The sequence below is a fragment of the Pseudoalteromonas sp. SA25 genome (assembly GCF_011378705.1).
Lineage (GTDB): Bacteria > Pseudomonadota > Gammaproteobacteria > Enterobacterales > Alteromonadaceae > Pseudoalteromonas > Pseudoalteromonas arctica.
In genome coordinates this window covers 287,654-337,453 of record NZ_WTKV01000001.1, presented here as the reverse complement: position 1 = coordinate 337,453, position 49,800 = coordinate 287,654, and the positions used below count along the sequence as shown (strand labels likewise).

At 39.0% G+C, this 49,800-nt stretch carries 40 protein-coding genes and 1 rRNA gene (1 of these 41 running past the window's edge); 25 read left to right on the top strand and 16 right to left on the bottom strand.

Translation table 11 applies throughout. The features are described from left to right. Window positions 1-185: 185 nt before the first annotated feature. From rrf to GQR45_RS01495, 7 genes are all read left to right on the top strand, one after another. Window positions 186-300 (top strand): 5S ribosomal RNA (gene rrf / locus GQR45_RS01525). 62 nt (window positions 301-362) lie between these two features. Continuing rightward, on the top strand, window positions 363-518 hold the full coding sequence (locus GQR45_RS01520) for a hypothetical protein (RefSeq protein WP_165724900.1): 156 nt from the start codon (window positions 363-365) through the stop codon (window positions 516-518). Window positions 519-785: 267 nt separating this feature from the next. Further along, on the top strand, window positions 786-1,580 hold the full coding sequence (locus GQR45_RS01515) for a VOC family protein (protein ID WP_165724899.1): 795 nt from the start codon (window positions 786-788) through the stop codon (window positions 1,578-1,580). A gap of 86 nt (window positions 1,581-1,666) precedes the next feature. Continuing rightward, on the top strand, window positions 1,667-2,029 hold the full coding sequence (locus GQR45_RS01510; RefSeq protein WP_024591417.1) for a hypothetical protein: 363 nt from the start codon (window positions 1,667-1,669) through the stop codon (window positions 2,027-2,029). After that, window positions 2,026-4,359: a fatty acid cis/trans isomerase gene (locus GQR45_RS01505; protein WP_165724898.1), complete on the top strand. Its 2,334-nt coding sequence runs from the start codon at window positions 2,026-2,028 to the stop codon at window positions 4,357-4,359. The genes GQR45_RS01510 and GQR45_RS01505 overlap by 4 nt, the downstream gene beginning before the upstream one ends. A 123-nt stretch (window positions 4,360-4,482) precedes the next feature. Further along, entirely contained in the window at window positions 4,483-6,210 is a 1,728-nt protein-coding gene (locus tag GQR45_RS01500; RefSeq protein WP_007582129.1) for a response regulator, read from the top strand. Window positions 6,211-6,650: 440 nt separating this feature from the next. After that, window positions 6,651-8,060, top strand: a complete 1,410-nt coding sequence (locus tag GQR45_RS01495) for an ATP-binding cassette domain-containing protein (protein ID WP_165724897.1) — start codon at window positions 6,651-6,653, stop codon at window positions 8,058-8,060. A 47-nt stretch (window positions 8,061-8,107) separates the two neighbouring features. On the opposite strand, the gene GQR45_RS01490 is transcribed toward GQR45_RS01495, so the two are convergent. From GQR45_RS01490 to GQR45_RS01465, 6 genes are all read right to left on the bottom strand, one after another. Continuing rightward, window positions 8,108-8,986, bottom strand: coding sequence for a TraB/GumN family protein (locus tag GQR45_RS01490; protein ID WP_007582127.1), 879 nt, complete (start codon window positions 8,984-8,986; stop codon window positions 8,108-8,110). A gap of 50 nt (window positions 8,987-9,036) precedes the next feature. Next, window positions 9,037-10,473, bottom strand: coding sequence for a HAMP domain-containing sensor histidine kinase (locus GQR45_RS01485; RefSeq protein ID WP_165724896.1), 1,437 nt, complete (start codon window positions 10,471-10,473; stop codon window positions 9,037-9,039). Continuing rightward, entirely contained in the window at window positions 10,454-11,128 is a 675-nt protein-coding gene (locus tag GQR45_RS01480; protein ID WP_024594409.1) for a response regulator transcription factor, read from the bottom strand. Before GQR45_RS01480 ends, GQR45_RS01485 begins: the two co-directional genes overlap by 20 nt. A 73-nt stretch (window positions 11,129-11,201) precedes the next feature. After that, window positions 11,202-13,181: an LTA synthase family protein gene (locus GQR45_RS01475; RefSeq protein ID WP_206008478.1), complete on the bottom strand. Its 1,980-nt coding sequence runs from the start codon at window positions 13,179-13,181 to the stop codon at window positions 11,202-11,204. Then, a complete protein-coding gene (locus tag GQR45_RS01470) occupies window positions 13,172-13,543 on the bottom strand; it encodes a diacylglycerol kinase (RefSeq protein ID WP_165724895.1) in 372 nt (123 codons plus the stop codon). Before GQR45_RS01470 ends, GQR45_RS01475 begins: the two co-directional genes overlap by 10 nt. Continuing rightward, entirely contained in the window at window positions 13,540-15,210 is a 1,671-nt protein-coding gene (locus GQR45_RS01465) for a phosphoethanolamine--lipid A transferase (RefSeq protein ID WP_165724894.1), read from the bottom strand. The genes GQR45_RS01470 and GQR45_RS01465 overlap by 4 nt, the downstream gene beginning before the upstream one ends. A 553-nt stretch (window positions 15,211-15,763) precedes the next feature. Between GQR45_RS01465 and ilvG the strand changes: the two genes are divergently transcribed. The 8 genes from ilvG (at window position 15,764) to GQR45_RS01425 (ending at window position 24,882) form a co-directional block, all read left to right on the top strand. Further along, window positions 15,764-17,413 (top strand): acetolactate synthase 2 catalytic subunit, encoded by a 1,650-nt coding sequence (ilvG, locus tag GQR45_RS01460; protein ID WP_007582116.1) that lies wholly within the window; start codon window positions 15,764-15,766, stop codon window positions 17,411-17,413. Continuing rightward, entirely contained in the window at window positions 17,410-17,655 is a 246-nt protein-coding gene (gene ilvM / locus GQR45_RS01455) for an acetolactate synthase 2 small subunit (protein ID WP_010553831.1), read from the top strand. Before ilvG ends, ilvM begins: the two co-directional genes overlap by 4 nt. Before the next feature lie 103 nt (window positions 17,656-17,758). Continuing rightward, on the top strand, window positions 17,759-19,615 hold the full coding sequence (gene ilvD / locus GQR45_RS01450; protein ID WP_010553830.1) for a dihydroxy-acid dehydratase: 1,857 nt from the start codon (window positions 17,759-17,761) through the stop codon (window positions 19,613-19,615). Window positions 19,616-19,617: 2 nt separating this feature from the next. Next, a complete protein-coding gene (gene ilvA, locus GQR45_RS01445; RefSeq protein ID WP_007582109.1) occupies window positions 19,618-21,171 on the top strand; it encodes a threonine ammonia-lyase, biosynthetic in 1,554 nt (517 codons plus the stop codon). A 97-nt stretch (window positions 21,172-21,268) separates the two neighbouring features. Continuing rightward, entirely contained in the window at window positions 21,269-22,303 is a 1,035-nt protein-coding gene (locus GQR45_RS01440; RefSeq protein ID WP_165724893.1) for an ABC transporter substrate-binding protein, read from the top strand. A 61-nt stretch (window positions 22,304-22,364) separates the two neighbouring features. After that, window positions 22,365-23,540: a methyltransferase gene (locus GQR45_RS01435; protein WP_165724892.1), complete on the top strand. Its 1,176-nt coding sequence runs from the start codon at window positions 22,365-22,367 to the stop codon at window positions 23,538-23,540. Window positions 23,541-23,570: 30 nt separating this feature from the next. After that, window positions 23,571-24,233 carry a carbonate dehydratase gene (gene can / locus GQR45_RS01430; RefSeq protein WP_007582103.1) on the top strand — a complete coding sequence of 221 codons (663 nt, stop codon included), beginning with the start codon at window positions 23,571-23,573 and terminating at the stop codon, window positions 24,231-24,233. A gap of 4 nt (window positions 24,234-24,237) precedes the next feature. Further along, on the top strand, window positions 24,238-24,882 hold the full coding sequence (locus tag GQR45_RS01425; RefSeq protein ID WP_024594415.1) for an NAD(P)H-binding protein: 645 nt from the start codon (window positions 24,238-24,240) through the stop codon (window positions 24,880-24,882). 217 nt (window positions 24,883-25,099) lie between these two features. On the opposite strand, the gene GQR45_RS01420 is transcribed toward GQR45_RS01425, so the two are convergent. After that, the gene (locus GQR45_RS01420; RefSeq protein WP_007582099.1) at window positions 25,100-25,363 is read right to left on the bottom strand and encodes an accessory factor UbiK family protein; all 264 of its coding nucleotides are present in this window, start codon (window positions 25,361-25,363) and stop codon (window positions 25,100-25,102) included. Between the two features lie 162 nt (window positions 25,364-25,525). Between GQR45_RS01420 and rep the strand changes: the two genes are divergently transcribed. Beyond that, the gene (gene rep, locus GQR45_RS01415) at window positions 25,526-27,544 is read left to right on the top strand and encodes a DNA helicase Rep (protein ID WP_024589913.1); all 2,019 of its coding nucleotides are present in this window, start codon (window positions 25,526-25,528) and stop codon (window positions 27,542-27,544) included. A gap of 15 nt (window positions 27,545-27,559) precedes the next feature. On the opposite strand, the gene GQR45_RS01410 is transcribed toward rep, so the two are convergent. The 3 genes from GQR45_RS01410 to elbB all read right to left on the bottom strand — a co-directional run bounded on the left by GQR45_RS01410 (window position 27,560) and on the right by elbB (window position 31,558). After that, complete coding sequence (locus tag GQR45_RS01410; RefSeq protein ID WP_165724891.1) at window positions 27,560-30,124, bottom strand: diguanylate cyclase; 2,565 nt, start codon at window positions 30,122-30,124, stop codon at window positions 27,560-27,562. A 164-nt stretch (window positions 30,125-30,288) separates the two neighbouring features. After that, entirely contained in the window at window positions 30,289-30,684 is a 396-nt protein-coding gene (locus tag GQR45_RS01405) for a cytochrome c5 family protein (protein ID WP_007582093.1), read from the bottom strand. Between the two features lie 226 nt (window positions 30,685-30,910). After that, a complete protein-coding gene (gene elbB / locus GQR45_RS01400; RefSeq protein WP_007582090.1) occupies window positions 30,911-31,558 on the bottom strand; it encodes an isoprenoid biosynthesis glyoxalase ElbB in 648 nt (215 codons plus the stop codon). A gap of 524 nt (window positions 31,559-32,082) precedes the next feature. On the opposite strand from elbB, the gene polA reads away from it, so the two are divergent. The 3 genes from polA to GQR45_RS01385 all read left to right on the top strand — a co-directional run bounded on the left by polA (window position 32,083) and on the right by GQR45_RS01385 (window position 36,405). Next, window positions 32,083-34,818 carry a DNA polymerase I gene (polA, locus tag GQR45_RS01395; protein WP_165724890.1) on the top strand — a complete coding sequence of 912 codons (2,736 nt, stop codon included), beginning with the start codon at window positions 32,083-32,085 and terminating at the stop codon, window positions 34,816-34,818. 484 nt (window positions 34,819-35,302) lie between these two features. Next, window positions 35,303-35,890 (top strand): YceI family protein, encoded by a 588-nt coding sequence (locus tag GQR45_RS01390; protein WP_007582084.1) that lies wholly within the window; start codon window positions 35,303-35,305, stop codon window positions 35,888-35,890. After that, window positions 35,887-36,405: a DUF1285 domain-containing protein gene (locus tag GQR45_RS01385; RefSeq protein ID WP_010553821.1), complete on the top strand. Its 519-nt coding sequence runs from the start codon at window positions 35,887-35,889 to the stop codon at window positions 36,403-36,405. Before GQR45_RS01390 ends, GQR45_RS01385 begins: the two co-directional genes overlap by 4 nt. Window positions 36,406-36,414: 9 nt before the next feature. Here GQR45_RS01385 and yihA read toward each other — a convergent pair whose 3' ends face one another. Further along, window positions 36,415-37,083, bottom strand: a complete 669-nt coding sequence (yihA, locus tag GQR45_RS01380) for a ribosome biogenesis GTP-binding protein YihA/YsxC (protein WP_007377272.1) — start codon at window positions 37,081-37,083, stop codon at window positions 36,415-36,417. A 281-nt stretch (window positions 37,084-37,364) separates the two neighbouring features. On the opposite strand from yihA, the gene GQR45_RS01375 reads away from it, so the two are divergent. The 3 genes from GQR45_RS01375 (at window position 37,365) to GQR45_RS01365 (ending at window position 39,874) form a co-directional block, all read left to right on the top strand. Next, on the top strand, window positions 37,365-37,997 hold the full coding sequence (locus GQR45_RS01375; RefSeq protein WP_024589909.1) for a c-type cytochrome: 633 nt from the start codon (window positions 37,365-37,367) through the stop codon (window positions 37,995-37,997). A gap of 752 nt (window positions 37,998-38,749) precedes the next feature. Further along, window positions 38,750-39,346 (top strand): Der GTPase-activating protein YihI, encoded by a 597-nt coding sequence (yihI, locus tag GQR45_RS01370; RefSeq protein WP_007582074.1) that lies wholly within the window; start codon window positions 38,750-38,752, stop codon window positions 39,344-39,346. A gap of 12 nt (window positions 39,347-39,358) precedes the next feature. Next, window positions 39,359-39,874, top strand: coding sequence for a DUF2489 domain-containing protein (locus GQR45_RS01365; protein WP_010553820.1), 516 nt, complete (start codon window positions 39,359-39,361; stop codon window positions 39,872-39,874). A gap of 94 nt (window positions 39,875-39,968) precedes the next feature. Here the strand turns inward: GQR45_RS01365 and hemN are convergent, their stop codons facing one another. Both hemN and yjgA read right to left on the bottom strand, forming a co-directional pair. After that, entirely contained in the window at window positions 39,969-41,342 is a 1,374-nt protein-coding gene (gene hemN, locus GQR45_RS01360) for an oxygen-independent coproporphyrinogen III oxidase (RefSeq protein WP_165724889.1), read from the bottom strand. A gap of 124 nt (window positions 41,343-41,466) precedes the next feature. After that, entirely contained in the window at window positions 41,467-42,000 is a 534-nt protein-coding gene (yjgA, locus tag GQR45_RS01355; RefSeq protein ID WP_007582068.1) for a ribosome biogenesis factor YjgA, read from the bottom strand. A gap of 144 nt (window positions 42,001-42,144) precedes the next feature. Between yjgA and pmbA the strand changes: the two genes are divergently transcribed. From pmbA to GQR45_RS01340, 3 genes are all read left to right on the top strand, one after another. Further along, window positions 42,145-43,494: a metalloprotease PmbA gene (gene pmbA / locus GQR45_RS01350; protein WP_007582066.1), complete on the top strand. Its 1,350-nt coding sequence runs from the start codon at window positions 42,145-42,147 to the stop codon at window positions 43,492-43,494. A 72-nt stretch (window positions 43,495-43,566) separates the two neighbouring features. Then, window positions 43,567-44,052: a DUF721 domain-containing protein gene (locus GQR45_RS01345; protein ID WP_165724888.1), complete on the top strand. Its 486-nt coding sequence runs from the start codon at window positions 43,567-43,569 to the stop codon at window positions 44,050-44,052. Window positions 44,053-44,467: 415 nt separating this feature from the next. Further along, on the top strand, window positions 44,468-46,543 hold the full coding sequence (locus GQR45_RS01340; protein ID WP_010553817.1) for a M13 family metallopeptidase: 2,076 nt from the start codon (window positions 44,468-44,470) through the stop codon (window positions 46,541-46,543). A 287-nt stretch (window positions 46,544-46,830) separates the two neighbouring features. On the opposite strand, the gene GQR45_RS01335 is transcribed toward GQR45_RS01340, so the two are convergent. The 3 genes from GQR45_RS01335 to secA all read right to left on the bottom strand — a co-directional run. Further along, the gene (locus GQR45_RS01335; protein ID WP_165724887.1) at window positions 46,831-47,898 is read right to left on the bottom strand and encodes an aminoglycoside phosphotransferase family protein; all 1,068 of its coding nucleotides are present in this window, start codon (window positions 47,896-47,898) and stop codon (window positions 46,831-46,833) included. Window positions 47,899-47,921: 23 nt separating this feature from the next. Then, complete coding sequence (gene mutT / locus GQR45_RS01330; RefSeq protein WP_007582062.1) at window positions 47,922-48,320, bottom strand: 8-oxo-dGTP diphosphatase MutT; 399 nt, start codon at window positions 48,318-48,320, stop codon at window positions 47,922-47,924. A gap of 68 nt (window positions 48,321-48,388) precedes the next feature. Next, window positions 48,389-49,800: the 3' portion of a preprotein translocase subunit SecA gene (gene secA, locus GQR45_RS01325; protein ID WP_007582061.1), read on the bottom strand. The gene runs 1,303 nt beyond the window's last position; the window shows 1,412 of its 2,715 coding nt (coding positions 1,304-2,715); the start codon falls outside the window, past its right edge; its stop codon occupies window positions 48,389-48,391.

Here is a 49,800-nt window from a genome sequence, read left to right as displayed (position 1 = left end):
TAACTTGTACTAATTACCCGTGAGGCTTAACCATACAACGCCAAACGCGTTTTATGTGATAGTGAAACAAGCGAAGAAGTTAATATGACTAAAGTAGATATTACTTAAGAAAGACTTAAAAAATATTATCAGATATTTTCCAAATTCAGTTAGTGCGTAGCGATACGAATTAACGCCCAAATTTGCTTGGTGACAATAGCGTTTTGGACCCACCTGATTCCATGCCGAACTCAGTAGTGAAACGAAACAGCGCCGATGATAGTGTAGCATTTGCTATGTGAAAGTAGGACATTACCAGGCTTCAAATTGTAGAAAGCCCGAATCTAACGATTCGGGCTTTTTTACGTCTGCAGAAAAGTGAAATGCGCGCAATTAATGCACACTACATCAACACCCATCACGTAGGGCGGGCGAGCATAGCGACTCCCGACGCTGATATACTGCGTAGCGTACCGACTTTATATTGTAGAGCGTCTGAATCTAATGATTCGGGCTTTTTTACGTCTGCAAAAAAGTGATTCAGGGATTCCTCTAGAGCGAAGGACTTCTTAGTAAATAATTTATATCGATCAGCAATAATATTTAATCAATTTGAGGGATTAAATCTGACGCTAACTGCGTTAAAAACCTCATATATGAAACAACTGAATAACGAATTTTTGCCCTTCTTTTATCGACTCCGCTTTGTTATTGCTCTAATCTCAATTTATGATCTGTTCAATTATGTAGTTTATAAAATGTGACAGAGCTCGTTTAGATAAAAATAGAATAATAAGGGTTAAATAATGAGTGAAATTGATAATCATCCACATGGCATTTTTTGTTGGTCAGAACTTTGTACACACAATTGGAAAGAAGGTAAGACGTTTTATACATCATTATTTGATTGGGGGTATGACGATCAACCTATTGGGGAGGAAATATATTACACGATGCTACAAAAGCAAGGTGATGATATAGCCGCTATGTACGAAATGCCTGAGGAGCAAATTAATGCAAAGATACCAAGTCATTGGTTGGCTTACATTGCCGTCGATAATGTTGACGATTGTGCGCTAAAAGCTAAAGAACTAGGTGCTGAAGTTATTGCCGGTCCTCATGATGTTATGAATGCAGGGCGAATGTTGATGCTAAAAGATCCTGTAGGTGCCACTGTTGCACTATGGCAGGGGAATGAGCATAGAGGTTGTAAGCACTTAGGTGAATTAAACACGCCTTATTGGCATGAGTTAGCAACCAGAAATAGTAAAGTAAGTAGAGACTTTTACTGTGCTTTACTAGGCTGGGAAAGTGAAATAAAGCCAATGGAAGGTATGAACTACACTTTATTTTTGGTTGATGGACAGCCAATTGCCGGTATGCTTGAGATGACAAGCGACTGGCCTGAAGATATTCCTGCTCATTGGATGATTTATTTTGCAGTACAGAGCTGCGATACAGCAGTAAATAAAGCCGCTAGCCTAGGTGGACAAGTATGTGTTCCTGTAACAGATATCCCCGATGTTGGTCGTTTTAGTGTTATATGCGACCCTCAAGGTGCTGTATTTTCGGTGATCGAATCTGTTATAGATGACGTTTAAACAGTTACATTAGCTTTAGCGTTAATTTACTCGCTAGTTTGTTATAATACTCGCCAATTAAATCGTCAGAAAGTGCAGAGAACGCAATGGAATTTGAACAAGATAGCAATTTAACCCTTCCTTTATTTCTATTAGATGAATCATTAAGTGATAGAGATTTAGAGCAGCCTGATTTTGAAATATCAATTGGACTTGATGATGAGTTACTTGCTCAAATTTGCCAAAATCCAAGTGAAGATAGCAGTGTAGCTATTACCGTTAGCGGTTATGAGTTGCTTATAACTGATTCTCTGTATTTAAGTATATTAGAGCAAGAGCATGATGCGCAGATAACATTAACGCATGGGCCTCTTTTAAGTATTGTTTTGAATACTGAAGGTCAAAAAACATTCGTTTCTCCTCAAATGGATATGATGCCTACCTTCGATTTAGGTGACGAGGACGAATGAAAAAAATAATAATAAGTACATTTGTATTAATTATCCTTAGTGGTTGTGCTTACTTAGGTAATGCACATTACGATGATTTATTTGGCCCTGAACAAGCGCAAGAACGTATCGTTCCACATTCTACCCTTGCTGGAGCTGATTTTTTACAAAACGTAAAACCAGTACTCGATACCCGCTGCGTCGTTTGCCATGGTTGTTACGATGCACCTTGCCAGCTTAAGCTCTCATCCCCTGAAGGTATTGATCGAGGTTTGAGTAAAGAGCTCGTTTACGATGGAACTCGTTTATTGGCAACGACCCCAAGCCGTTTATTGTTTGATGCAACCAATACACAGCAATGGCGAGAAAAAAACTTTACGCCAGTGCTAAATGAGCGCGTACAAAGTGAAGAAGCAAACTTAGCGGGCAGTGTGTTATTTAATAGTTTAGTGTTAAAGCAAAGCTATGAATTACCAACTAATGAAGTGCTAGATGATGAATTTGATTTTTCATTAGGGCGTTCGCAAACCTGTGCAACAATGGGGGAGTTTGACCGATTAGCTGACGAGCAACCTCATGGCGGTATGCCTTATGGTTTACCTGGGGTTTCGCGCGAAGAGTTTAATCATTTACAGAACTGGCTTAAAAATGGCGGTAAAATGTCACATATTGAGCCACCAAGTAAGTATGATCAGAATAAAATAAAGGGCTGGGAAGCATTTTTAAATCAAGATAACTTAAAGTATCAGTTATCAGCACGTTATATTTATGAACATTGGTTTTTAGCACATATTTATTTTACGTCAGAGAACCCACAAAGCTTTTTTAAACTAGTTCGCTCAAGTACGCCTCCTGGTGAGGAAATAAAGTTAATTAATACGCGTCGTCCATACGATGACCCTAAAGTTAGCCGTGTTTATTATCGTTTTATGCAAGAGCGTACAACCATACTTTCTAAAACGCATTTACCACTTGAGCTTAATGAAACTAAATTACTGCGTTTGTACGAGCAGTTTATTGCGCCAGATTATACAGTTACGCAAATGCCGAGTTATGAGCCTAAGTCAGCATCTAACCCATTTAAAACTTTTGAAGTTATTCCTATTAATTCTAAATATCAATTTATGCTTGATGAAGCAGAGTTAATTATTATGGGCTTTATAAAAGGGCCTGTTTGTCGTGGTCAGATTGCTTTAAATGTTATAAATGATCACTTTTGGGTGGCATTTGCTGATCCTGATAAGGTTGCGACTCCTGCTGTAGGGGAAATGCTAATGCAACATGAAGAAGCTCTAGAACTTCCTGCCGCAGAGGAAAGTAATGCGTTACCTATTTCTAGCTGGGTTAAATATTCAGTTCGTGAGAAAAAATATTTACAGGCAAAAGTTGAGCTTGCAAACGAAATGTTCAAAGGTGGCGAGCATCTTACAACTGACTTGCTTTGGAAAGGTGATGGGCATAATAAAAATGCTGCGCTGACTATTTTCCGCCATTTTGATAGTGCAACTGTTGTTAAAGGTTTTATTGGTCAAGAGCCTAAAACCACGTGGATACTTGATTATGCGTTATTTGAACGTATTCATTATTTGCTTGTGGCAGGCTTTGATGTATACGGAAATATAGGCCATCAATTGGTTACACGTTTATATATGGATTTTTTACGTTTAGAGGGAGAGCAAAACTTTTTAGCTCTATTACCTGAGCACAAGCGTAATCAAATCAAAAAGCAGTGGTATCGTAATTCACCACCTGACTTATCTAAGTTCTTTAAAAGTAACCGAGAATTTAGCCAGCCCAGTGGTATTAACTATGAAACTGATGATCCACAGCATGAACTATATACCTTGATGAAAGAAGCCTTAGCGCCAGTTTTAAGTGAAAAATACAACTACACTGAAGTGGCAAAGCCGTTAAATGTAATAAGTGAAATGCCAGCAAAAGCGGTTAACTTATTACCTCAGCTTTCTTTTATACTTGTAAAGCAAGAAGATAATAGCCATAAGGGCTACACTATTATTCATCATAATGCGCACTACAATATATCTAGTTTATTAAACGAAGATGGCCAACGTGCTTATGATGAAGATACCGCGACTATTGTTCCTGGGTTTATCGGAGATTATCCAGCAGCTATTTGGTATTTAAATAACGAGCAGCAAGTAAATGCTTTTGCCGAGCAATTGCCTATGATGCAAATAGAAGCTGATTATGGTGCATTGAAATCTAAGTTTGGTATTCGACGTACTCATCCACAGTTTTGGCAATACAGCGATATATTGCACGATACAGCTAAAAAATATCGTGGGATAGAATATGGAATGTTCGACTATAACCGTTTAGAAAATAGATAGTTAAATAGTTTTATTTTATTAGCCCAACTTTTTAGTTGGGCTTTTTTATTTAATAATCATTATTTAAGCTGCTTATTAGTTCTAAAAAATTGAGCTACACTTAAAACAAAAACAGGGCTTAGTATGTTTAAAGTTGTCGCGAATATCCGTACTCGTTACCGATGGGCATTAATAGCAATAGCACTATTAATAAGCACATCAGCATCACTTATGCAGTATTATTTTTCGGTGCAAAAATATGACGCAAAAATAATAAATATGGCTGGTAAGCAGAGAATGCTTTCTCAAAAAATAGCTTGGCATAGTAATGAGTTATTATTATCGGCAACAAATATTTCTGAGCATACTAAAGCGTTAAAAGCATCAGTCGTATCATTCAAAAAAACTCATAATTACTTACTTTCAAAAAATGCTAATGGAGAGTATCAGTACCTTACACCTAAACTTATTAAGCTATATACGTTAGCTCCTCATAAACTAGATTCCCAAGTTGCAACATATATCCAGCAAGCGGAAAATTTGCTTTATCAACAAGGCCAAGTAGATAAGCGTATATTCTCTGTAACTGAGGTTGAAGAGCTATTAAAGCAACTAGATCATGCAGTGAATTTATTTGAAGAGCAAGCTGTCCAAAAATTGAACTGGGTATCTAACCTTGAATTATTATTTTGGCTTATGGCGATGTTTTTACTTCTTGTAGAGTTAAGGTTTGTATTTATGCCAATGGAAAAAGAAATAGGTAACGCATTGTCTAAATACCAAAAGCAAAAAGAGTTCGCTCAACAAGTGAGTCAAAATAAAGAGCATTTTATTGCCAGAGCAAGTCACGAATTTAGAACTCCTTTACAGGGTCTTATTACGTCTATTGAGGAGTTAAAGGTTTCTGATACGCAGCAAAGCGTTAAAACCCAAGCTAATTACTGCGCACTTAGGTTAATAGCTATATTAGATGAACTGCAGGACTTGCAAGCTTTAAGTACAGGTAAGTGGGTACCGCAATTTAAAAATGAAAACCTTCTAGAGTCGTGTAATAAAGTACTAATGGCTTACGAGCATGCTTGTCAGCAAAAAGGCCTAAAACTAGTTAGTTGTTTAGATGAATCATTAAATTGTGTATGTAAATTGGATCATCAACGTTTGCAGCATACGCTTACAGAATTAATCAGTAACGCTATTAAGTTTACGACAGAGGGTGAAATTACTGTCTCTGCAAAGCTTTTTAATAATGAACTTTGTGTAACTGTAAGTGATACTGGTTGTGGTTTTTCGAAAGAGATTACTGATCTTGAATTTGACTCATTTAAACAAACAAACCATTTTCAAGGATTAAGAACAGGTCTCACTCGGGTTCAGTATGTTGTAAAGGCGTTGCACGGTGAAATTACCTTCAAAAATAATGAAGCCCATGGGGCGCTGGTATCTTTGCACTTACCAATAATTGCCAGTAAAGCTCTCCCAAACCCTCGTAAAATAAATGACAAACTAAAGTGTTTAGTCGTTGAAGACAACCCATTAAATACTATATTACTGACCCGCATACTTAGCTTATTAGGTTTAAGCTATGATTGCGCTGAAAACGGCAAAGTCGCGTGCGATATGGTGAGTGAAAATCAATACGATATTATTTTTATGGACTTAAATATGCCAGTAATGGATGGGTTTGAGGCGATTAAAAAAATACGCTCTGATCTTAATAAAGTAATGCCAATTATTGTTATAACAGCAAATACTTCACAAAATGATATAGAGCGAGCTTATAAATACGGGGCTAACCTTCATATTCATAAACCAATAAGTCAGCAAGCAATTAAAGACGCATTAAATAGTATTAGCGTTGCTAGGGCGTGTTGATCTTTGGTAGTTGAATTTGCAGCAGTATGCTTGGTTTTTAGGCAAGGCAGAGCCTATGTAGTGTGGTTATTCCCCATAAATAGGCGATAACGCAGCATAAATACCAAACATGCGCTGCCCATTGGGTTCTTTCTAGGGACGATTAACTCTTTGTTGCCTACATGGATGTAGGTAAGGGGCGTGAGCAGGACGCGGAAGCTTTACTCGGTTTTGACTTATTCTTACATGGATGTAAGCCATTAGAATAACGCAGGAGCAGTTATCGAGCTCACTAGGTTACAAACCTCGCGCCGCGATTTAATCGCCCCTAGATTGAACAAATTTCAATCCACAAAGAACAATACGCCCTAGTGAAATAAATTAATTTTGCAGATAACAAGCTTGCTAAGCTCTTTTAATATGCGTTAACTTGCTGTTTTAAGGTTTATTAGGAAAAGTTAGTGCAGTCAATTACGCTTGAGCAATTTAATGGTTACTTACAAGGACAAGGCAAAAGTCGTTACGACATATGCAACCTAGATTGGCAAGTGAATCTAGCAGAACATTGGCTGCTTCTAGGTGCTAATGGAGCCGGTAAATCTGCACTGACAGCTGCGTTAGTTGGTGAAGCTAAGTGCGAAAGTGGTAAGCGTATAAGTAGTATTAATAAACTTATGCTCGTGTCTTCAGATTCGCATAAACAGTTACTGGCCCAAGAATTAGAGCACGAAAAGCATAGCCTCGTTCAAGACCTTATTTTTACAGAGCATAGTAATAATGGTGAGTTATTAGCGCAGCTAATAAAATTATTTAAATTTAGCTCATTACTAAACAGGCATTTTAGAGATCTTTCAACGGGTGAAACTCGTAAACTCCTACTTATTAAAGCACTCAGCTCCCATAGTGAGCTAGTCGTGCTTGACGAGCCATTTGATGGACTCGACGTACAATCTTGCCAGCAACTTAATAAAATACTCATAGAGCTTAGCCACACGATTACTTTTGTTTTTGTGCTAAACCGCTTAGACGAAATCCCTTCATTCATTACTCACTATGGTTATGTAAACCAAGGCTGCTTGTTACATACTTTAGCAAAGCCAAGTAGTGAGCAATTAAGTGACTTACTAAAACTACTTCATTTAGAGCATACTTCATTGGATGTGCCATCTCCTGATACCAAACAAGAGCAAAAGACATTCACTGGTAATACCTTAGTTAAATTGAGTAATGCTAAAGTTAGTTATAGTGACGTAAGCATATTCAAAAATCTCAATTGGACTATAAAAAAGCATCAGCATTGGCAGCTTACTGGAGCGAACGGTTCAGGTAAAACATGCCTATTAAATTTAATAACAGGTGATAACCCACAGTGTTATAACAATGACATTGAAGTGTTCGGTTTTAAACGCGGAACCGGGGAGAGTATTTGGGATATAAAACAGCATATTGGTTTTATATCTAACGCGCTACATATGGATTATCGCGTAAGTATATCGGCTTTAAATACTGTTATATCTGGTTTTTATGACAGCATAGGTTTATATCAAAAGCCGAGCGACGCACAAGTTAATATTGCTCAACAGTGGCTGGCATTTATTGGTTTAAGTGACAAGCAAAACACCTCATTCACCCAGCTTTCGTACGGCGATCAGCGTATGTTATTAATTGTGCGGGCTATGGTAAAGCATCCAACGTTACTTATTTTAGATGAACCTTGCTTAGGCTTAGATGAAGCAAACAGACAGCGTGTACTGCTACTAATAGAGAAAATTTGTGCTGCCAATACAAGTACTGTGATTTATGTAAATCATCATGCGGCAGACAAAATTAAAGGAATAGAGAATTACTTAAAAATGGAAGACTTTAATTAAAAACTCAGAGAAAGGTTGAGCGAAAAATCACTCAACCCATTTTTATTTTAAAGACGAGTAACGCTAAAGCCTTTATCTCGTAGCTGTTTAAGTAAACCGTGTTTTTCAGGTAAATGCAGAGCGCCTACGGCAATAAATAGTTGCTCGTTTGCTAAACGCGGTGTGAGTTGTTTAACCCAATTATTATTGCGGTTAGTTAGCATTACTTGCTCGCTAATTTCACCATAATTACTGTCATCAAAACTCATGTTGTAGTAATCGGTTAGTGTATCCATGTCACCGTTTTTCCAGGCATTAACTAATTTGATAAAGTAAGTATTAATATCGCTGAGTTGCTCAAATGTTTCTTCAATCATTTCATTGCTTAATAGCGCCATGCCATCAAACATTTGCAGTTGTTGCTCTAGAGTTTCAAGCTCACCAATTTTTATTTTATGTTCTTTAGCGTAAGCAAGTACTTGCTTGTCTATGCCGGTTTTATCTGAATATCCTGCATTTTGAAATTCAATTTGCATCATAGTCACCATAACAGCCCAAGGCTTTAAGCCATTAAACATAGCAATATCAATCGACTTTTTAGCAAAGTAATTTTTTAGCTTGGTATAATTTTGCTTTGAAAGCTCAGTTTGTAATGTTTTACCGTCACTTAGCATCATAAATGGCATTGAGCGCTGTTGCATTTCAAGTGGTGTAAGTTTGCTTATATCAACTTCAACAATCACTTCTTTGCTTGCACTAATTGCATCGGTTACATTTTTAGGTAAGCCTTTCATGCTGGCATCACCAACGTGTACGGTGCCAAATAAGTAAGAGCTAACGCCATTTTTTTCTATCTTGTATATGGCAGGAGCTGCATAGCTGTTAAGGCTAAATGTTATAAGTAATGCCACAATAAAAAAGTGGCTAACACGGGTAAGAGCATTCATGGTTTGTCCTTAAAATCTCGAAGGTTAGTAGTGTAAATACTAACCTAAATTTACTTCAGAGGTAACGTTAATATAAACGTTAACGTATTGTTTTCGGTATTACTGGCCGTGATAGTAAAGCCATTTAAGTTACATAAGCTCTGTACAATTGATAATCCTAAACCATGGCGCTGGTTATTAGTTCTAGATGAATCTAGCTGATAGAGCGGGTCAAAAATAGCAGTGAGCTGTTCACTACTTAGTGGTTTATTTACTTTGTTACTAACAGAGATGTTCATGTTTGTGCTGTTATTTACGGCAGTTAATTTAATTGGTGCCTCAGGGAGTCCATAAAATAGTGCGTTATCGATTAAGTTACATAAAATGGTATTTAAACTAAATTCGTCAGCATTAAGTGTAAACTCGTCAGTTATCTCATTATTTAAACGCGCTTTAATACTTGGGTGCTTAAAGGTCAGCTCATCAACAATTTGATTTACTAGGTTATTTAGAATGATATTTTGTGCATTTAATTGCATTGCACTGCTACTTGAGCGCTGCAACAGTAATAGGTTGCTAACAATCGTTTTCATACGCTGTGAAATATTAAGCACATCACTGGTATAGGTGTCGCTAATGCGTTTATCGTCAGGGTAGCGAATAGCCACCTCTGAGAGGCTTATGAGTTCAGCTATTGGGGTTTTAAGCTCGTGTGCAATGTCGCTTGTTAGGCGTTTTTCATTACTATAGAGTTGCTGATTAACGGTAATAAACTTATTTAGCTCGTTACGTATAGGTTCTATTTCTTCTACTTTAAAGTCGCTTTCTATTGTTTGCGCAACACCGGTAATATCGAGTAACTTAATTTGGTCGTTTAAGTTGTGTAGCGGGTGCAGGCCTTTATTTACAATACGTGTCACTAAATAGCGCACACCAAACACACCAAGTACACAGGTTAAAATAAAGACCACATCAATAATAATCAGTACTTTATTAAGTTCGGCTGTCGGCGCTGCGATTGCAAGCGTCATGGTATTAAAAACAGCAGAGTGAGTGGGGTTTCTATCGTCTTTTTGGGCTACAAAGTGACTTATAAGTGCGCGGCCATCACGCCCGTTAGGAAGCTCGTAATCTATAATTTTAGATTCGTTTATCGGCATTTCTAAAAAAGGTAGGTTAGCATTTTCATAAAGCGCTAATGAGTCCGAGCGTTCAAACACATCACGGCCATGCCATAATTGGTAAAACTCCGTGGCATCGGCTGCTTCATACTCCGACATAAACTCACCAGCAAAATCAAATTCAACCACGTTGTTGTCATCTTCAACTAAGGTTTTTAAGTAGTTAGCTTTGTTAGTTAAAGACTGATTGAACTGATCTTCCACCCAAGTATCAACACTTAAATCAACGGTTAAAAATATGGTGAATAAAATAACTGAGATCACAGCGCTAATATTATTAACGAGTTTACGCTTTATTGAGTGACTTTTATTTTGTTGTTGCGACATAACCAAATCCACGTTTGTTTTTTATCGGGAGCTCGCCATTAAACTGTCTTACTTTTTTACGTATGGTTGAGATGTGTGCTTCAAGCGCATTTTTAGAGAGCATATCAAACTGGCCTACCACGGCTTCACTTATAAGCTCGAGCCCTAATACTCGCTCTGGGGCGTTAAATAAGCATTCTATTATTTTGTATTCATTACGCGTGAGCTCAATGGCATGTTGCTTGTAGTGAAGAGTTTTAAGTGACAGATCTAATACGCAATCACCTACGGTAAGGGTATTTTGTTGGTTTTGCAGTGAACCGCGACGAAGTAATGCAAGGACACGAGCATGGAGTTCTTCAAACGAAAATGGCTTAGTTAAATAATCGTCAGCGCCTTTCATAAGGCCGCTAATTTTATCTTGAGGCTCACTTCGTGCCGATAAAATTAGCACACGGCTTTGGCTATTACTGCTGCGCAGTGCTTGTAAAATACTCATGCCATCAACGCTCGGTAGCATTAAATCAAGTACGAGGAGGTCGTAGTTTCCACTGAGTGCCATACTCAACCCTTCTGAGCCATCACCTGTTTCATCTACGGTAAAACCAAGGTTGCTAAGGCCAACTTGCAAGCTGCGTCTTAGTGCTTCAGAGTCTTCAATAACGAGGATTTTCATGTTTACTCGGTTTATAAAAATAGCCTTGTTACTTTAACAAGGCTTTATTATCAAGTCACTGCAAGAATAAGAACTAATGGTACCAACCATTTGTGTAGGCTAAATTACCCAAGTTCGCATGGGCTAGGGCTTTTTTTACTAATTGCTCATCGTTTTCACATGGCACAAGCTGGTTATTGCTATACGTATAGGTGGTTGCTGGTTTTTGTGGTTGTAACACCACCACTTTATTATCGTGCATGTAGGCAAAGTTTTTGTCGTATTGCATCATTGCGCGTTGTTTGTTGTCGCTAATTGGCTTTGATAAATCATGGCCTATCATAGGGTGCTTACCACTTGCGCCAATCAAAGACAGTAGAGTCACAGGAATATCTATCTGGCTGGCTAGTTGGCTATCTCGTTTATGGGTAATACCTTTACCAAAAATAACGGCCGGAATTTTAAAGTGATCAACTGGTACTAAATTAGAACCCGATACGCGTGAGTCGTGATCGGCAATAACTATAAACACGGTATCGTCCCAGTAGCTCGATTTCTTGGCTTTTTTGATAAAGGTGCCCAGCGCGTAATCTGCATACTTTGCTGCATTATTACGAGTTTGTTTTTGTTTGTCGTACAGCGTTATTTTATCGTCAGGAAAGTCATACGGGCTATGATTAGAGCTTGAGAATATAAGGCTAAAAAAGGGTTTGTTTTGATTTTTAAGCTTAGTAAGTTCTATGTCGGCTTGGTCGTACAAGTCTTCGTCTGATGCGCCCCACGAGCCATTAAAGTCTATTTTTTTAAAGTTATTTGTATCTACGATACTTTTAAAACCATTGCCTAAAAAGAAGCTGCGCATGTTATCAAAATGGCTTTCGCCACCATAAATAAACTGTGTGTTGTAATTTTGCTTTGCTAAAAAATCAGCAATGGTAAAAAAATCACGTTGTGATTTATCAAGCTTAACAACCGCACGCGAAGGTGTTGGTGTAAATCCTGTAATTACCGCCTCAATACCACGAACAGAGCGTGTACCTGTTGCGTATAAATTATCAAATCCCCAGCCTTGTTTATAAAGTGCATCAATATTAGGTGTAAGCGGTAAACCGCCAAGTGTTCCTACATAACGAGCGCCTAAACTTTCTTGTAAAATAATGACTAGGTTTTTTTGCTTATCTATATTACTTGCTGCATGAAACGTTTTTGTGGGGGCGGTTGCATCATTAAATGCAGCCTGCGTATTTTGCATGTTACTACGCACAATACTAAGTAATTCATCGGTGGGCATTTTACCGTAATAGTCTTGGCTTGATTGCTCGTTAGAGAGTTGCTTTACTGCAAATGCGACGCTATAAAGTGAGTTAAGAGTTAAGTCGTTAAGTAAGTGATCAGTAGAGAACGAGACCATGGCGGGGTTAAGTGGTCTGTGCCCTAATGAGTTACGCGCGCCCAAAATAGTTAAGCATACTAAAACAAGCGCTAAAATTGATTGGTTTAAGCCTGTTAGTGATGACTTACTTTGCCATTGATTGCTAAATATTTTGCTTGCAAATTTACAGCTTAAAACAAGTGCTATAACAGCAATAAATACTTCTAACTTATAGCCTGAAAAAATCATTTTTGAGACTTCTTTAGGGTAAATTAAATATTCTATAAATAAGCGGTTAGGGCGCAAGTCGTACTCGTTTATAAACGTAGGCGTAATCACTTCAAAAAAAACGAGTAAAGCAGACATCCCCACTAAGTAAATTTTAATTAGGCCGCGTACTTTATTTTGCCAACCTACGCTTTGCATCAGTAAGGTAAGTAGTAATGCGGGCATAATAATGTAGCTTAAAGTGGCTATATCAACTCTTAAACCACCTATAAATATAGACAACCACGCATGCGATCCAAATACACGCTCCCCTTGCCATACACTTAAACCAAAGCGAGCAAGTGTTAAAAAACTAAGTGCTAAAACAGCAAATACAACAAAAATCCATACAGGGCCAAGTGCATTTTGTATTTTAGGTATTACTTTAAATATTAGCCTCGTTATTTTAGGTATAAAAGTTAGCTTTATGCCCATAACACAGCCCACCAAATAAGTGCGGCAATTAGCATAGCTATAAACACGCTTGCAGAGGCAATATCTTTAGCGAGCCCTGAAAGCTCATGGTATTCACTGCCAATTCTATCAACTACAACCTCAACTGCCGTATTTACCAGCTCAGCAAATAATACAAAAAGCAGGCTGGCGACAAGCAGTAATTTATCCCTTAGTGCAATTTCTTGTAGCCACACAAACACACCGAGTAACGAAAACATTGCTAACTCTTGTTGAAACGCCGCTTCAAATCGACTCATCCATTTTAAGCCGTTAAAAGAATGGCTTAAGGTAAAAATAAGGCGCATTAAGCCTTGGCGTTTTATAACAGTTTTATTGCTCATAATTGTATTTCGCTTGGTGTTGTTTGGCAGCTAGCAAGTAAATCGAGCGATGCCTGATACGTTTTGCTTTTAATGCCAATTAAATTTAAAAGGGTGTGAAAAATATTGTTGTGTGAGCGTGCAGCAGTGGTGTCTAAATTAGCTAAACAGGTATTAGTAATGCGCTGATTATGCTCATCAGCCCATATATAAAGAGGAACGTGCGTTTGTGTGCTAGGTGCAAAGCTATACGGAAAACCATGTAAATAAGCCCCACCTTCGCCAAGTGATTCACCATGATCAGAGACATATAAAAACTGTTTATCTATGTTGTTTGGTAGTGCTTTTAATTGCTCAATTACTTGAGCGTTAACAAAGTCGCTGTACGCAATTGTGTTGTCGTAGGTATTAACTAATTCATCGAGTGAGCAGTTTTGAATGTCGCTTCTATCGCACGTAGGCGTAAATTGCTTAAATTTATCTGGGTAGCGTTTAAAGTAAGTTGGCCCGTGTGAGCCCATCATATGTAGGACGATAACGGTGTTAGCTTGGCTTAAATTAGCGAGTTTGCGCTTAAGTGGAGCAATAAGTGCTTCATCAAAACAATATTTCCCATCGCAAAGCGCTGATGGGGTGGTTGGGATATCAATGTTAACAACACGGGTGCATACGTTTTTACAGCCGCTGTTGTTATCAACCCACAGTACGTCGCTGCCAGCTTGTTGTGCTAAATCAATCAGGTTTTGTTGGTTGTCGGCTGCTAATCGATCAAAGTTATCTGGTGTTTGCAGTGAAAACATACACGGCACAGACACAGCAGTAGCGGTGCCACAAGACGCCACATTATTGAAATACGTCACATTGTACTTTTGTGTGTAAGAATTTGTGTTGCGCTTATAACCTTGGTAAGCAAAGTTTTCTGCTCGTGCGGTTTCGCCAACAACTATAACTGTTACGCTGGTGGTATTAGGCGCAATTAGGGTGGGTGCTGCATCTATGTTTTTAAATTCTATATTGGTGTACAGCAGTTGATCGCGCATATATTTATAACCGCTAGAGAGATACTGAAACGGAATAATTTCTTTTTTCAAAATGCGGTTGTTACGTCCAGTGGCTGCGTAATCGGCGTAAAAGTTAGCGACCACTAAAGCAATTAGCGTTAAGCAGGCAATAATAAGTTTTATGCGGCTAATCGCTTCTTGATGAGGGCGAGTAAAGTGTATTTTTACTTTGCTTAATATAAAAACAGGTAGCGCACAAAAAAGTAGTAAAAAGGCTATGAGCTGCGGGTTTAAATAGCTCAGCGCTTCGCTTGAATCTGTTTCGAACGTGTTTTGAATCATTGAATAGTCAAACACAACACCGTAATTTAATGAGCCGTAAAGCACGGCGCTAGAAATTATCAGTAAAAGATAGTTAACTGGTTTTAATAACCATCTAACCGACACTATCGAAAAGAAAATAATTAAAAGACATAACAAAAGTAGCGGGACTGAAAGTAAAAATAGCCATGAAAAAGATGCAAGAGAGGTTATGGCGCTAAACGAACCTTGAATAAAAGGAATGTTTATAACTAAACAGTAATAACAGGCAATCATCACTACAAAGGCATTTGCACTACAGTGAATGTAAAACCGTTTACTACGATTTGGCTTTTTTTGTGCTGGTGTTTGACTAATTACGTTCATATTTAGGCTCGTTTAAAATAACAACGCCATGCTATGCAACAACACTTAAGAGTCGCTTAAGAGAACCTACGCATTACCTGAAGGTTATAAATAATTTTATTTATAAAAATATTCTTAAAAATTAATCAAACCTTAAATAAGGGATATAAGAATAGTGAATTTCTGAGAATAAAATTAGAGCATAAAAAAACCACTACTAGCTTGTATAATGAATTTTAAAACCTGATAAATTGCCTTTTAGTCTTTTTGTTAGATTAACTTTGGTGTTGACTTAAAGGGCCTAGCGCGGTACTAATATAAAAAGAGAGCGAAGGAATAACCTTCGCGATAATTGAACAAAATTTGGTATTAATTACATGCTTACAAACGCACTTAACCTAGTCCTGATTATTATCGTGGTGATTATTCCCGCGAGGGCTTCGTAGTGCTTTAAAAACTTAAGCATTAAAAAAGCCCTCCGCACTTAACCGTTCGGAGGGCTTTTTAGTTTTAAGGGCAAAGTTTTTAGCGTAAAAATGTAATTGGGTTGTCACTGAGGAATGAGGGTTTATTAATGACAGGCGCAGAACTAACAATCGACTTATTGGCCAAACACGGCGTAAATGAAGTATTTGGCTACCCAGGCGGAGCTATTATGCCAATTTACGATGCGCTGTATGGCGCGCCAGTCAAACACTACCTTACTCGTCATGAGCAAGGTGCAGGGTTTGCAGCTGTTGGTTATGCTCGCAGCACGCGTAAATTAGGTGTGTGTTTTGCTACATCGGGCCCAGGTGCAACTAACTTAATAACTGCCCTTGCTGATGCGATGATGGACTCAGTACCATTATTGGCGATTACCGGCCAAGTGCCTACTGCAGCTATTGGTTCAGATGCGTTTCAAGAAATAGATGTACTAGGTATGTCGCTTTCGTGTACTAAGCACAGCTACATGGTAGAACGAGCGGAAGACTTAGCAGAGATATTACAAGAAGCTATTCATTTAGCGCAAAGCGGCCGACCAGGTCCTGTACTTGTCGATATCCCAAAAGATATTCAAATGGCGCAAGTACCTTTTAAGCCTTGGCTTGCAGCTGATGAATACTTACCTGAGTTAGATTTAAAGCAAGTTGCTATTGCTAATCAATTGTTGAGTGAGGCTAAACAGCCTGTAGCGTACGTAGGCGGTGGTGTACAAGCCGCTGATGCGCAAGACGAGTTAATGCAGTTTTTAAATAAAACCCAGATGCCTGCTGTATCAACACTAAAAGCATTAGGCAGTGTGTTACCTGACTACGAGCATTACTTAGGCATGCTAGGTATGCATGGTGGTCAAGCCGCTAATATTGCCGTGCAAGAATGTGATGTACTTGTGTGTATAGGTGCGCGCTTTGATGACCGCGTAACGGGTAACTTAGCTAAATTTGCAGCTAAAGCTAAAGTAATTCATTTAGATATTGATGCCGCTGAAGTCGGTAAGCGAAAACCTGCTAAAGCTTCATTAATTGCTGATTTAAAAACGTCGTTACCTGCACTTGAGTGCTTTGTAACACCTAAAGCGTGGTGTGACACAAATAAAGAAATGAATATCAAGCACGCGTGGCGTTACGACTACCCAGGTGAGAAGGTTTACGCACCGTACTTATTAAACCAACTGAGCCAACGCATGCCAAAAACTGGCGTTGTGTGTTGCGATGTAGGTCAGCATCAAATGTGGGTAGCACAACACATGAAGTTTACTCACCCGAGTAATCATTTAAGTAGTGGTGGCGCAGGCACAATGGGCTTTGGTTTACCGGCTGCTATTGGCGCACAAGTAGCACGCCCTGATGACTTTGTTATCACTGTATCGGGCGATGGCTCAATAATGATGAATATTCAAGAGTTGGCCACGATTCGCCGTAATAATTTACCTGTAAAAATATTAATTTTAGATAACCAGCGCTTGGGTATGGTTCGCCAATGGCAGGAACTGTTTTTTGAAGGACGTTACTCTGAAACTAACCTTTCGGATAACCCAGACTTTGTGCAACTAGCTGCTGTATTTGGTATTCCAGGGCAAACAATTACCCACGCTAACCAAGTTGATGATGCTATTACAGCATTAGTTAACAGCAAAGGCCCGTACATAGTACATGCCTGTATTGATGATAAAGAAAATGTTTGGCCACTTGTACCACCTGGGGCTGCTAACGACGAAATGATGACGGAGAAAGCAAAATGAAACACAGCCTAACTATTGCATTAAAAAGCCAAAGTATAGCGGTAGAGCGCTTTTTACGAGTGGTGCGTCATCGTGGTTTTAACCTAACGCATTTTCAGCTCAATATGGATGATGGCTTATACAACGTAGCCATGACGGTAGATAGTGATAAACCTATTCACCTACTAACCAGCCAGCTAAACAAGCTGGTAGATGTAAAAGAAGTCACTTTACAAAATTTACAGCACCAACAGGCTGTGTAATTACGAATTAAAAAATAATTTACGAGTAACTGAGTCACTCGGTTATTCACCAATTTTAGAATGAGGAATGCCCGCTTATATTGCGGCAAAAACTGAGGTAACTATGGCTAAATTAAGAAGTGCAACAACAACTGAAGGACGTAAACGTGCAGGCGCAAGAGCATTATGGCGCGCAACAGGTATGACCGACTCTGATTTTGGTAAACCGATTATTGCCGTAGTTAACTCGTTTACACAATTTGTACCAGGGCATGTACACCTTAATCAGCTTAGTGAGCTTATGGGTGAGACAATAACCCAAGCCGGTGGCGTTCCAAAAGAATTTAATACCATTGCTATTGATGATGGCATTGCGATGGGACACGGCGGTATGCTTTATTCGCTGCCTTCACGCGATTTAATTGCTGACTCGGTTGAATACATGGTAAATGGTCACTGCGCCGATGCGATGATCTGTATTTCAAACTGCGACAAAATTACCCCTGGGATGATGCTTGCAGCCCTTCGTTTAAACATTCCGGTAATATTTGTATCGGGCGGTCCAATGGAGGCAGGTAAAACTAAACTTGCTAACATCGACATTAAACTTGATTTAGTTGATGCCATGGTTAAAGGCGCAGATGAGTCGGTAAGTGATGCAGATTCAGAGCAAGTAGAGCGCTCTGCGTGTCCTACATGTGGTTCGTGTTCAGGCATGTTTACTGCAAACTCAATGAACTGTTTGCTAGAGGCAATAGGCTTAGCACTTCCGGGTAACGGTACCACGCTTGCCACTCATAAAGACCGTAAACAACTGTATGTTGAAGCAGGGGCTCGTATTGTTGATTTATGTCGTGAGTATTATCAAAAAGATAATCAAGATGTATTGCCACGCGCTATTGCTAACAAAACAGCCTTTATGAATGCAATGGTTGTTGATATTGCAATGGGCGGCTCGTCAAATACCGTATTACATTTACTCGCTGCTGCGCAAGAGGCCGGCGTTGATTTTGATATGTCGCATATTGATGCGCTTTCTCGTAAAACACCGTTTTTATGTAAAGTTGCACCAGCAACACCAGAGTACCATATTGAAGATGTACACCGTGCTGGTGGCATGATGGCAGTTGTACGTGAGCTTGGTAAAGCGGGCTTAGTTGATATGTCGGTTAATCATGTAGCTGGGTCAACAATGGCTGAGCTTGTTAAAAAATGGGATGCAACCGACCCAACTAACGAGGTAGCGCGCAAATTTTACCGTGCGGGTCCTGCGGGCATTCGTACTACTAAAGCAATGAGCCAAGAGTGTCGCTGGGATGAAGGCGATAATGACCGTGTGAATGGGTGTATTCGAAGCGTTGAACACGCTTTTCGCCAAGACGGTGGTTTAGCTGTGCTTTCGGGTAATTTAGCGGTTGATGGTTGTGTTGTAAAAAGTGCTGGCGTAGTTGACGAAATGCTACATTTTGAAGGCACCGCCATTGTATACGAATCACAAGATGATTCAGTTGAAGGGATTTTAAATAACGAAGTAAAAGCCGGCGATGTAGTGGTTATTCGTTATGAAGGCCCTAGAGGCGGCCCAGGTATGCAAGAAATGCTATACCCAACAAGCTACTTAAAATCGAAAGGCTTAGCTGAAAAGTGTGCTCTTATTACAGATGGTCGCTTTTCGGGTGGTACTTCGGGTTTATCAATTGGCCATGTATCGCCAGAGGCGGCGAGTGGTGGTGCAATCGCTTATGTTGAAAATGGCGACAAAATCATTATTGATATCGCAACACGTGAAATCACATTAGCGCTAAGCGATGAAGAACTTGAGGCACGTAAACAAAAGCAATTAGCACGCGGAAAAATGGCGTACAAGCCAGTTGATCGTGAGCGTTATGTATCGTCTGCTTTAAAGGCTTACGCATTACTTGCAACAAGTGCCGATAAAGGCGCAGTGCGCGACTTAGCTAAATTGGAGGCGCTTAGTTAATTATGGTCTCTCAAGAGCTCGATTATTTTCGCGCTATTATTCAAGCAAACATGGAGCCTTTGGCTAAAGTTACTGAGGTTAGCGAAATGGCTGAACTCAGTAAAAAGCTAGGTAACCATGTTTGGTTAAAGCGTGAAGACCAACAGCCCGTGTATTCATTTAAGTTACGCGGTGCGTATAACAAATTAAATAAATTACCTAAAGGCTCAGTGGTTATTACTGCTTCTGCGGGTAATCATGCTCAAGGGGTTGCATTGAGTGCATCTCACCTTGGGCATCAAGCAACTATTGTAATGCCAGTAACAACGCCTGAAATAAAAGTCAGCGCAGTGCGCGCACTTGGCGGTGAAGTTGTATTACATGGCCATCATTTTGATGCAGCAAAAGCCTATGCGCTTGAGCTTACAGAGCAGCGTAACGGTATATTTGTCCCGCCATTTGACGATCCGGATGTCATTGTTGGTCAAGGCACTGTAGCACGCGAGTTAATGCAGCAATTAAACGAGCTTGATGCTGTGTTTATTCCTGTTGGTGGCGGCGGTTTACTTGCTGGTATGGCGGTTTACATTAAATCGTTGCGTCCAGATATAAAAGTAATTGGCGTAGAAGCCGACGAAAGTGCGTGTTTACAAGCAGCACTTGAAGCCGGTAAGCCAGTAGAGCTTGATCGCGTTGGTAGTTTTGCCGATGGCGTAGCGGTTAAAATTATTGGCACTGAAACATTTCGTTTAGCGCAAAAGTTTTGCGATGAAGTTGTAACCGTTACTAGCGATGAAATATGTGCAGCCATGCAGGATATTTTTGTATCTACGCGTGCAATTGCAGAGCCATCAGGTGCACTTGCAACGGCTGGGCTTAAAAAGTGGAGTCAGCAGTCGGGGTTAAAAGGACTACATTTAGCGGCTGTGCTTTCGGGTGCTAATTTAAACTTTGATCGCCTGCGTTATGTAGCAGAGCGCACTGCGCTGGGTGAAAAAAACGAAGCGCTATTAGCGGTTACTATTAAAGAAGAAAAAGGCAGTTTTAAACAGTTTTGTGCTTCTTTAGGTGGCCGTGCTATTACTGAATTTAACTACCGTTATGCAGGACCTGGTGAAGCACAAATATTTGTGGGCATTGCTCTGCGCCAAGGCGAGCAAGAGCTTAATGAGTTAAAGCAAGACTTAACAAATAACGATTATCAATTTTGCGATTTGTCGGATAACGAACTCGCTAAATTACATGTGCGTTATATGGTTGGCGGAAAAGCACCAGAGCAATTACATGAACGTTTATTGCGTTTTGAATTTCCTGAGTATCCGGGTGCGCTTGCACGCTTTTTAGATACTTTAGGCAGCAATTGGAACATTACCTTATTTCATTATCGTAATCACGGTGGTTCGATGGGGAATGTACTGGCAGGTTTTGCTATTGAGCCGAGTCAGTATGAAATGTTTAACGAGCATTTGAATCGCTTAGGTTACAGTGTACAAGATGAAACACAAAATCCGTGTTTTACCCAATTTTTAACATCAAAACCGCAAGCAGAAAAAGCCGAAAAACTCGCCTCAGTATAACTCTTCTTTAAAGGCAGGCACCTAACTAGGGTGCTTGCTTTATTACACGTTTTACATATAGTTACAGGTAATCGTCATACTTTTTGAGGACACCTATTTGCTATTTAAAGGATTAATCATTGGATTGTGCTTTTTTTGCAGCCATATCGCGGCGCAAGAATCAGTCACATTACAGCTAAAATGGACACATCAGTTTCAGTTTGCTGGCTACTATATGGCTAAGCAAAAAGGCTTTTATAATGAAGCGGGCCTTGATGTAACTATTAAACAAGCTAATCCAATGAAACCTGATACCTTTGGTCCTGTGGCCAGTGGCGAAGCACAATTTGGTGTAGGGCATTCCGGTATTTTACAGCAACGTATTAATGGTCAGCCTTTTGTTGCAATGGCAGCCTTATTGCAGTTTTCACCTTATTGCTGGATGGTAAAAGACACGTCTGATATTTTTCACCCTCGTGACTTTGTTAATAAACGTATCACTGCTGTGAGCAAAAATGACGGCACCGAGCTACTTATTATGCTTAAACGCAGTGGCGTTGATGTAGATAAACTCAAAGTTTACAATGGCGAAAATTTTAACCAGGCTTGGATTGAAAACAAGCTAGATGCTATGCAAGTTTATGTTACTACAGAGCCTTATTATATGACTCAACAAGGCGTAGCTCATCGGCTTGTTTGCCCACAGCGTTATGGTATGGATGTATATAGCGACATTTTATTTACCAGCGAAAACATGCTTAAGCAAAATCCACAAACGGTCGAAAAATTCTACCAAGCGAGCCTAAAAGGTTGGCGCTATGCAATGCTGAATATGGATGAAGCCATTGCAGTCACCCAGCAAAACTATGCACCGAGTAAGAGCTTTCATCAGCTCGCCTTTGAGGCTGAAGTACTAAAAAGTTATATAACCCCACCCACTACCAGTTTAGGGCATATGTCGATAGCAAAGTGGCGCTTAATAGCTGACTTATATGGCATACAGCAAAACGAATTTGACGAAGTGAAATCTCACTTTATTTATAAATACCAAGAGCCTGAAAAGATGCAATTATCATGGATGCTTATAGCAGCTATTTTGGTGAGTATTATTTCAATACCTTTGTATTTACGGCTTATTTTTAGCCAAAAATAACTGCTTAATGAGAGCTCACTGAGCTGATATAATTAATTGTCTTTTTATTTTTTAAGCTGTTATGACTTTAGCCGAGCAATTTTTTGCACTTGATTCACTTTTAACGCGCCATCGTCAGTATTGGCAGTGCACCGCATTTGATTTTGACACTATTCCTTGGCCAGAGCTGCAAGGCATACTTAACGAACTAACTGATGATCAGGTAACCGTTCTTGATAACGATCAAAATCAGCTATACCAATTTTTTAGCCAACACATAAACCAACTTGATGAACTTGCTAAGCTATGTGAGTTACCTAGCTCTGCACACTCTCGATCTGATTATCCGTTTTGGATAAGTAACGGCATTAAAGGTCGTAAGTTTGATCAGTTACAAGACTTTGTATCTGCACTACCTAATACTAAGCAACCAGTTTTAGAGTGGTGTGCGGGTAAAGGACACTTAGGGCGAATGCTTGCTTTTAATGGCGCAAGTGATGTGCATAGTATTGAACTGCAACAAAGCTTATGCGAGCAAGGACAAAAAAGTGCACAGCAACAAGGCTTGGCAATGCACTTTAGCCAAGCAGATGTATTAAAAGAGGATATCACTCAATTTTTTAATGCTGATATGCATGCCGTAGCGCTACACGCATGTGGTGGTTTGCACCAAGCATTTATGCGTCAAGCAAGTGCAGCGAAAGTACAGCAAATTAGCTTTTCACCTTGTTGCTATCATTTATTTACGGCTAATGAGTACCGTGCAATGAGTGAGGTTGCAAACCATAGTGAGCTTAACCTAACGCATCGCGATTTAAAGCTCGCATTACAAGAAACCGTTACAGCGCCTTCTCGTCTGGAAAAAGTACGTAAAACAGAACTAGAATGGCGACTTGGTTTTGACGCACTTAGAAAATTGATTACTGGCGAGCAATATTATGTAAGCGTACCTTCGGTTAACAAAGCTATATTTTCAGATTCGTTTAAATCATTTTGTGCATGGGCTGCAGATAAAAAGGCAATAAACCTACCTCAAGGTACTGATTATAATAAATATTTAGATATTGGTGTTGCTCGAAAAAAAATAACTGACCGAGTTGAACTGGTTCGACATGTGTTCAGAAGAGCAATTGAAGTTTGGCTTGTGCTCGATCGTGCTTTATATTTGCAACAGCAAGGCTATCAAGTAAGCGTTAAAACGTTTTGTGAAAAGCAGTTAACGCCTCGTAATATTTTGATTCTTGCTAATATCCATTAAATTTCCGTCCTCGACTTAATAAGAGATGCAATGAGAAAGTTAAAAAATTTATTCGATAACAATAAACGTTGGGCTGCACGTACAAGCGAAGCTGATCCTGAGTTTTTTAAAATTTTATCTATGCAACAAAATCCAGAGTATTTATGGATTGGTTGTTCAGACTCTCGTGTACCTGCTAATCAAATAGTTGATTTATTACCAGGCGAATTATTTGTGCATCGTAACGTTGCAAACGTGGTTGTACACACTGACCATAACTGTTTGTCGGTTATGCAGTACGCTGTAGAGGTTTTAAAAGTAAAACATATCATGGTAGTAGGTCACTATGGCTGTGGTGGCGTACAAGCCGTTTTAAACAATGCAAAATTTGGCTTTATTGATAATTGGCTACGCCATGTAGGGGATGTAAAAGAAAAGCATCTTGAACAACTTGATGCAATGCCTGAAAGCGAACGTTTAAGCCGCCTCATTGAGCTAAATGTAATTGAGCAAGTGCGTAATGTATGCCGTACTAACATTGTGCAAGATGCGTGGGAGCGCGGCCAAGAGCTAAGCGTTCATGGTTGGGTTTATGGTTTAGAAAACGGCCACCTTCATGATTTAGAATCTGTAGTAACGTGCGCGAGTGAAGAAACGCAAAGCTACAAAAAAGCAGTGCAGCACGTACTTAATAAAGTGGGCGAAAATAAATAAATTTATGACTAAAACGGCGATATTAATAGGTGCTACAGGTTTGGTCGGTAATGAGTTGCTACATAAGCTACTTAATAGCGATCGTTATACCAAAGTGGTTACGTTAAGTCGTCGGGCTTTGCCTATTACACACGCAAAGCTAGTTAATCACGTTATTGATTTTGAAAAATTAACTCAATACGTTGAGCTTTTCAAAGGTGACGTATTGTTTTCGTGTTTGGGCACAACCCGTAAACGGGCGGGCTCTACACAAGCTCAGCGTAAAGTAGATTTTGATTATCAGTTTATAGCGGCGCAGTTAGCGGCATGTAATGGTGTTACGCATTACTGCTTAGTGTCATCAAGCGGGGCGAACACGCACAGTAATAGTGCTTATTTGAAAATGAAGGGTGAGCTTGAGCAACATATTAAAGCACTCCCTTTTGATAAAATAAGTATTTTACAACCGTCTTTATTATTGGGTGATCGTGAGCAATTTAGAGTGGCAGAAAAGATAGGCAGTATTATTTTTCCTGTTATTACACGACTTCCGTTTTTAAAGCGTTACAAACCAATAACTGGCGAGCAAGTTGCGCAAAAAATGCTGAGTGTGAGCTTAGAGCAACAGGCTAAGTTATTTTATTACGTACTTGATGAGCTATTTGAATAAACTTGGTAAAACGCAAAAGGCAGCCTAAGCTGCCTTTTTTGTACATTAAATTAATACCAATTTTATTAAAAAAATGATCATTCTAGCGTATTAAATAACTCACTAACTACGTTAAAAATTATTTATATAGAACAACTATGTACCATAATTTTAGCCTTGTTATTGAGCTATTTTCTTATCGCTATAATAGAACACTAATTTAATGCAATTGGTATAATTATTCAGCATCAGTTTTAGTGCTAAGTTGTTGCTCAAGCAATGCAACTTTAGCTTCAAGTTCGGTTAGTTTTTCGCGAGTACGAATAAGTACTTGGCTTTGCACATCAAATTCTTCACGGCTCACAAAATCCATCTCAGCAAGCTTGTTTTGTAAAACTTGCTTTGTTTTACCTTCGAGTGTCTCTGCTAGGTTTTTTACACCTTGTGGCATATTGCTAGTAATTTGCTTAGCAATTTCTTCAAGTTTTGCTGGGTTGATCATATTTGTCCCTTTGATGCGGCCTAAAATAATAATAACTAATATTACCTTATACCCACGGTATTTAACACATGATCATCTTTACCTTAATTAATTAAGGCAATTGCTATGCTCGCAGTAATGGTTACGTTAAAATTGCGCGTCTTTTAAATTTCTTTGGTCGTTATGAAACTCAATCCTAAACAAGATGAAGCCGTAAAATATATTAGTGGTCCATGCTTAGTACTCGCAGGCGCAGGCTCTGGTAAAACCCGTGTTATTACGAATAAAATCGCTTATTTAGTGAAAAAATGTGAGTACAAAGCGCGAAATATAGCCGCTGTTACTTTTACCAATAAAGCAGCCAAAGAAATGCGTGAACGAGTACTGCAAACGCTCGGAAAGCAAGACGCTAAAGGTTTATGGGTATCAACGTTTCATACACTCGGTTTAGAAATAATTAAAAAAGAGTTAAGCACATTAGGGTTTAAACCCGGCTTTTCGTTATTTGATGATCAAGATACCAATCAGCTTCTAAGTGAGCTCACCGAAGATGAGCTAAAAAAAGACAAGGACTTACTCAAACTACTTAAAATGGAAATTGGTAGTTGGAAAAACGAATTAGTACTGCCAGAGCAAGCAATACGCGAAGCGCGTGATGCGCAAAAGGCATTGTTTGCACAGCTGTATGCTCGCTATCAAAATCAGCTACGTGCTTATAACGCACTGGATTTTGATGATTTAATTATGATCCCTACTTTGTTACTTACTAATAACGCCACATCTCGTGAGCGCTGGCAGCAACGCTTTAAATACTTGCTGGTGGATGAGTATCAAGATACCAATACAAGCCAATATCAACTTGTTAAATTGCTAGTAGGCGAGCGTGCCCGTTTTACTGTGGTAGGTGATGACGATCAATCAATTTACTCATGGCGTGGTGCTCGCCCGCAAAACTTAGTACTACTAGGTAAAGACTACCCAGGGCTTAGACTTATAAAGCTTGAACAAAACTATCGAAGTGCAGGGCGAATACTAAAAGCGGCTAACATTTTAATTGCGAATAACCCACATGACATAGAGAAAAAGTTATTTAGTGAACTAGGTTATGGTGAGCCGATTAAAGTAATAGGGTGCCGCGATGAAGAGCATGAATCTGAGCGTGTGGTTGCTGAAATAATTTCACATAAGTTTATGAAGCGTACCAGCTATAAAGATTACGCGATTTTATATCGTGGTAATCATCAAGCACGTGGCTTTGAAAAATCATTAATGAGTAACCGTATCCCTTATAAAATTAGTGGCGGTATGTCGTTTTTCGCTCGTTCAGAAATTAAAGATATTATGGCGTATTTACGTTTGCTAGTTAATCAAGATGATGACAATGCATTTTTACGTATCGTAAATACACCACGACGCGAAATAGGCACGGTCACACTTGAAAAGCTTGGTACGCTTGCTAACGAAAAGCACATGAGCTTATTTGCTACCTGTTTTGATAACGATTTAGGCTACAGACTAAAAGGGCGTGGTTTTAATGCGCTTGCTGGGTTTGCACGCTGGGTTGTTGAGCTATCAGATAACGCAGTACGCGGTGATACGCTCGAAGCTGTTAAAGACTTAGTGCGTAATATTAATTACGAGGCATATTTGTACGAGTCGTCACCGAGTGCTAAAGCCGCTGAAATGCGTATGAAAAACGTATCTGAGCTGTATCGTTGGATCACCGATATGTTGACCGGTGATGCCGACAACGAACCAATGACATTAGCCGAGGTTGTTAGCAAGCTAACCCTTCGCGACATGCTTGAGCGTAACGAAGAAGAAGATGAAACCGATGCGGTGCACTTATCAACACTGCATGCATCTAAGGGCTTAGAGTACCCATACGTATTTATGGTAGGTATGGAGGAGGGCTTACTTCCGCATCAGGTAAGTATTGATGAAGATAACGTAGATGAAGAACGCCGCTTAGCTTATGTTGGTATTACTCGTGCACAGCAGGAGTTAACACTTACTTATGCAAAAATACGTCGTCAATTTGGTGAAACCTCACAAACTGAGTTAAGCCGATTTGTACAAGAGTTACCGCAGGACGATCTCGCGTTTGAAAATAAAAAGGCGCCAAATACGCAAGCAGAGCGAATGGAAAAAGGCCAAGCAAGAGTCGCTAACCTTCGTGCAATGTTTAAAAAGCCTGAGTAATACCTCAGGCTAATTTTATAAAGACTGGGTTGCTTGTATTTCAGGTAACTCAGAACACACTAGAGCGTGTTGTTTTCCCACAAAAAATGCCAAACCGTGCTTGTCTAGTAAAGCTCTAAAATTAAGTATTGATGGGCCTTTAGCAATGACTTTCATTGCTTTGAGCTTCGTAATTGCTAGCACCCCTTGTAGCTGAAAATCGTAACTTTCTTGTTGTAAAACACGTTTACTAAAGGTCGAGCTAAGTAGCAGATAGTCAAAATTAATATCGGTTAGTAAATTAAGTTCGCATCGATCTTTAGCAAAATTGTTTAAACCAATTGAATAACCAAGTTGTGATAGCTTTTTGAGGTTTTCTATTTGTGTTGCGCTTGCGTGACGAATTTCTTGCTCATCAAATAGCAAACAGAGCTGGCTATGTCCTTGTTGTTTATTTAGCGTATCTGTAAATAAAACAAATTCGTGCTCCTCGAGTAGTAAACCAGAGCAAGGAACCAGCGCCATAGTTACATTTGCGGTAATTGCTTGTGCATAAGCGCGTTGTAATAACTGTAACTCTATCTCGAGGTGCTGTTCTTTATCTGATGCAAACTTTTTCAAAATATCAAAGCTAGTAAAGCCAAGTATTGGGTGTTCACCAAATGCTTCAAATAAAGATTCAGACTGATGTTGTTCATCAAGAGTAATTATTTCTGAGCTTCTAAAACTCATAGGCAATATATCAAGGTGATGCTGTGCTTTTAGTGCCTGCGCAGGTATTGATTGCGTTAATAGCGGATGAAATAGCTCGTAGCGATTTTTTCCGGAGTTTTTAGCGTGATACATTGCAGCATCGGCATCACGAATAATTTCATCCGTATGCGTATAGCTTTTCTTTGAGTAGGTTATTCCTATACTAGCACCACTTTGAAGTGATTCGCCTTTAAGGAAAAAAGGCTTTTTCATTAAATCGATAATACGATTAGCGACATCTTCTGCTTGTTGAGGCTCAGTTAAGTGCGTTAATAAAATAACAAACTCATCGCCACCTAAGCGTGCTAGTAAATCATGTTCGCGTATACACTGGGCAAATAACTCACTAACGTTAATTAAAAACTGATCGCCAGCATGGTGACCAAGCTGGTCGTTAATGTCTTTAAACTTATCTAAATCAATAAATAAAACAGCAAAATTATGTTCAGGAAAGCGCTGATAATGTTGTAGTGTTTTTTCAAGCTGAGTTAAAAAGAGGCTGCGATTAGGTAAGCTAGTAAGAGAGTCGTGATGTGCGTCGTGATAAAGCTGCTGCTCTATTTTTTTACGCTCATCTATTTGCATTTGTAAGTGCAGATTTGTTTGACGCAATTCTTTGGTTTTTTCGTTTACTCTAAATTCGAGTTCTTGATGGCTTTTTGCAATCGCTTGATTGGTGAGCTTTGTTTGTAAAACCGTTGCAATTTGATGAGATACAAAGGTAATTAACTCGCAATCATCCCGGCTGAAAATATGTTTGTTATCGTAAGCTTGGCAAACAATAAGGCCGATAACACCTTGAGCTGTTTTAAGTGGAGCGCCTAACCAACTGGTGGCCATTTGCTCTTTTTGTACAGGCTTAGCTCTTTGTACTACACCGCTTTCTATTAATTCTTTTGCTCTACACGGGTGTATAAGTTGCGTTTCTTCAGTGCTTATTACCAGTTCACTATAACCTTTAGCAAAGCGTCTTGGTTGTGTGTTTTCTTTAAATTCATCTACACAATAAGGGAAGCTTATCCAGCCAGACTCTTTATCGTAAAGTGCAATATATAAGTTTTCTGCGTAGGTAATTGTTTTTATTATTTCATGTATCTTAAAGTAAGCATCATCAAGGTTTTTAGCTTGCGTTGCTATTTCAGATATTTTAAATAGAATTTGTTGGCGTTGAAGTGCGCGTTTGCGTTGTTCTATTTCAAGGTTTAACGCGTCGTTACTTTGAGTGAGTGCTCGGGTACGAATTTTAACTTCTGACTCAAGGAGCTCTCGTTTTTTTACACGCTCTATTGCAGTTGCTAAATAAAGCGACATAAACTCAAGTAATTGTATTTGTTGTGAGCTATAGCCCTGTTTTGTATCGTAACTTTGCGCTGCTAAAACACCGATAATATTGTGTTCTTGGTAAACTGGAACACCTACCCAATGCTCTGCTGGAGTGCCTAATGCTTTAAATAAGCCTTCTGCTGCGGCATTTTGCATTTGCTGCTTGGTAAAACATGTGGTTTTACCCTGTTTAAATACATAACCAGTGGCGCCTTCATCAAAGCTATTTGATTGGTTAAGGGCGACGGCAATACCATCTTTTTCATCTGAAAAGTAAGAAAGTTCTAGCGATTGACTGTATTGATTTAATAGCACCACATAAAAACTTTTACTCGGCACATATTTTTGTAAAATGTCGTGGATAGCGGGATAAAGTAGGGTTAGCTCGGCAACAGTACTTGCTTGCTCTGATAATTGTATCAGCGCATTTTGTAAGTGATGTGATTGTTTGTATTTATTGAGTAATGTTTTTAGACGTTTATTTTGATACGCCAATTTACTCGATACTGAGAGTTTATCTTCCAATGATCTAACCGGCTATTTTTATTGTATAGTTATTAGCCTTATACTTTCACTTTTAGCGCTTATCGTCAAGTTGATATTCGTACTACCATACTGGCTAGAAACACTATTTTAGGTATTAAAAAAGGCTTACCGAAGTAAACCTTTTTTGTGTATTTCAGCTGTATTTACTTAGATGTCATGAAGTCGATAGCAGCGCTTATCTCATCATCAGAACAATCCATACAGGTGCCTTTTGGAGGCATCGCATTAAAGCCATTTAGTGCATGCTCAAGTAAAGTGTCTTTACCTTTAGCTATACGTGGAGCCCAATCGTCAGGCGATTTAGGCGCGCCTAGTGCACCAGTACCGTGACATGCAAAACATGCACCTTGATACACTTGCTCACCAGAACGAGGGCCTGTAGGCGCCGCTGCTACAGCAGCTTTGTCGCCTTCAAGGTATACAGCACCAACCGGCGCGAGACGTGCTTTAATTGCATCTTCAGTCATAGAGTTATCATATGGCTGTGCGTATGCAGTGGTTGCTAGCATTAATAATGCTGCAGCTGTTAATTTTTTCATTTTGCCTTGCTCACTTCGATTTGAACGTGATCAATCACGATTAAAGATGACGGAAATTAAACCGATTATAACTCTCTGAGCCAATTTATAAAATGCTAAGAGGCGTTTTTATTAATAAAACTGACTACTTTTTGCGTTAACGCAATAAAATTTAATTATTTACTGTTTTTTGTTAAGCAATTTAATAATTGCAAACAGTCATACAATTAACTTTTAGATCCTAAGATCAATTTATTGATAATACGCTACTAACTAGTTTTTCGATCCCTGCATCGGCTTCAATAATCGATTGCGCAAGCATATAAGCTGGGGTTGTAACTAGCTTATTTGGCTGATCAATAACAACATCATCTACTGCACAATTTATATGTTTAGCGCCTAATGTGCTTAGCGCTTGTGCTGTCTCTGCATCGTTACCAATAGTAAGTACAGCGTTATCGTAAATAAATGGGATCAAAGCGGGTGCAATACACATATAACCAGCAGGCTTATTTTCTTTTGCAAATGATTTACAAGCATTAAGTACGTCTTCATTAATATTTGCTTTTGCGCCTTTAATTGCAAAGTCACATAAGTTTTTTGCAGCGCCAAAACCGCCAGGTACAATTAATGCGTCAAACTGAGTTACGTCTAGTTCAAGCAGCGATTTAATGTCACCCCGTGCAATACGAGCCGCTTCTGTTAATACATTACGTTTATCAGGCATTACTTCGCCCGTTAAATGGTTAATGGTATGAAGTTGTTCAATATCCGGTGCAAAACACTGATAAGTTGCGCCATTTTTGGCTATATGTAATAAAGTTAAAATTGCTTCATTAATTTCACTTCCATCGTACACACCAGACCCTGCTAATATTACCGCTACGTTTTTCATGCTTTTGTGCCCCTAAAGTCTTTTTTATAAGTCGATCGGATGAAGTCTAACATGCTCAAAATTTCTCGCGAAAATAAATTTTTAGTACAAAAATCATTCCCTATGCAAGTTGTATTGCGGTTTATGCCATTTGCGATCACTTTGCCTTTAAAAAAATTATAAAGGATCGCTATGATCTTCGATCCATTGTGCTAGAATACTCCTCCGGTTATTTAAATGGACGCGAATAATCAAAGTGAATAACAACACAAGCAGTCGTTAGAAAACCTTTTTCCACATTGGTTTAAAATAATAAAAAAAGAACCTCGTATTATCTTTTTTAAATTAAAACATACAGTTAAAGTATTTTCTAGGCATTTTATAATGCTTTGGAAGAATAGCTCGTGGCTGTTATCTACACACTTATCCACAGCTTGCTATAGTTTTAATAACACGATAAGCAGTAATTCACTGTCGTTTTATTTACTACCTTATGGCATGCTTATAATTACCTTAATTTTTTGCATTTAGGATCCAAATTCACCATGGCTCAGATCCCCGAAAACCCACTTATTTTAGTTGATGGCTCGTCATATTTATTTCGTGCTTATCATTCTCCGCCGCATTTAACTAATTCTAAAGGTGAAGCTACGGGCGCTATTTATGGCGTGATCAACATGCTTAAAAGCTTGATCAGACAATACGATCCCTCACATATGGTGGTTATATTTGATGCTAAAGGTAAAACGTTCCGTAACGATATGTATAGCGAGTATAAGGCAAATCGTCCGCCAATGCCGGATGACTTACGCACTCAAATAGCACCAATACACAGTATTATTAAAGCGATGGGCTTTCCGCTAATTAGTATTGAGGGCGTTGAAGCTGATGATGTTATTGGTACATTTGCACGTATAGCGTCAGAGCAAAAACGACATGTACTCGTCTCTACTGGCGATAAAGACATGGCACAGCTTGTTAATGAACACGTTACGCTAATAAACACGATGACTGACAGTATTTCAGATCCCGTTACCGTGGTTGAAAAGTTTGGTGTAGGCCCTGAACTTATTATTGATTACTTAGCATTAATGGGTGATAAGGTCGATAATATTCCGGGTGTTGAAGGCTGTGGTCCTAAAACTGCAGTTAAATGGTTAGAAAAATATGGTTCTCTTCAAGGTGTAATGGATCACGCCAGTGAGATTAAAGGTAAAATAGGCGAAAAGTTAGCAATTGCCCTTGACCATCTGCCTTTAAGCTACGAACTTGCGACAATTAAGTGTGATGTTGAAGTTGAATCTGATCTTAATACATTCAAACTTCAAGAGCCTAACAAAGACGAATTAATTGCATTATATGGTGAGTGCGAATTCCGTCGTTGGTTAGCTGAATTACTTGATAATCCTAAAGATGCTGAAACACATTTAGCTGTACCTACCGAAGCTACTGAATTACCAAAAGTAGAAGATGCTCATTACGAAACTATTTTAACTGAGGCGCAATTTGATACGCTGATAAATCAATTAAATAGTGCTGAGTTATTTGCATTTGATACTGAAACAACCAGCCTTGATTACATGAAAGCGCAATTGGTGGGTATGAGCTTTGCCGTAAAAGCGGGTGAAGCTGTGTATTTACCGGTAGCGCATGACTACCCAGGTGCGCCTGAGCAATTAAGCCTTGAATTTGTAATGCAAAAGCTAGGTCCAATTTTGGCAGATGAAAACAAAGCTAAAGTAGGGCAAAACCTTAAATATGACAAAAGCGTATTAGCGAATGCAGGTTTTGCGCTAAATGGTATTAAGTTTGACACTATGCTTGAGTCGTATGTATTTAATAGTGTAGGCACGCGTCACGATATGGACTCGCTAGCACTTAAGTACCTAGGTCATAAAAATATTAGCTTTGAAGATATTGCTGGCAAAGGTAAAAAGCAACTTACCTTTAACCAAATTGAACTTGAAAAAGCAGCGCCTTACGCCGCAGAAGATGCCGATATTACTTTGCGTTTACACGAAGTGCTTTGGCCAAAAATAGCAGCTGATGAAAAGCTAAAATCGGTATTTGAAGATATAGAAATGCCACTTATTAGTGTGATTTCTGATATTGAACGCACCGGTGTTGCGATAGATAGCAATATGCTTGGAGCGCATAGTCAACGTTTAGGCGAGCGTTTAATTGAGCTTGAAAAAGAAGCATTTGAAATAGCAGGCGAACCATTTAACTTAAGTTCACCAAAACAGCTACAGGTACTGTTGTTTGAAAAGCTTGGGCTGCCTATTATTAAAAAAACGCCTAAAGGTGCACCTTCTACCGCAGAAGAAGTACTGCAAGAACTTGCTCATGATTATCCGCTACCTAAAGTAATTATAGAGCATCGTGGTTTATCAAAGCTTAAATCAACTTACACCGATAAATTACCATTAATGGTGAATGAGAAAACCCAGCGTGTACATACGTCTTATCATCAGGCAATTACAGCTACGGGGCGCTTGAGTTCAACTGATCCTAATTTACAAAATATTCCTATTCGTTCAGAAGAAGGACGTCGTATTCGTGAAGCGTTTATAGCCGCAGATGGTTATAAAATTGTTGCTGCCGATTACAGTCAAATTGAGCTGCGTATTATGGCGCATCTTTCACAAGACAAAGGTCTATTAAATGCATTTGCTAACGGCTTAGATGTACATAGTGCAACTGCCGCTGAAGTATTTGGTGTAGAGCTTGATGATGTAACTACCGATATGCGCCGTAAGGCGAAAGCAGTAAACTTTGGCTTAATTTACGGTATGTCGGCATTTGGTTTAGCACGTCAACTAGATGTGCCACGCCACGAAGCGCAGCATTACATAGATAAATACTTTGAGCGTTTTCCAGGTGTATTAGAGTACATGGAAACAACACGCGAAAAAGCGGCTGAAAATGGCTACGTTGAAACAATATTTGGTCGTCGCCTACATTTACCAGAAATAAACGCACGTAATGGGGCGCGTAGAAAAGGAGCCGAACGTGCTGCTATAAACGCACCAATGCAAGGTACTGCCGCCGATATTATTAAAAAGGCAATGCTGAGCGTTAACCGCTGGGTACACGAACAAGCGCCAAATACAATTAAGCTGCTTATGCAAGTGCACGATGAATTAGTATTTGAAATCAAAACAGACTGCGCACCACAATACACAAAACACATCTGTGAACTGATGTCGCAAGCTGCTGCGCTAGATGTACCACTTATAGTTGAAGCTGATGAAGGTGACAACTGGGAACAAGCTCATTAATGCAATTTGAGCATTTTAATTAAAGCGCCTTTTGGCGCTTTTTTTATGTTTAATAAAAATGGCGAATAACAGCGATTCAATCAGGTATATGCAAGCTTTAGTTAAAATAAGGTTAATTTAAGCAACTATTTGTATTAAATAGTTATATGTTCGTCAATTCGAGCTGTTTTACAGGAATATGATTGTATTTTAATGCGTGCTTTTGTTAAAGTCCCGCCTGTCCTATCCTGTAGGACATCCTGTTGATGATGCATCTGAAAGGGTGCAACAAATTGATAGCTTCTCCCCAGTTTGCTATACCGGCCTACCAACTTGTTTGGTGGGCCGTTTTTTGTTTTACGCCTGAAAATCCTATCTAATTAATTCTTTATTGCGCTATACCAATTGTATTATTCATTCGTCATTTCGAGGTGGTTTGGGTACATCGCAGGTGATACCATCGAAGTGATATTATTCTTTTCATTTTATTACTAAGGAGTGCGTTATGTTTAAAGCATTAGCTATTGCAGGTTTTTCTTTATCAAGTTTAGTTATTTCTAATGTTGCTCAGGCCAATTGGCAGCTAGTGAATGATAAAAGCCAACTAAGCTTTGTTTCAATTAAAAAAGATTCGATTGCTGAAGCTCACCATTTTACTAACCTTGAAGGTATGCTTTCTGATAAAGGCGAGTTTAGCGTTAATGTTGATTTAACATCAGCCGAAACTCTAATTCCTATTCGTAATGAGCGTTTAACGACATTTTTATTCGAAGCGGCTAAATTTCCAAATGCTGTTTTAACTGCAAATTTAACTAAAGAACTGAGCAATATTAAAAAGCCTGGTCAATATGTATTGAAGGGTATTAAAGCTGAGCTTGATTTTCACGGTAATAAAAAGCCATTGGCAATTGATGTACTCGTTAACAGCACGCAAAGTGGTGATTTAACGGTATCATCATTAACACCTATTATTATTAATAGTGATGATTTTGGTGTAACTGAAGGCGTTAAAAAGCTGCAAGAGCTAGCGGGCTTACCTTCAATTGCAACAGCAGTGCCTGTTACATTTGCAATTACACTTAAAAAACAGTGATTTCTTTAAGTGAGCTTAGCAAGCAATTAAGCGAGCCAAGCAAACCTTTTGATAGTTGGCAGCCTAATCATTGTGGTGAACTGCCAATTGTCATTAATCATGAGGGGAAATGGTTTTACGATGGCAGCGAAATAACACGCCCAGCCATGGTGAAGCTGTTTGCTTCTGTTCTATGTAAAGAAGGTGAGCAATTTTATTTAAAAACACCTGTCGAAAAAATAACAATAACGGTTGATGATGCGCCGTTTATTATTGTTGATTGGCGTTTTGAAAATACAGTGCAAGGGCAGGTGTTGTGTTGTATTGATAATTTAGCTAGGCAGTGGTTAGTGAGCGCTCAGCAGCCTTTAGTTATAAAAGACTATAAAGGGTCAAAAGTGCCTTATCTAAAGCTACCTTATGGCTGTAGTGCGCGTGTTGCGCGAAGCGTATATTATCAGTGGGCTGAAAAAGCCGAGTCTGATAAGCTCGGCTATTTTATTAAATCTGCAGGAAAGCAGTTTTATTTATCGTAACGCCAGCGTTTAAGCCTCTGGGTTAGTTTCGTCTGTGATTGTTTCATCGGTAGGTGGTACAGCAATAACAGGACCTAAAAACCATTCATCTAGTTTTTTAGCTACTTCTGGTAACCCCGTGCCTTTTAATGATGAAAATGCATGAACTGTAATATCCCCATCAAGCGTGCTTAATTCACGACGAACTTGCAGTACTTGTGATTTACGAGGGCCTTGCTTTAATTTATCGGCTTTAGTTAATAGTGCCAATACTGGAATTTCACTACCAATAGCCCAATTAATTAAATCGCGGTCTAAATCTTTTAATGGATGACGAATATCCATTAAAATAACAATACCTTTTAAGCTTTGACGCTTTTGTAGGTATTCGCCTAGCGATTTTTGCCATTTCTTTTTCATTTCGATTGGTACTTTAGCAAAACCATAGCCTGGTAAATCGATAAGGCGCATATCGTCAACATCAGCTAAATCGAATGTATTGATTAGCTGAGTACGTCCAGGTGTTTTACTTGTACGTGCTAGCTTCTGATCGGTTAATGCATTTAATGCACTCGACTTACCTGCGTTGGAGCGACCGGCAAACGCAACTTCAATTCCCGTATCAGCAGGTAATTTAGTAATGTCGGGAGCGCTTGTTACGAAAGACGCAGTATTATATTTGATACGAGATTTGAGCACAGGCTCTCCTAAAACTTAAATAAATAACGTTGAGTAAACCAAATTCACTCAGGGCGCGTATTTTATACTATAAAGGATGTATTAAAAAGCGTATTTAACCACCTAAAAACAGCACCTATGGTACATTTAAAACATGTTAAAGCTTAATCTAAGTCAAAACCCTGTAAATTATAAGCTTAATATGTGTAGAAAACGTGCCAGAGAATTTATTATCGTGTAGAATATATGTATTACAACATCACGATTGTAGATGATACAGGGTCGGAAACAGAGAATTCACCATGAAAAAAATAGCACTATCTTTAACAATATTGCTTGGTGCGTTGTCAGCAAGCAACGCAACAGCATTTGATGGCGATGTAAACGCAGGTAAAGAAAAATCAGCAACGTGTGCGGCTTGTCACGGCCCAGACGGTAATGCGCCGGTTAATATTTACCCTAAAATTGCAGGTCAACATCCAGATTATATCCTTAAGCAACTTCAGGATTTAAAATTAGGTATGACGTCAGGCGGCAAAGAAGGGCGTATGGATCCAGTAATGAGCGCTATGGCTATGCCACTTAGCGAGCAAGACATGAAAGATCTAGCTGCTTATTTTTCTTCAATGAACATGTCTGAAGGTGCTACACCTAAAGATGTTGTTGAAGTTGGCGAGATGCTTTTTAAAGCAGGCGATGCAGAACGTGGAATTCCATCATGTGCAGCATGTCATGGCCCACGTGGTAATGGCTCGTCACTTGCTAAGTTTCCAAAAATTTCTTTTCAGCATCCAGGATATATCAAGGCTCAACTTGAAAAATTCCGTGATGGTACTCGTCATAATGACTTAAATGGCATGATGGGCGATATTGCAAAAAAATTAACAGATAAAGACATCGAAGTACTTTCTCAGTATTTAGGTGGCTTACACTAAAGTCGTATTTATTTAGCAGTTAATAATAAATAAACTACAATGTGTTAAAAAAAGCAGCCTAGGCTGCTTTTTTTGTGTCAAAAATTAACGATATCGTCCGTTTTAATGTAAGACATTGACCATGTCTGGTTGTAAGAAAAGTCTTCTTTTTATCTTTGATTATTGATTAACTTATTGTAATTTATGTTTATTTTTATATCTCAATGTAATAAAGATAATAAAAGTTATATAAACCAGTTGTAACAAAATCATTAACGAGTAAATTAACCACTGTCGCAAAACAACAATAACAAAACGGAAATAACTATCAAGGAAAGTAACGCGGCATGACTACATAGCATAAGATTAGTGCTACTAAAGGAAATAATAAAAAAGTGTCAGGATGACCGAAAATAATAAAAAACTCATGGAAGTTTAATAATAAAAACAAAATGGAATGTAACAAGGAACGTAAAAATAATAACAATACGGACTGATAATAATAAAAATAACAAAGACTAAAAAAAGTCGAAGGGAGAAGTGTCCAGATAATGGCGCTCAGATTAGCAGGCGGTAGAGATGTTTTCTCTACCGCCTTTTTATTTGTCCTGTTACAATACCCACCGTTTAAAATTAGCGATTAATTAGCTAAGGCGCTTTTAAATGAGAGACCCAACCTCTAAGCGCAAACTGAATTCTTCTGGCTAGGCCAGCACTGCGATGCCCATTAATTTGCGCTTCGCTCAAAACCTCTTAAGTGAGATGATCAAGATATGAGTAGAACTAAAAAGTCACGCAAAAGCCCAGCAAACGGACCTGTTCGTTTAAGCCAAGATAAGCTTAAAGAAATGCGCGCATTAAAAGAGCAGCGAGTTAAAAAAACCAAAGGCGCTAAGCCTGGTTCTCGTAACGCGCCAGATTTACTAGATAGCGAAAGCCATAATGCTGGTCACGCGCCTAAAGATAAGCGTGTAGGCAGTAAAAAGCCTGTACCATTAATTGCAACTGCGCCTGAGCCTAAAGTTGAAATGAAACGCAACTTAAAGCCAACTATTGAGCTGAAAAAGGTAATCGAGCCTGAATTTACACCTGAACAAGAGCTAGAAGCACTTGAGAATGACGAGCGTTTACTTAAATTAGTAGAGCGTCATGAAGAAGGTGAAATGCTAACTGGTAAAGATGCTAAGTACTTTAATAGCCGTATTGCTCGTCATCAGGCGCTATGTGAAATTCTTGGTATTGAAGACGAGGATGAAGACGAATTTGAAGATGACCTTGAAGATGATATTGAAAGCAAAGGCAATTCTGATTTCGATCAATACTTATCTGACGATTTAGCCAACGAATGGTTAGATGAAGACGACAAATAGTAAGGATAAATAATGAGTACCGCGGTAATTTTAGCCTTACTTTTAGGCGCTGCTATAATAGTTGGTCTGGCATTTTATGCGGGTCAGTTGCTGTATAAGTTAAATGCGCAAAAAAAGTTAATTGCTAAAACGCAGGCTGAACAAAAGCAAAAGCTTGAGAAGTCGCGTTTAAAGCGAAATGCCAAACTAGCCGATAGTATTCATTTAATTGCGCGTGCAATGAATGAAGAGCAGTGTGAGTTTTCTGAAGGCTGTTTACGTATTTGGGTACTTATGTCTCAATATGGCTTTGAGAGCGAGCGTGATTTAACGACACAATATCCTGGCATTTATAAAATGTACCAGGTAGTTAAAGAAATGCCGACACACGATGCACGTAAAAAATATGCTAAAAAAGAGATTTTTAAGCTAGATAAGGCTCGCTGGCAAGCTGAAGAAACACTTAAAGATGAAGTTAAAGCCGATTGCGCTAAAATTATCATCGAGTTTAAAGCCGCTCCTGGCAGCGATAAAGTGGTTTTTAACTAGCTTTAATTTTTCTAGTACTCAAAAAAAGCAGACCTTGGTCTGCTTTTTTTATGCGTAAAAATTTTCATACTAATTGCATTAAATTAGTGATCTGCTAAATCACTCGTGAAAAACGCGTCGCATTTATTTGTTTTTGTAAATGAGCGTCAAAGCACATGCAAATAATACGAATGAATAAGTTGCCGCGTGGCGTTACGCTAATTTTATTATCATTTATAGTGACTAGTTCATCTTTTATAAGTGGCGTAAGCGCAATTAACGCATCCTCAAAGTAGTCATTAAATATAAGCGCATGCTTTTCGCTAAAGTCTTGTATATCTAATTCAAACTGGCAAATGAGCTGCTTAATTGCATCAGCACGAATTACATCATCATGCGTTAAGTGCATACCTTTATTAAGAGCACAGCCGATTTGTGTTTCGATGCTGTGGTAATAATGTTTTAATTCTTTTTGATTTTGTAAAATGGCAGTGCCAATTTGTGAAATTGATGACACGCCTAAGCCTAATAAATCACAATTTCCATGGGTTGTATAACCTTGAAAATTACGATGTAACTTGCCTTCATTTTGCGCAATAGCTAGTTCGTTATCGGTTTTTGCAAAGTGGTCCATACCAATAAATTGATAGCCTGCTTGCGTCATCTGCTCCAGCGTGTTTTTAAACATAGTGAGTTTATTATGTGCACTGGGTAAATCTGCATCTTTAATCTTACGCTGTGCGGCAAAGCGCTCTGGTAAATGCGCGTAGTTAAACACCGATACTCGGTCAGGGCTTAACTCAATAAGTTGCTCTATAGTTTGCTTAAAGCTCTCTGGCGTTTGCAGAGGAAGCCCGTAAATCATATCTGCATTAATAGATTGAAATCCCAGCTCGCGAGCTTGTGTAATTAATTGCTTAACCGTATCTGCATTTTGCGGGCGATTAACAGCAAGTTGCACGTCGTCGTTAAAGTCTTGAATCCCAAATGAGACACGGTTAAAGCCAAGCATCCTTAAATCAACGAGCATATTATCGGCAAGTGAGCGTGGGTCTATTTCAATGCCGCGCTCTGTTGTGCTTGTAAAATTAAAGTGCTGCTCTAAAAGCTTAATTAGACGAGTCATTTGTTTTGCGGTTAAAAAGGTGGGAGTACCGCCACCTAAATGTAATTGCTCAACCGTGTAGTTTTTAAATAAATGAGCTTGGGCAGTAATTTCTTTTGCTAAAAAGTCGAGATACGTATCTGCCTTAGATTGATGGCGGGTAATTATTTTATTACAGCCACAGTAGTAGCAAAGCTGACTACAAAACGGGATATGAATATATAGAGAGAGTGAACGACTCGTTGATGATTCTACAGCGCTAAGTAGGTCTTGTTGTTGATATCCATCACGCAGTGATAGAGCTGTGGGATACGAGGTATAACGCGGGCCAGACACATTATATTTGTTTATCAGGGTTTGATCCCATTGTGGAAGTTTAATCATCACGCGCACCTAAGTATTTATTTAGGGAGTGATTATAAAAAAGTACGCAGTGAGGCGGTTTGATCTATAACAAAAAAGGTGCCGAAGCACCTTTTTTAATAAAATATCAATTAATGCGGTCTAATTAATACGTAACAGTATGGGCATCTTTGAGATATTGAAATAACTCTTTATAACCTTTACCCGGCTTTTCAGCTTTCGCTTCTTTCGCCGCATTACGAACCAATTGACGCATTTGCTGACGATCAAGAGACGGAAACTGTTCAATAGTCTCATTGATAAGGTCATCACCTTGTTCAATTAGGTCTGAACGTAATTGCTCAATTTTTTTGACCAATACTTCAGCTTGGTTATTTTTATTAAGCATTACATCGATAATCGCTCTAATAGCGTCAATGTTTTCTACAGTACGCAACGTTTTAGCGATGTAGTTTAAGTGACGGCGGTACGCGTCACTTTTATTACTTATTTTATCAGCAACAACCATTGCCGCTTTTAAATCGTCATTTAATGGCAGGCGTTCGCGCTGTTTTTTACCCATTTTGGCAATTTCAGTACCTAACTGATGAAACTCTTGCGCTTCGCGCTTAAGCTCCGTTCTTGATACATATTCAATTTCTTCTTCAATTTCAGCAGGCTTGCCTTTTTTCTTTGCCATGGGGTGCTCTTAAATAAAAATAACTTTTGCCATTATACATGAATATGATACTTAGGAATATTAGCTGATGTGATGCATTGAGTGTGTTAGCATTTAAATATAAGAAATGCGTGCATTATGCCTCTAAGGCTCAGGACTTAATTTATGAAAAGCCAACAAAACGATCCAATTTATTCTCAAATATCGCAAGTTAAAGATGCGGTAGCAGAAGTACTCGAACATGCCAAAAAATTAGGCGCAACAGCTGCAGAAGCGGCTATGTCTAGCACGTCTGGTTTATCGGTTAGTACACGAATGGGTGAAGTAGAAACCATTGAGTTTAACCAAGACGGCGGCTTAGGCATTAGTGTATACGTTGGTAATAATAAAGGTTCGGCGTCAACCGCTGATTTAAATCCAAAAACATTGCGCATGGTAGTCGAAAAAGCGATTGATATAGCCAAATTTACATCGGATGACCCATTTAACGGCGTTGCTGATAAAGAATTGCTTGAATTTAATCCTAAAGATTTAGATTTATACCATCCTTGGGATGTAAGTCCTGAGGAAGGTATTGAGCTTTGTCATGCTGCTGAGCAAGCTGCATTAAACGCAGATGAGCGTATTGTTAACTCTGATGGCGCGAGTTTTTCATCTCACCAAGGATTACGTGTTTATGGTAACAGCCATGGTTTGATAACTGGCTTTCCACGCACTCGTCATAGCATTAGTACTATGGTAATTGGTCAAGATGGTGAGCAGATGCAACGCGACTCTGCTTATACTGTTGCACGCGACCAAGCGGGTTTAAATGACGCAGCGGCAGTTGGGCTTGAAGCAGCAGCTGAAACATTGGCTAAATTAAATAGCCAAAAGTTAGGCACAATGAAAGTGCCTGTTATTTTTAGAGCCGATATTGCAAATTCATTGTTTGGTCACTTAGTGTCGGCAATTGGTGGTGGTGCGCTTTATCGTAAATCAAGTTTTTTACTTGATAGCTTAGGCACACAAGTATTTAGTAATTGTGTGAATATTGCCGAGCGCCCACATATTTTAAAAGGGTTGGCGTCGTCACCGTTTGATAGCGAAGGTGTTAAAACATTCGATAGGGAAATTATTCAAGGCGGCGAGCTACAAACTTATTTATTAGCAAGTTATGCCGCGCGTAAAATGAATATGACCCCAACAGGGCATGCTGGCGGTATACATAACTGGCTTGTTGAGCAAACTCATAACGATTTAACTGCACTATTAAAAACGATGGGCACCGGCTTATTAGTTACAGAGCTAATGGGGCAGGGCGTAAATACCGTGACGGGTGATTACTCTCGTGGTGCTGCTGGTTTTTGGGTTGAAAATGGTGAAATCCAATATCCTGTAAGCGAAATTACCATTGCTGGTAATTTAAAAGATATGTTTAAAGGCATATCTGCTATCGGTGGTGACATAGAACGCCGTGGTGGTATTCAAACTGGCTCAGTATTAATAGAGCAAATGCAAATAGCCGGCGCGTAGTATTAATACGCAGTGTATACTTAGACCTAGAGTATTATCTCTGGGTCTAAGTGAGCTTTTACGAGGTGTAAAATGGCTAAAGATAGATATGCACCAAAACCGCTAACCGATATTATGGCGGGGTTAAATAATCGTTTATCAGCTTATGCAGGCAAAAGCCAAGCACTTGATACACAGCAAACCCTATTAAAAGATTTTTTGGGTCCTAAGTTGGGTGATAAATGCCGAGTCAGTAATTACCGAGACGGCACGCTAATGATAGAGGCGGTATCTGCACCTATCGCGCTTAGGCTTAATTATTTAAAAATGGATATGCTTTCACATTTTAGAGCAGCCGGAATGGCAGAGCTCGGGCAAATAAAAATAACTGCAAATCCTCAAGCAACTCAGAGATTAAGTGCAGCGAATAAGTCGGGCAGTCCTGCAGTTACCAACTCACGTAAAATGAGTGAGCAAACAGCTGATTACTTAAACGCGATAGCATCTTCTGCACCCCCTTCTTTAAAAGAAAAACTAGAGCGTTTAGCGCTTCACGGAAAAAATAAAAGTAAGTCTTAACTACCCACCATCTTGTTATTGGTGGGGCTAATTTGGCAGCTCACCGCATTCAAAATACTTTGTTACATATTCCATTTTATTGTTGGCTTAATGAGGTTTATGATACTGCGTGGGCTTTATATTGATCGAAAGCTCTTTGATACCCATTCCATTAAGTAAAAGCGTGTAGGCAGTGCTATTTTTACTCCTGCTATATTCAAGAATTTAATGGAGTTGGTATGTGATACTAACCTGCATAAGTCTTTGATCAATTTAACGAATTAAATTGCACTATAACGTCGTTAAAAATTTTTTATTTAGAGCAACTAGATACAAAAACTTTTGCCTGGTTCTAGCGTAATTTTCTTAACGTTAAATAGACCCCATATATAAGCAGATTGGTATGATTCAATTCTAACTAACAAACGGAATAATTATGAATAAAGTAACAATGGCTGCTGCAAGTATCGCACTTGCGCTTGGCTTGGTAGGTTGTGGTGAAAAACAACAAGAAACTAAAGTAACCGACACTCCAGTAGTAACAGCACCCGCTGAAAAGCCACTAGAGCTTGGTATTGAATTAGCTAATATGGATAGTTCAGTACGCGCACAAGACGATTTTTACTACCATGTAAATGGTCAGTGGTTAGCTAAAACTGAAATACCAGGTGATAAATCTAACTACGGTTCTTTTTCGCAGTTATATGATGAGTCGCAAAAAGCGATGAAAATAGCCCTTGAAAGTGCAGCCGCAAACAAAGCCGCTAAAAAAGGCAGTGATGAGTACAAAATTGGTGCATTTTATAAAAGCTATATGAATAAAGATGCGCGTAATGAGCTAGGTATTACGCCATTACAACCGTCATTAGATACAATTGATAGCGTTAAATCTAAAGCTGATTTAGTGGGTTTAATGGCTAAAATTCAAAAACAAGGCGGTACTTTACCGTTTGGTTGGTTTGTAAATAACGATGCTAAAAATTCAAGTGAGTATGCATTGTATTTATCTCAGTCGGGTCTTGGTTTACCAGATCGTGACTATTACTTAAAAGATGACGAAAAATTCACTAAAATTCGCGCTTCTTACGAGCAATACATCACTGATGTTTTAGCAAAGTCAGGCGTTAAAAATGCAGCAGAAGCAGCTAAGAGCGTACTTGCATTTGAAAAAACACTAGCTGATGCTCAGTGGAGCCGCGTGCAAAGCCGTGATGCAACTAAATCTTATAACAAGATGACAGTAGCAGATGCAAGCAAGTTGATGGGTGACCTTGATTTAGCTGCATTCTTTAAAGATGCAGGCGTGAGTGCAAGTGACATTATTGTACGTCAACCAAGCTACTTAGAAGCACTTGCTACTATTTACAAAGACACTGATTTAGCGACGTGGAAAAACTACTTAAAATTTCATTTTGTAAGTGGTTATGCAGAGCTACTTAGTGAAGATTTAGTTAACCTTAACTTTGACTTTTACAGCACAACACTTCGTGGCGTAGAAGAACAAGCACCTCTTTGGAAGCAAGCGGTTGATGCATCTAACAGTGTACTTGGTGAAATTTTAGGTAAGGTATACGTTAAAGATAACTTCCCGCCAGAAGCTAAAGCACGCATGGAAGAATTAGTTGATAACGTAATTAAAGGTTACGGTGTTGCTATTGAAAATCTTGAGTGGATGAGCCCTGAAACAAAGCTTGCAGCGAAAGAAAAACTAGACAAATTTACGCCTAAAATTGGTTACCCAGACACGTGGAAAGATTACTCAGAGCTAGATATTAACTCAGATGAGCTAGTAGGTAACTACATTCGTTATAGCGAATGGGCATACGCAGACATGATTGCTAAATTGGGTAAACCAGTTGATCGCTCTGAGTGGCACATGACTCCGCAAACAGTAAATGCGTATTACAATCCAGTAAACAACGAAATTGTATTTCCAGCCGCTATTTTACAACCGCCATTCTTTAATTTAGAAGCGGATGATGCTGTAAACTACGGCGCAATTGGTGCAGTAATTGGGCATGAGCTTGGTCATGGTTTTGACGACCAAGGTGCTAAATACGACGGTGATGGCAACTTACGTAACTGGTGGAGTGAGACTGACCTTAAGCAATTTGAAGAGCGTACAGCGGCTTTAGTTGCACAGTATAACGAATATAAACCGTTTGAAGATGCAAGTGTTAATGGCGAGCTAACGCTTGGCGAAAACATTGGTGACTTAGGTGGCTTAACGGTTGCGCATAAAGCGTATATGCTGTCTTTAGGTGATAAAAAATCACCAGTGATTGATGGTTACACAGGCGATCAACGTTTCTTTATGGGTTGGTCACAAATTTGGCGTCGTAACTATCGCGATGAAGAGTTACGTAATCGTTTATTAACAGACCCTCATTCACCAAGTCACTACCGTGTAATCGGTATCTTGTCGAATATGCCTGAGTTTTACGAAGCGTTTGACGTAAAAGAAGGTGATAAAATGTATATCAAACCAGAAGATCGCGTAAAAATTTGGTAATTTACTAAATAGACTGATTTAAAGTTAATAAAAAACCAGTAAGTTTTTAGCTTACTGGTTTTTTTGTATCTTGAATTTGTAAATAACCTGAACTATGGATAATAAATCTATCTCAAGCAGCTATTTTCAGCGCTAACTGCGTTGAATTTACTTGAATAGGCCAGCTATTGACGCGTAAATTCGCCTTGTTTTCACTAAAAATCTCTGACTAGAGAAAATAAATTTAAATATCACCATGATTCAATGCGTTAATAAATCTCTTAACCAGAGTTCAGGTTAAATAAGCTTTAGCTCATTAAGCATTGGTGCATCCATTTTTCGTTACTGAGTATGTTTTTATAAAGCGCGAGTTGGTTTTGTGCTCGCTCTAAATTATGCTCTGCATGAGCCACCTTAAAGTACACATCGTTATTTAAATAATCAGTTAAAAAGCGCACACTTAACATGAGCGGCATTATTTTAGCGCCTAGCAGCAGGCTTCCTTGTTCTTTTGTACTCATGCTACTTTTTAATGGCGTTACATAGCCTTTAACAATGGCTGAAAATATATCTTTTCGAATAATAACGTTGTGTAAGTTTGTTGAATCCTCGGCTTCGGGGGAGCAGAAAGTGCGTACCATGTCGCCAAAATCATAAAGCCTAAATCCCGCCATGCAGGTATCTAAATCAATCACTGCTTTTGCTTTGTGAGTTGCACTACAAAACAGCATATTATTTATTTTTGTATCGTTATGACACACTCTAAGTGGTATCTGCTTAGCTATACTACTAAGCTCGGTAATTAAATGCTGCTGTGATAAGCAATATTCTATTTCGTCAGCGCAGTGCTTTACTCTATTTACAGAGTTATTTGTGATTGCGGTATTTAATTGCTCAAAGCGCATCGCTAAGTTATGAAAATCAGGGATTACAATATGTAGTTGTTGTGCATCAAAATCTTGTAATGCATGGGCGAATACGCCAAAGGCGTAAGCCGCTTGCTCGCTCTGTTGCGCATTTTTAACAACGTCTTCGCTGTAACTGTCACTAATATAGCTAAGGACGCGATAATGCGCGCTATCAATTTCTATTAAGTGTTCGTTGTTTTGTATGGCTATATGCTTAACTGTTTCAAGGGGGTAGTTGCTTTGTAGTTGTTTGGTATTTAAATGCTGCTCAATTAGTTTTGCATTACTTACTAACTGAGCAGGGTATTTAAATACCTCAGTATTAAGTTTTTGCACAATAAACTGTTTATCAATACACGTAAGTAGCCATGTACTATTTATATGGCCGCTACCAATCACACTAACTTGAGTTAACTCAGGATTTAATGATAATTGTTCGCTTAGCTTATTTTGTATTGAGATGTTCATTGTGCTCACTTGTACCTAGTTTGTTATGCGTATCGGGCTACTATTTTCTCGATAATTTCAGCATTAGCTTCAGGAAAATCATAATTTTCTAATTCACTAATTGCTACCCATTCACTAGGTTGCCCTTCAGCGCCATGTGCTTCACCGCTAAAGTTACTTACTACGTGTACATCTAATTTAACGCACTTATCGCCGTAGTCATGCTCAATCACCATAAGTTGACTAGAGCTGTGAATTGTTAATCCAACTTCTTCAATAAGCTCGCGTTTAAGTGCAACAAAAACACTTTCACCTGCTTCTACTTTGCCACCAGGAAATTCCCATAAACCGCCTTGATGTTGTTCATCTGCGCGTTTACAAATGAATATAGCGTTATTTTTCTTAATAACACCAACAGCTACATGTACAATTTCTATAGTCATTACTTTAAAACTCCATAAAAAAAAGCGACGCTAGCGCCGCTTTTTAATAAGCTAATAACAATACTGGGCTATTTTAATTTACCGCAACATTGTTTGAATTTTTGACCTGATTTACAAGGACAAGGGTCATTACGACCTACTTTTGGTTCTGTACGAGCCATTACAGTAGCTGTTTCTGGTGCTGGCGCTTCGCCACCTACTTGCTCAGCTTCTTCATGTTGGTATTCGCGAGGAGCATTTTCACTTTTACGGTGTTGCTCTTCTACTTTTTCAACATCTTCTTCTGCGCGTACTTGTACTTTACTTAGGATGCTTACAACATCTACTTTCAAGTTTTCAAGCATTTCAGAAAACAGCTCAAACGATTCACGCTTATACTCTTGCTTAGGATTCTTTTGCGCGTAACCACGTAAATGAATACCTTGACGTAAGTGATCCATAGCAGCAAGGTGATCTTTCCAATGCTGATCAAGACTTTGTAGCATAATCGCTTTTTCGAATTGACGTAAAACAGAATCGCCAACTTGCTCTTCTTTTTGCTTGTATGACTGCTCAACCGCCTGCTCAATACGCTCACGAAGTTTTTCTTCGTATAGTTTATTGTCATCTGCTAACCACTGAGTGATTGGCAACTCAAGTAAGAAGTCTTGTTTTAAACGCTCTTCAAGGCCAGGAATATCCCACATTTCAGCAAGGCTTTGCGGTGCGATGTACTGATCAATTACACTAGCAAGAACATCACCACGAATTGCTGTGATAGTCTCTGAAATATCGCCTTCTTCAAGTAGCTCATTACGTTGAGAGTAAACAACGCGACGTTGATCGTTTGCTACATCATCGTACTCAAGCAATTGCTTACGAACATCAAAGTTACGTGCTTCTACTTTACGCTGTGCATTTTCAATCGCACGGTTTACCCATGGATGTTCAATTGCTTCACCGCGTTGCATACCTAGTTTACGCATCATGTTAGTCATGCGTTCACCAGCGAAGATACGCATTAGTGCATCGTCCATCGATAGGTAGAAACGGCTAGAACCGGCGTCACCTTGACGACCAGAACGACCACGTAATTGGTTATCTATACGACGAGATTCGTGACGTTCAGTACCAATGATATGTAAACCGCCAGCATCAATTACCGCATCATGGCGAATTTTCCAAGCTGCTTTAATTTCAGCAATTTGCTCAGCAGTTGGGTTCTCAAGTTTTTCAACTTCACTGTTCCAGTTACCACCTAACACGATATCGGTACCACGACCGGCCATGTTGGTTGCAATTGTTACTGTACCTGGTAGGCCAGCATCTGAAACGATATCTGCTTCTTGCGCATGAAATTTGGCATTAAGTACGTTGTGCTTAATTTTTTCTTTGCGTAAAAACTGCGATAAATACTCAGAGCTTTCAATTGAAATAGTACCTACAAGTACTGGTTGTCCGCGGTCTTGACAGTCTTTAATGTCAATTAAAATTGCTTCGT

Excerpts from the sequence above, each read along its gene's own strand:
- ilvA (WP_007582109.1), top strand. The coding sequence starts at position 19,618 with ATGGTCTCTCAAGAGCTCGATTATTTTCGCGCTATTATTCAAGCAAAC.
- GQR45_RS01375 (WP_024589909.1), top strand. The coding sequence starts at position 37,365 with ATGAAAAAAATAGCACTATCTTTAACAATATTGCTTGGTGCGTTGTCA.
- GQR45_RS01435 (WP_165724892.1), top strand. The coding sequence starts at position 22,365 with ATGACTTTAGCCGAGCAATTTTTTGCACTTGATTCACTTTTAACGCGC.
- GQR45_RS01500 (WP_007582129.1), top strand. The coding sequence starts at position 4,483 with ATGTTTAAAGTTGTCGCGAATATCCGTACTCGTTACCGATGGGCATTA.
- polA (WP_165724890.1), top strand. The coding sequence starts at position 32,083 with ATGGCTCAGATCCCCGAAAACCCACTTATTTTAGTTGATGGCTCGTCA.
- GQR45_RS01505 (WP_165724898.1), top strand. The coding sequence starts at position 2,026 with ATGAAAAAAATAATAATAAGTACATTTGTATTAATTATCCTTAGTGGT.
- yjgA (WP_007582068.1), bottom strand. The coding sequence starts at position 42,000 with ATGGCAAAGAAAAAAGGCAAGCCTGCTGAAATTGAAGAAGAAATTGAA.
- GQR45_RS01365 (WP_010553820.1), top strand. The coding sequence starts at position 39,359 with ATGAGTACCGCGGTAATTTTAGCCTTACTTTTAGGCGCTGCTATAATA.
- GQR45_RS01465 (WP_165724894.1), bottom strand. The coding sequence starts at position 15,210 with ATGAACGTAATTAGTCAAACACCAGCACAAAAAAAGCCAAATCGTAGT.
- GQR45_RS01420 (WP_007582099.1), bottom strand. The coding sequence starts at position 25,363 with ATGATCAACCCAGCAAAACTTGAAGAAATTGCTAAGCAAATTACTAGC.
- ilvD (WP_010553830.1), top strand. The coding sequence starts at position 17,759 with ATGGCTAAATTAAGAAGTGCAACAACAACTGAAGGACGTAAACGTGCA.
- GQR45_RS01470 (WP_165724895.1), bottom strand. The coding sequence starts at position 13,543 with ATGAGCAATAAAACTGTTATAAAACGCCAAGGCTTAATGCGCCTTATT.
- GQR45_RS01515 (WP_165724899.1), top strand. The coding sequence starts at position 786 with ATGAGTGAAATTGATAATCATCCACATGGCATTTTTTGTTGGTCAGAA.
- pmbA (WP_007582066.1), top strand. The coding sequence starts at position 42,145 with ATGAAAAGCCAACAAAACGATCCAATTTATTCTCAAATATCGCAAGTT.
- GQR45_RS01475 (WP_206008478.1), bottom strand. The coding sequence starts at position 13,181 with ATGGGCATAAAGCTAACTTTTATACCTAAAATAACGAGGCTAATATTT.
- GQR45_RS01485 (WP_165724896.1), bottom strand. The coding sequence starts at position 10,473 with ATGTCGCAACAACAAAATAAAAGTCACTCAATAAAGCGTAAACTCGTT.
- GQR45_RS01490 (WP_007582127.1), bottom strand. The coding sequence starts at position 8,986 with ATGAATGCTCTTACCCGTGTTAGCCACTTTTTTATTGTGGCATTACTT.
- GQR45_RS01425 (WP_024594415.1), top strand. The coding sequence starts at position 24,238 with ATGACTAAAACGGCGATATTAATAGGTGCTACAGGTTTGGTCGGTAAT.
- mutT (WP_007582062.1), bottom strand. The coding sequence starts at position 48,320 with ATGACTATAGAAATTGTACATGTAGCTGTTGGTGTTATTAAGAAAAAT.
- GQR45_RS01480 (WP_024594409.1), bottom strand. The coding sequence starts at position 11,128 with ATGAAAATCCTCGTTATTGAAGACTCTGAAGCACTAAGACGCAGCTTG.
- hemN (WP_165724889.1), bottom strand. The coding sequence starts at position 41,342 with ATGATTAAACTTCCACAATGGGATCAAACCCTGATAAACAAATATAAT.
- GQR45_RS01405 (WP_007582093.1), bottom strand. The coding sequence starts at position 30,684 with ATGAAAAAATTAACAGCTGCAGCATTATTAATGCTAGCAACCACTGCA.
- ilvM (WP_010553831.1), top strand. The coding sequence starts at position 17,410 with ATGAAACACAGCCTAACTATTGCATTAAAAAGCCAAAGTATAGCGGTA.
- GQR45_RS01520 (WP_165724900.1), top strand. The coding sequence starts at position 363 with ATGCGCGCAATTAATGCACACTACATCAACACCCATCACGTAGGGCGG.
- GQR45_RS01335 (WP_165724887.1), bottom strand. The coding sequence starts at position 47,898 with ATGAACATCTCAATACAAAATAAGCTAAGCGAACAATTATCATTAAAT.
- yihI (WP_007582074.1), top strand. The coding sequence starts at position 38,750 with ATGAGTAGAACTAAAAAGTCACGCAAAAGCCCAGCAAACGGACCTGTT.
- can (WP_007582103.1), top strand. The coding sequence starts at position 23,571 with ATGAGAAAGTTAAAAAATTTATTCGATAACAATAAACGTTGGGCTGCA.
- GQR45_RS01390 (WP_007582084.1), top strand. The coding sequence starts at position 35,303 with ATGTTTAAAGCATTAGCTATTGCAGGTTTTTCTTTATCAAGTTTAGTT.
- rep (WP_024589913.1), top strand. The coding sequence starts at position 25,526 with ATGAAACTCAATCCTAAACAAGATGAAGCCGTAAAATATATTAGTGGT.
- GQR45_RS01510 (WP_024591417.1), top strand. The coding sequence starts at position 1,667 with ATGGAATTTGAACAAGATAGCAATTTAACCCTTCCTTTATTTCTATTA.
- GQR45_RS01345 (WP_165724888.1), top strand. The coding sequence starts at position 43,567 with ATGGCTAAAGATAGATATGCACCAAAACCGCTAACCGATATTATGGCG.
- GQR45_RS01340 (WP_010553817.1), top strand. The coding sequence starts at position 44,468 with ATGAATAAAGTAACAATGGCTGCTGCAAGTATCGCACTTGCGCTTGGC.
- elbB (WP_007582090.1), bottom strand. The coding sequence starts at position 31,558 with ATGAAAAACGTAGCGGTAATATTAGCAGGGTCTGGTGTGTACGATGGA.
- ilvG (WP_007582116.1), top strand. The coding sequence starts at position 15,764 with ATGACAGGCGCAGAACTAACAATCGACTTATTGGCCAAACACGGCGTA.